The following is a 57671-nucleotide window of genomic DNA, read 5'->3' as shown; positions in this document are numbered from 1 at the left end:
CCTCCGCCACCGCCATTGGCAGCACGCCGGCCAGTGCCAGGCCTGCCAGATAATGCTTGATCATGCGAATCCTCCTTGTGGATATCACAGCGTCTGCGGCTGCTCAGGCGGCATCAGCACCTTGCCCGGCTCGAAGCGCAACGAGGGCATTTGAGTCGCCGTATACAAGGCCACGCCCAACGCCGCAATCAGCACCACGTCGAGCCAGCTCCAGCCCGGCATATCGTCGGCGCTACGCGCCTTCCAGCAATGCCAGGCCTGGCCCAGGCAGAACACCACTATCGCCGCCAGCCACAGGTAGAAGCCAAGACCAAAACCGGTCAGGTCATGGAATTCATAGGTCTGGTTATCCGGCAAACGGGTGATGCCGAAGCTGCTGGCCGCCAGGTACAGCGCTGCCAGCCCGGCCAGCAACGCCAGCCGGCGGAGCCGCCGATGCGCAAGGATGGCGACGGCCAGCAGCGGGTTGGCAAACCACTGGTACAAGCCGAAGGGCATGCCCCATGGCCCGTACAGCAGCATCTGCAGCGCAGGCATGTGGCGCCCGCCGCTCATCAGTGCACCGTCGAAAAACAGGGCGAGCAGGTACAGCAGCAGGCTGATGCTCAGGTAGAAAACGGGCAAGGGACACACCTGGGGAAAACGGGACAGACTGCGACCTTAACCCAGGCCCTGCCCCGCCACCAAACCTTCAGTAACTGCCGCGCAGGGTCACCATGAAATTGCGTGGTTCGCCGTAGTAGTTGCCATAGGTCGAAGTGCCCACGGTCTTGGTGGGTCGGCTACGGGTATGGAGCACGGGCCACAAGTGAGAATTGTGCCCGAACAGTAGTTGCCGCCATGAGACTATGCAACCGGTGGTTCCAGCAATAATCCGTAGATACCCGAGTCGGACAGTTCACCTGCCACGCACCAACGCGCCCGCAGGGTGCCTTCCAGCACGAAGCCCTGCCGTTCGAGGGTACGTGCCGAGCCTTGGTTGCGCGGGTCGATCTCGCCTTCCAGGCGGCGCATGTGCAGGGTATGGGCGAGGTAGTCGATGAAGCAGGTCAGCGCTTCGTCCATGTAGCCCCTGCCCTGCACCGCGCTGGCCAGGCAGTAGCCGATTTCGCCGCGGCGGGAGATGTCGTCGATGTTGAACAGCTGGACCATGCCGATGAGTTCGCCGTTGTCGCGGCGGTACATGCCGAGCTTGAGCTGATCACCGCTGGCATAGGCTTCGCGGTCGGCGGCCAGGGCGCTTTCGGCCTCGGCCAGGTCATGCCAGGGGGCATGGTGCCAATAACGCATGACCTCGGGGTCGGCCATGATCGCCAGCCACTGCGCGGCATCGGCATGGCGCATGGGGCGCAACTGCAGGCGCGGGCTGTCGAGGCAGAGGTCACTGGGGAAACTGCGGGGTGGGGTCACGCCGGATCTCCTGTCCATTGCTGGGGAGATGACAGTTTAACTTCATGTGCAAGGTTCGGGCATCCCGGGGCTGCTTTGCAGCCCATCGCCGGCAAGCCAGCTCCCACAAGGTCTCCACAGGGCCTGAGCCTCGTGCAGTACCTGTGGGAGTTGGCTTGCCGGCGATGGGGCCAGTGCAGGCGAGCAACAATGCCTCAGGCCACCTCAGCCCCATCATCCGGCCAGTGCGGCTCGTTGGCCCCCGGCGGGGTGAGCGGTGGCAGCCCGTACGCCGCCCGCGCATCATCACAGCTGGGGTTATGCACCCCACCCTCCCACGAAGCATCAAACTCGCGGCAAGGGCTGGAGCGATTGGCATAGATGGTACAGGCCACCTCTTTACCAATCTCGCCAGCAAGGCTGACACAGCGGCAAGGCTTGGCATCGGTGCCAATCATGGCAACGCGGGTTGGGTTGATCTGGACCACCAGGTCGTCCGGCACAACGCCCCCGGCAGACTGGCATTCGCCCCAGAAGAAGGACACACGGAAGTACCCGCAGCAGGCGCCGCAGTCAAGGCAAGGGTTATATTCGGACATGGTGCCACGGAGGGAAGGTTGTTGTTATCGGGTCTGGCCCGCGGCGCCATTTTTAATCCAAGCGGGGCCGGCTGGATAGAGGGCAGACGTAAAAAAAGTTGCCGCTGATCCGGCGCACGGGTGCGAGCGGCCAGTGACGTCACCGGCCGCCCGCTGCCGTCAGCTGATAGCCTTGTAGGTGCTGGCATTCCAGCGTTGCAAGGCCAACCCCTCGCGGGGGTGATAGGCGTTGCCCTGCACCTTGCTGAAATGCGTGGGGGCCAGGCCGCAATGCACCAGCCGGTCATGCTTTTCACCTTCGGTAAGCACGGTGTACGACTCGTTTCGCATGTCCTGGTAGCGCCCGTCCGCTGCAGCCATTGCCTTGTGGTATTGCATCAACTGGCTATCGTCGAGATTCAGGCGGTTGGCCAGCTGAACGCCCCAGCGAGTCAGGCATACCTCGGCAAAATGGCGCACGATCAGGCCAGGCTCGGCCAACACCTTGCCAACGCCCGCACCATCGGCCGAGGCGTTGCCCACCAGCGTGGCATGGCGCCCTGGCATCGGGTAGACGCAGATACGCGTGCTGCCGTGGACTGACGGGATGACACAGGCAAACCCTCTGGAGCGCTCATCCCGGGAATAGAAGCCTACGTATTCCCGGACATTGGCAGCCAACGTTACCCGCTCGGACTGCACGTTGCCGACCCCAGGCACTGGATCAATCGCGAATATGTTCACAGGTATCCCCCGCAGTGCAGGGTCGTTCGCCATGGCGTTGGCCAACATGTGGCAGCTGATCCCTCCCCTGCTCCATCCCACCAGGTTGACCTGGGTTGGCAGACGTGGCTCGCGGAACATGCTGATGATGCGCTCCTGCAGCTCCTGCGGGGTCGGCTGACGTACTCCATAGTCGTAAGTGCGCCAGAACCAGGAGGCCGTGGAAGCAGCATCCGGTATCGACACACCGGCGTCTTTCAGCCGTTCATATTCATCTTCGCTCAGTTTGCTGCGCTGCCAGCTGGTTTCACCCTTTATCAGCTGCAGCACATGGTTGACGTTCTCTTCCCAGCCGCGCCCGAACAGCTGGCCGCTCCAGTTGTAGTAACTGCCAGGCTCGACGAACAGGTTGTCATCCTGAAGGTTGCCGCTACCTGGACCGTCCACGGCTATCCAGTGGGCGAACTCGCGGCCCTGATCGTTGCTGGCAAGGGTCGAGACCAGTTCGCCGTTCCAGAAGTTGGGGTTGGCATCGTCGAAGCGGTGCGAGCCGGTGCCGCAGAAATAGGCGGTGAAGACACTCATGGGGGATCTCTTCGCTGAGAAATGAGTGCTGAAGATAGGTAGGCTGAGGCGTGGGATGCAGGCGGAAAGCTCGCCCGGCTGAAGATTCCGGGGCTGCTTTGCAGCCCCGGTTGCTTACTTGCGGCCGAGGCCGTCAGCCCGGAACATCTGACGGATACCGCGAATGGCCTGGCGAATGCGGTCCTGGTTTTCGATCAGGGCAAAGCGCACATGGTCGTCGCCATACTCACCAAAGCCGATACCCGGCGACACGCATACCTTGGCCTCGGCCAGCAGCTTCTTGGCGAACTCCAGCGAGCCGAGGTGCGCGTATTCCGGCGGGATCTTCGCCCACACGTACATCGACGCCTTGGGGTTCTCGACCAACCAGCCCAGTTCGTGCAGGCCCTTCACCAACAGGTTGCGGCGTTGGCGGTACTGCTCGGCAATATCGCGCACGCATTGCTGGTCGCCTTCCAGCGCGGCGATGGCCGCTACCTGCAAGGGGGTGAAGGTGCCGTAGTCGTGGTAGCTCTTGATCCGGGCCAGGGCGCTGACCAGTTCGGGATTGCCGACCATGAAGCCGATTCGCCAGCCAGCCATGTTGTAACTCTTCGACAGGGTGAAGAACTCCACCGCAATGTCTTTGGCGCCTGGCACCTGCATGATCGATGGGGCCTTCCAGCCGTCGTAGACGATGTCGGCATAGGCCAGGTCGTGGACCACCAGCACGTCATACTGCTTGGCCAGGGCCACCACACGCTCGAAGAAGTCCAGCTCCACGCACTGGGCAGTGGGGTTGGACGGAAAGCCGAGGATCATCATCTTCGGCTTGGGGATCGACTCGCGGATGGCCCGCTCAAGCTCGTTGAAGAAGTCCACACCCGGCACCAGCGGCACGGAGCGCACCTGGGCACCGGCAATCACTGCACCGTAGATATGGATCGGGTAGCTGGGGTTGGGCACCAGTACCGTGTCGCCCTGATCAAGGGTGGCCAGCATCAGGTGCGCCAGGCCCTCTTTCGAGCCGATGGTGACGATGGCTTCGCTTTCCGGGTCGATGTCGACCTCGTAGCGTTCCTTGTACCAGTTGGAGATGGCCCGGCGCAGGCGCGGGATACCGCGGGAGGTGGAGTAGCCGTGGGTGTCTTCACGCTGGGCGACCTGCACCAGCTTCTCGACGATGTGCGGCGGGGTGGCGCCATCGGGGTTGCCCATGCTCAGGTCGATGATGTCCTCGCCACGGCGGCGGGCAGCCATCTTGAGCTCGGCAGTGATGTTGAAGACGTAAGGGGGGAGACGATCGATGCGCGCAAAGCGGCGCGGCGAACCTGGGTTGGCCATGGCTTCCTCTGAATACGTAAGCGCCCGGAACCGTCCGAGCGACGTTGGCCGATATGGCGGCCTGGATCAGAAGATAGTGCCGAAACAGGATGCATGTAAAGGACAATTTCCTGTTTTTTAGATTTTTTCAGATCTATTCTTTGAAAATCAGGGATTTATTTCTTCAGGCATGGCCTCTTCGCGGGTGAACCCGCTCCCACAGGGATATCAAAACCCTCAAGCTTGTGGAGATCCTGTGGGAGCGGGTTCACCCGCGAAGAGGCCGGCCCAGGAAAAACCCATAAAAAAACCCCGGCACATGTCCGGGGTTTTCGTGAAACAGGCAGCTATTTCAGCGTGCGTAAGTCATCAGCACGTCCGCAGCCGTTTGGCTATCCACACCCATCATCACGCTCAGGGCAGTGACGGTGAGGATGGAGAAACCGAACACCTTGCGCGCCCACTTGCTATCGTCCTCGGCCTTGTAGCCACCCCATGCCATGTACAGCCAGTACAGGCCCATGGCAGCTGCCACGGCCAGGTAGCCGAGGCCGGCGTAACCGCCGAGGGTAAGCATCAAGGTGGCGAGCACGAACGCCAGCACGTACAGCACGATCTGCTTCTTCGCGGCAAGGATACCGCGTGCCACCGGCAGGACCGGAATATTGGCAGCACTGTAATCCTTGAAGCGGAAGATCGCGATGGCAAAGCTGTGCGGCATCTGCCACAGGCTGAACATCACCAGCAGGGTTACCGCAGCCAGGTCGAAGCTGTTGCTCACGGCGCAGTAGCCGATCACCGGAGGCATGGCACCGGACAGGCTGCCGACCAAGGTGCCGTGCACCGATTTACGCTTCAGCCACAGGCTGTAGAAACCGACGTAGACAACGAAGCCGATCAGCGCACAGAACGCCGCCAGCGGGTTGGCCTGGACATACAGCAGGCTGAAACCCGCCACCCCGAGCAGGGTGGCGTAGATCAGCGCGAGGGGCAGCGACATGCCGCCCTGAACCATGACGCGGTTCTTGGTGCGCTCCATCTTGTGGTCGATGTCACGGTCGATGCAGTTGTTGAACACGCATCCAGACGCCACCACCAGCGAAGTACCGATCACCACCGCCAGGAACAGGGCGAAATCCACATGGCCCTTCGAGGCAAGGAAGAAACCGCCTGCCACGGAAAGCACGTTACCGAAAATGATCCCCGGTTTGGTGATTTGGATAAAGTGCTTAACGGACATGCAGTCTTACCTCACTTGGCCATCATTTCGATGTGGATGTTGAACATGATCCACAGCGACAGGCCGACCAGCAGTGCAATAACCATCACGGTGAACAGGAACGTCGACACGTTGTTGCGTTGCTCTTTCGAGCGGTCCATGTGCAGGAAGTACACCAGGTGTACGACTACCTGGATCACGGCCATGGCAACGATGATCAGAACGGTCAGGTTCTTCGGCAAGCTGGCGGTCATCGCCAGCGCGAACGGGATCGCGGTCAGGATGATCGACAGTACAAAGCCGATCATGTACGACTTGACGCTACCGTGATTACCTTCGTGATGAGTGTCGTGTGCGTTAGCCATTACAGAACCCCCAGCAGGTAAACGACGGTGAATACGCAGATCCAGACCACGTCCAGGAAGTGCCAGAACAGGCTCAGGCAGCTCATGCGGGTCTTGGCGGTCGGCGTGATGCCGTGCTTGCTGATCTGGTACATCATGATTGCCATCCAGATCAGACCAGCAGTCACGTGCAGGCCGTGGGTACCGACCAGCGCGAAGAACGCCGACAGGAAGCCACTGCGCTGCGGGCCGAAGCCTTCGCTGATCAGGTGATGGAATTCATAGATTTCCATCGCGATGAAGCCTGCACCGAACAGGAAGGTCACAGCCAACCAGCCCAGTACGCCTGCTTTCTTGCCATCGAACATCTTCAGCATGGCGAAGCCGAAGGTGATCGAGGACAGCAGCAGGAACAGCGTTTCAACAGCTACGAAATCGAGCTGGAAGATGTCATGACCCGACGGGCCGCCGGCAAAACTGCCGGACAGCACCGCGTAGGTGGCGAAGAGCGACGCAAACAGGATGCAGTCGGTCATCAGGTACAGCCAGAAGCCCAGTACGGTCATCTGGCCCGAGTCGTGGTGGTGGTCGTCATGCCCATGGTCGTGACCATGAGCAGCGCCGCCGTGCATTACTTGACTGGACATTGATTACACCCGCTCAAACGATTCGACACGTGCGCCGGCAGGCAGAGCACCTGCTTTGGCCAGCGCTTTCAGACGCTCGCCTTCGATGCGCGCCACTTCTTCGGCCGGAACCATGTAGCCCTGGTCGTCACGTGCAGCGTGGCGAACGAAGACTGCGATGGTTGCCAACAGGCTCGCGCCCACCAGCCACCAGATGTGCCAGATGAAGGCGAAACCGAACACGGTCAGGAACAGACCCATGAACAGACCGGTGGAGGTGTTGCTCGGCATGTGGATCGCTTCGTACTTGGCCGGAACTTTGTACGCAACACCGGCTTCCTTGGCTTCGTGCCAGGCGTCCAGACCAACTTTCTCAGGCATGTGAGCGAAGTTGTAGAACGGAGGTGGCGACGAAGTGGACCACTCGATGGTACGGCCGCCCCATGGGTCGCCAGTGACGTCCATGTTGTCTTTGCGGTCGCGAACCGACACGTAGATCTGGATCAGCTGGCAAGCGATACCGAACAGGATCAGCACGGCGCCGACAACGGCTACGTACAGGTAGGGTTCCCACAGTGGGTTGTCGGAGTGGTTCAGACGACGGGTCATGCCCATGAAGCCCAGGGCGTACAGCGGCATGAACGCAACGTAGAAGCCCGACAGCCAGAACCAGAAGGCAGCTTTGCCCCACTTCTCGTTCAGGGTGAAGCCGAAGGCTTTCGGGAACCAGAAGGCGAAACCGGCGATGTAGCCGAATACCGCGCCACCGATGATCACGTTGTGGAAGTGCGCAATTACGAACAGGCTGTTGTGCAGGACGAAGTCAGCACCTGGTACGGCCAGCAGTACGCCGGTCATGCCACCGATGGAGAAGGTGACCATGAAGCCCAGGGTCCAGAGCATCGGTGCGGTGAAGCGCACACGGCCCTGATACATGGTGAACAGCCAGTTGAACAGCTTCACACCGGTCGGGATGGAGATCAGCATCGTCGCCAGGCCGAAGAAGGTGTTGACGCTGGCGCCGGCACCCATGGTGAAGAAGTGGTGCAGCCATACCGCAAAGCCGAGGATGGCGATCGCGCCCGATGCGTAGATCATCGAGTGGTGGCCGAACAGGCGTTTGCCAGAGAACGTCGAAGTCACTTCCGAGAACACGCCGAAGGCCGGCAGGATCAGGATGTAGACCTCAGGGTGACCCCACGCCCAGAACAGGTTGACGTACATCATCGGGTTCCCACCAAGCTCGTTGGTGAAAATGTGGAAGTCCAGATAACGGTCAACAGTCAGCAGAGCGAGTGCGGCAGTCAGAATCGGGAACGAAGCAACGATCAGTACGTTGGCCCAGGTGCAGGTCCAGGTGAAGATCGGCATGTCCATCAGCTTCATGCCAGGTGCGCGCATCTTCATCACGGTGACGAGGAAGTTCACACCGGTAAGCGTCGTACCCAGGCCCGATAGCTGTAGCGCCCAGATGTAGTAGTCGACACCTACCCCAGGGCTGTACTGGATGCCTGCGAGCGGCGGATAGGCAACCCAGCCGGTCTTGGCGAATTCACCAACGCCCAGCGAGATGTTGACCAGCAGCACGCCTGCCAGCAGCAGGTAGAAGCTCAGGGAGTTCAGGAACGGGAAGGCAACGTCACGTGCACCGATCTGCAGAGGAACCGCCAGGTTCATCAGGCCGGTGAAGAACGGCATCGCCATGAAGATGATCATGATCACACCGTGAGCGGTGAAGATCTGGTCATAGTGTTCAGGCGGCAGATAGCCTTCGGAGCCACCGGTAGCGGCAGCCAGCTGGGTACGCATCATGATGGCGTCGGCAAAGCCGCGCAGCAGCATGATCATCGCGACGATGATGTACATCACGCCGATCTTTTTGTGGTCGACAGTAGTCAGCCACTCGCTCCACAAGTAGGTCCACTTGCGGAAATAGGTGATAAGACCGACGACAGCGATACCGCCGAGCGCGATCATGGCAAGCGTCACCATGACTATCGGCTCGTGATAGGGTATCGCCTCCAGGCTTAGTTTACCGAACATCTCTTACTCCTCTGCACCGGCAGCTGGTTGCATACTCGTTTCCACACCCTTGGTAGTGGCCAGATCTTTGCTGCCTGCTTCTTCGTGGACCGGCTTGCCGCGGTTCATGCCTTCGTACTTGTCGACGATGGTCTGGAACAGCTCCGCTGGCGCCTCGCTGTACAGCGCGACTGGGACGTATTCGCTAGGCTTGACCAGAGCTTCATACTCGGCCTTGTCCAGCTTCAGTGGCGACTGCTTGACCTCGGCGACCCATGCATCGAAGTCGGCCTGGGAAGTGGCAGTAGCCTTGAATTTCATGCCGGTGAAACCAGCACCGCTGTAGTTGGCGCTGATACCGTCAAACACACCGTTCTCGTTGGCGATCAGGTGCAGTTTGGTGGTCATGCCAGCCATGGCGTAGATCTGGCCACCCAGGCCCGGGATGAAGAACGAGTTCATCACGGCGTCGGAGGTGACGCGGAAGTTGATCGGGGTGTTGGCCGGGAAGTTGATCTTGTTGACCGTAGCGATGCCCTGCTCCGGGTAGATGAACAGCCACTTCCAGTCCAGCGCGACCACGTCGATCTGGATCGGCTTGACGTCCGAATCAAGCGGACGGTAAGGGTCCAGCTTGTGGGTCGACTTGTAGGTGACGTAACCCAGGGCGATGATGATCAGGATCGGGATGATCCACACCGCGGCCTCGATCTTGGTCGAGTGCGACCAGTCGGGGGTGTAGGTGGCTGCCTTGTTGGAAGCACGGTACTTCCAGGCGAACGCCAGGGTCATGATGATGACGGGAATCACCACCAGCAGCATCAGGCCGGTTGCGATCAGGATCAGGTTCTTTTGCTCAATGCCGACCTGGCCCTTCGGGTCGAGCAGGGTCCAGTTGCACCCACTGAGTAAAAGCATGCCTAAAACGGGCAATATGCCAAACAGTCTGGGGTAACGCTTTTTACTCATCTCACGACCTCTAGATCAGCTTGCTTCAATGCAATTTGTGTTTTGGTAGCCAACACTTCGTCCTGCCAAGTGAGGCATTTTTCGCCCGTACTCGCTCCTGCCTGGGGTCCGACTGCAGGACCTTGGCTTCAAACGTGTTGGCGGTGCTTATGGTTTCGTAGGCAACAGGCCTGTACTTCAGACCAAGTCCATTTGGTGCGGGAAACGCGGAGGGGTGTCCGCCCGGTATCGCCGTTGGGCGAAACTTGACGAAGTCAGCAAAAAGGAGCGCTGGGGCTTCCTTCAATCCTGCGACTCGCAAGCAGTGCCGAACGGAAATTGGGGGCGATTGTAGTTAGGTCGCCAACCCTTGACTATGACTTATTGAGCAACAGTCTTTTACAGAATGCGTAACAATGATGCTCAATTATTCAACTTCGCGACAGTTTGTCGCACCCCGCCTGATAGGCTCCAAAGCCGCATTCTGCAAGGCCTCGGGGTTGATCTGGATCAAGCGGTGTGGACATTTTCCCTGTTCTCGTGCGGCGTAAAAGACCACACGCAAATCGGGACTTATGTCTAAGCCTGGCGTCGGTTGCGCAAGATCCCGAGCGGAACCAGGATGGCGGTCAGTACAAAGGCCACAAGCGCCCATTGCGCCAGTGACAGACCGAGAATCGGCGGGTACGGCGTGCTGCAGAAGCCGTCGACCTGGAACGCCAGCGGCCAGACTTTGGCCAGCGGCAGGTCATCCACGATCGGCTGCAGGGTGTCGATGCCGCAACTGACCATGGGGTTGGCGAGTATATACACATGGTTGCCGGCCGCAACGATTCCGCCAATTGCACTGACCACCACCAGCGCCTCGAACAAGGTCAGGCTGCGCCGCCCCGGCATCGCGGCAGCAAGGAAGGCGAATATGGCAATGAACAGCAGCGCGTAGCGCTGCAGGATGCACAACGGGCAAGGTGCCTCACCCAACACCACTTGCATGTAGAGGGCGCCGCCAATCAGCGAAATGCAGATCAGGCCCAACAGCACCAGAAAGCGCCGTTCCCGATTGAGGCGCGAGGTTTGTTCGTTCATTGCCGGTTCCTTCGATGGATAGTGGCAGCGTGGTCCGCCTGCCTTGCGCAAGTCTACACGCTGGGGCAGGGCCTTGGAGCGTGCCGAGGAAGCGGCGTGATAGCACTGCGCAGGGCTATCCGGTGTGGCTGAGACCGGCCGCAACGAGGTCGGTTCAACGTCGGGCGGCAAAAAAAAGCTGCCCGGATGCCGCGCAAGGGCGAGCCCCTCGACACCCGGAAGTGAAGGATACCGTGATTAAAGCAGGATTAAAGGTGAAAGCTGGGTGGGCGGTTTCATCTCTCTTTATATATAGGCAGGAAGGAGAGGTGCGGCCCAGCCACTGAGAATGCATAAGCCTGCACCGGCCCTATCGCCGGCAAGCCAGCTCCCACAGGGAACGCACAGGTCCTGGGGCCTGTGGTGTGCCTGTGGGAGCTGGCTTGCCGGCGATAGGGCCAGTACAGGCACTACATCACTCCAAGGCAGCCGCCGGCCCGAAGAACTCGTAGCGGCTCTGCTGCTCGGGCACACCCAGGCCCCTCAGCTGGCGCTTGACCGCCGCCATGAAGGCCTTGGGCCCAAGGAAGTAGGCATCCACGTCACGCTCTAGCGGCAGCCACTCGGCCAGCAGGTCTTCACTCAGCAGGCCCACGGCATCAGCCTGATCAGCACTGTCCTGCTCGGCATAGCAGTAGAAGCGCTTGAGCTGCGGGTGACGTGCGGCCAGCCCGTCGACCCAGTCACGGAAGGCATGCACGGCGCCATTACGCGCACAGTGGATGAAATGCACCTCACGCTGGGTTTGCAGTGCGGCTTGCAGCATCGCCAGGGTCGGGGTAATGCCCACACCACCGCTGATCAGCACCAGCGGCTTGTCGCTGGCAGCCAGGGTGAAGTCACCCGCCGGCGGGAACAACAGCACCGTCTCGCCCACCACACATTCATCGTGCAGGTAGCTGGAGACCTTGCCGCCCGCTTCGCGTTTGACGCTGATGCGGTATTCCTTGCCATCGCACAGCGCCGACAGGGAATAGTTACGACGCTGCTCGGCACCGTCTATGTCCAGCTTCAGGCCAATGTACTGGCCAGGCTCGGCCTTGAGCACCGGTTTGCCATCCACCGGGGCGAAATGGAACGAGACGATTTCGCTGCTTTCCTGCTCACGGCGCACCAGGCGGAATTCGCGAGTACCGCGCCAGCCGCCGGCGGCTTCTTCCTTCTGTTTATAGAGGTTTTCTTCGGCCCCAATCAGGATATCGGCCAACTGACCATAGGCCGCGCCCCAGGCTTCGATGACTTCGGGGGTGGCGATTTCCTTGCCCAGCACTTCCTCGATGGCACGCAGCAGGCAGCTGCCGACGATCGGGTAGTGCTCCGGCAGGATCTGCAGGGCAACATGCTTGTTGATGATCTGCCCCACCAGGCCGCCCAACTGCTCCAGCTGGTCGATATGCCGGGCGTACATCAGCACGCCATTGGCCAAGGCCCGCGGCTGGTCACCACTGGCCTGGTGCGCCTGGTTGAACAGCGGGCGTACCTGCGGGTACTCGCTGAGCATCATCTTGTAGAAGTGGGTGGTCAGCGCTTCGCCGCCGGTTTCCAGCAGGGGGACAGTGGCCTTGATGATTGCACGTTGTTCGGCATTGAGCATTGCAGCAACTCCTGAGCCTGAGGCTTCAAATGACTGCCTGTGCTATTACAGCAATCGTGCCAACTTTTATCCCCAGCAAAATCAGGGGTGTCATGGGCGCCGTGTCAAAACGACCCGCTCGAGCGTATAGTCATATCGACCAATAGGAGTCCATATGACTACAAAGCCACTGCTTACCGCCCTGCTGCCGCTGGTCAGCGATCTGTCGCGCGACTTGCCCGACCAGGAGCGCTACCGCCGCCTGTTGCAGGCCATGCGTTCGCTGTTGCCATGCGACGCCGCCGCGCTGCTGCGCCTGGACGGTGAGTGGCTGGTGCCACTGGCGGTGGACGGCCTTAGCCCCGACACCCTGGGTCGGCGCTTCCGGGTCAGCGAGCACCCGCGCTTCCAGATTTTGCTCAGCCGCCCGGAGCCTACCCGTTTCGCCAGCGACTCGGACCTGCCAGACCCCTACGATGGCCTGGTCAACGCAGCCGATGCCCACCTTGAAGTGCATGACTGCATGGGCTGCCCTTTGATGGTCGATGAGCGCCCCTGGGGCCTGGTCACCCTCGATGCCCTCACCCCCGGGCAGTTCCAGAGCCTGGAGCTGGAATCCCTGCAGGCCTTCGCCAGCCTGGCCGCCGCCACCGTTACCGTGGCCGAGCGCATCGAGCACCTGGCGCTACGCGCCGAAGACGAACACCACCGCGCCGAAATCTACCGCCAGGCCAGCGGCCAGGATAAAGAGCTGATCGGCCAGAGCCCTGCCCACAAGCGCCTGGTGGAGGAAATCCGCCTGGTCGGCGGCAGCGACCTGACCGTACTGATTACCGGTGAAACCGGCGTCGGCAAGGAACTGGTGGCCCAGGCCCTGCATCAGGCCAGCACCCGCGCTGACAAGCCGCTGGTCAGCCTCAACTGCGCCGCCTTGCCGGACACCCTGGTGGAAAGCGAGCTGTTCGGCCATGTGCGCGGTGCATTCACCGGCGCGCACGGTGAGCGCCGCGGCAAGTTCGAACTGGCCAACGGCGGCACGCTGTTCCTCGACGAAGTGGGCGAGTTGCCGCTGACGGTGCAGGCCAAGCTGTTGCGCGTGCTGCAAAGCGGCCAGCTGCAGCGCCTGGGTTCGGACCGCGAGCACCGCGTGGACGTGCGCCTGATTGCCGCCACCAACCGTGACCTGGCAGCGGAAGTGCGCAATGGCAACTTCCGCGCCGACTTCTATCACCGGCTCAGTGTGTATCCGCTGCACGTACCGCCATTGCGCGAACGTGGCCGCGATGTGCTGCTATTGGCGGGGTACTTCCTTGAACAGAACCGTTCGCGCCTGGGCCTGAACAGCCTGCGCCTGAGCAGCGAAGCCCAGGCCGCGCTGCTGGCCTACGACTGGCCAGGCAATGTGCGGGAACTGGAACACCTGATCGGCCGCTCGGCGCTAAAAGCCATGGGCCAGCACCCGGAGCGGCCGCGTATCCTGACGCTTGAAGCCACCGACCTGGACCTGCGCGTGGCGACGACCACGGGCGCCCTGCCCTCCCCCGCAGCCCCGCCTGCAGTGCTATCCCTGCCCGAAGGCGGGCTGCGCGAAGCGCTCGATCTCTACCAGCGTCAGGTGATCGAGGCCTGCCTGCAACGGCACCAGGACAACTGGGCAGCGGCTGCGCGAGAACTGGGCCTGGACCGCGCAAATCTGAGCCGCCTGGCCCGCAGGCTGGCGCTTCGCTGAGGCCTCTCTACCAAAGGATTAACCCAGAAAGCCATCTGGTTGCTTCCCGCCTGGCTGCTATATCTCCCTAACCACCCGAATCTCGACTAGCCGGTCGAGGCTGTGCTCAACGCCCGGTAAAGGGCTCTGTTGCGCCGGTTGTGGCCCGAATAGTTCGGGCCGGGGGATCCGCATACCAGCAGGGAGCATCCATGGACAACATCGTCGTCGCCGATAAGCAATCCGCAGTCGCCACCCAGAACGCCTTTGGCAACATCACGCTTAACGGACCGGGCGTCGTACAGATGCCTGTGGCCCCTGACCAGGTAGCCACCGTCACCCAGCGCGGGCAAGACCTGATCGTCACGCTGAAGTCGGGTGAAAAAGTGACTATCGGCAACTTCTTCGCAGTGGACCAGGCCGGGGTTGGCAGCGATATTGTCTTTGTCGGCGAAGACGGCACCCTGTGGCATGCCCAGTACGATGCGGCGGCGTTTACCGGTTTCACCTTCGAAGACGTGGCCTCGCTGGACGAGCTGGTGGCGGGTATCGGCAGTGCCGGGAGCGCCATGCCCACCTGGGCGATTGCCGGGCTCAGCCTGCTCGGTGTCGGCGGTGCGGCAGCGGCGGCCGATCACAGCGGTGGCGGCAGCAGTAGCGGATCAGAGCCGGGCGACACCACGCCACCGGCCACACCGATCGACCTGCTGGTATCCCCAAATGGCCTGCGCCTGACCGGGCGCGGCGAAGCCGGCAGCACCGTGAACATCCGTGATGCAGCCGGCAACCTGATCGGCAGCGGCACAGTGGCTGCCGATGGCAGTTTCGATGTTGCGCTCAACCCGCCGCAGATCAACAGCGAGAACCTTGACGTCACCCTGACCGATGGCGCCGGCAATGTCTCGGCGCCCGGCACCGTCACGGCCCCGGACGCCACGGCACCACTGGCCCCGACCGAGCTGGCCATCGATGGGCAGGGCAGCACCCTTACCGGGCGCGCCGAGCCCGGCTCGACAGTTTCCGTGCGTGGCGCCGGCGGTGTGCTGCTGGGCACGGCGGTCGCGGGTGCAGATGGCCAGTTCAGCATCGCCCTGCAACCACCGCAAACCGATGGCCAGGCCCTGGAAGTGAGCGCCGCCGACGCAGCCGGCAATACTTCACCGGCCGCCGGCATCACTGCCCCGGACGTCGACACCCCTGATACCACCGCCCCAGACCAGCCCACCGACCTGGCCCTGGCCAGCGGCGTCACCCTCACCGGCCGTGGGGAGCGCGGCGCCACCGTGCAGGTTCGCGATGCGGCCGGCAATATCATTGGCACTGGCCTGGTCAACGCCGACGGCACCTTCAGCCTGACCCTGGCGCCTGCCCAGGCCAACGGCGAAGCCCTGGATATCCGCCAGGTGGATGCCGCCGGCAACAGCTCGATTCCTCTGGAATTCACCGCGCCCGACATCACCCCGCCCGAAGCCGTCACCGACATTCTGGTCGGCGCCGGGGGAACGGCCCTGAGCGGCCGCGGTGAACCCGGTGCCACCGTCGAAGTGCGCGATGCCGATGGCAACCTGCTGGGCCGTGGAGTGGTCTCCGCCAACGGCACGTTCCTGCTCGAACTCGACGTGCAGGCCGGCGAACACCTGAGCCTCGTGCAGACCGACCCAAGCGGTAACGCATCGGTCGCCGTCGAGTACGATGTGCCGCTGACCTCTGCTCCGGACAGCCCGAGCAACCTGGCCATTGATGCCGACGGCACCACCCTGACCGGTACTGCCCCGGCTGGCAGCCGCGTCGAAGTGCATGATGCCAACGGCACCCTGATCGGCAGCGCCGTCGCCAACGCCGATGGCAGCTTCACCATCGAGCTCAACCCCGCCCAGGCCAATGGCGAACTGCTGGATGTGGTCGCGATCGATGACAGCGGTCTTTCCTCGCTGCCGGCCCAGGTCACCGCTCCGGACATCACTGCCCCTGCTGCACCAACCGAACTGGCCGTCAGCGCTGACGGTACCGTCCTGACAGGTCGCGCCGAACCCGGCAGCACCGTACGCATCGTAGCGGCCGATGGCACCGAGATCGGCACTGCCGTCGTGGGTGCAACGGGTGTGTTCAGCATTACCCTCAACCCGCCGCAGGTAGACGGCGAAGTACTGCAAGCTACCGCCTCCGACGCCGCAGGCAACACTTCAGAAGCCAGTTCGGTCACTGCACCGGACATTGACGGCGGCGATACCACGCCACCTGAGGCGCCTGTCGATCTGGTGATCGGCCTGGCCGGCAGCCAGCTCAGCGGTCGCGGCGAAGCCGGCAGCACCGTGCAAGTGCATGACGCCGAGGGCAATATCATCGCCACCGGCACTGTCGGCGCCGACGGCACGTTCATCATCGCATTGGCGCCTGCCGTAATTGACGGCAGCGCCTTGCAAGTCACCCTGACCGATGCTGCTGGCAACGTGTCGCAGCCGGGCTCGGTAACCTCGGCGGACTTGTTGCCGCCAGCTCAACCAACCGAACTGGCCCTGGCCGATGGCGTGACCTTCACCGGTCGCGGCGAGCCGGGCGCTACCGTGCAGGTGCGCGATGCTGCCGGCACCCTCATCGGCACTGGTGTAGTGGGTGCGGACGGGCTGTTCAGCCTGACCCTCTCCCCTGCCCAGGCCAACGGCGAAGCCCTGGACGTACGTCTGGTGGATGCCGCCGGAAACACCTCGGCGCCGCTGCAATTCGATGCACCGGACATCACCCCGCCCGAGGCGGTGAGCAACATCGTGGTCGGCGCCGGAGGCCTGGCCCTGAGCGGCCGCGGTGAACCAGGTGCCACCGTCGAAGTACGCGATGCCAGCGGCAGCGTGATCGGCACCGGCGTGGTCGGTGCCAATGGCACCTTCCTGATCGACCTCGAGCCGGCCGCCCAACCCGGCGACCAGCTGAGCCTGGTACAGACCGACCCAAGCGGTAACGCCTCGGTCGCCGTCGAGTACGATGTACCGCTGACCACTGCACCAGACAGCCCAAGCAACCTGGCCATTGATGCCGACGGCACCACCCTCACCGGTAGCGCACCCGCCGGCACCCGCGTGGAAGTCCACGATGCCAACGGCACCCTGATCGGCAGTGCCATCGCCAACGCCGATGGCAGCTTCAGCATCGAGCTCAACCCCGCCCAGGCCAATGGCGAACTGCTGGATGTGGTCGCGATCGATGACAGCGGTCTTTCCTCGCTGCCGGCCCAGGTCACCGCTCCGGACATCACTGCCCCTGCTGCACCAACCGAACTGGCCGTCAGCGCTGACGGTACCGTCCTGACAGGTCGCGCCGAACCCGGCAGCACCGTACGGATCGTGGCCGCCGATGGCACCGAGATCGGCACTGCCGTCGTGGGTGCAACGGGTGTATTCAGCATCACCCTTGACTCACCACGGGTAGACGGCGAAGTGCTGCAAGCTACCGCCTCCGATGCCGCAGGCAACACTTCAGAAGCCAGTTCGGTCACTGCACCGGACATTGACGGCGGCGATACCACGCCACCTGAGGCGCCTGTCGATCTGGTGATCGGCCTGGCCGGCAGCCAGCTCAGCGGTCGCGGCGAAGCCGGCAGCACCGTGCAAGTGCATGACGCCGAGGGCAATACCATCGCCACCGGCACTGTCGGCGCCGACGGCACCTTTATCATCGCATTGGCGCCTGCCGTAATTGACGGCAGCGCCTTGCAAGTCACCCTGACCGATGCTGCTGGCAACGTGTCGCAGCCGGGCTCGGTAACCTCGGCGGACTTGTTGCCGCCAGCTCAACCAACCGAACTGGCCCTGGCCGATGGCGTGACCTTCACCGGTCGCGGCGAGCCGGGCGCTACCGTGCAGGTGCGCGATGCTGCCGGCACCCTCATCGGCACTGGTGGAGTGGGTGCGGACGGGCTGTTCAGCCTGACCCTCTCCCCTGCCCAGGCCAACGGCGAAGCCGTGGATGTACGCCTGGTGGATGCCGCCGGCAATACCTCGGCGCCGCTGCAATTCGAGGCACCGGACATCACCCCACCCGAGGCGGTGAGCAATATTGTCGTCGGTGCCGCTGGCCTCGCCCTGAGCGGGCGCGGTGAACCAGGTGCCACCGTCGAAGTACGCGATGCCAGCGGCAGCGTGATCGGCACCGGCGTGGTCGGTGCCAACGGCACCTTCCTGATCGACCTGGATCCGGCCGCCCAACCCGGCGACCAACTGAGCCTGGTGCAGACCGACCCAAGCGGTAACGCCTCGGTCGCCGTCGAGTACGATGTACCGCTGACCACTGCACCAGACAGCCCAAGCAACCTGGCCATTGATGCCGACGGCACCACCCTCACCGGTAGCGCACCCGCCGGCACCCGCGTGGAAGTCCACGATGCCAACGGCACCCTGATCGGCAGTGCCATCGCCAACGCCGATGGCAGCTTCACCATCGAACTCAACCCCGCCCAGGCCAATGGCGAACTGCTGGATGTGGTCGCGATCGATGACAGCGGTCTTTCCTCGCTTCCGGCCCAGGTCACCGCTCCGGACATCACTGCCCCTGCTGCACCGACCGAACTCGCTGTGAGCGCTGACGGTACCGTACTGACAGGTCGCGCCGAACCCGGCAGCACCGTGCGGATCGTGGCCGCCGATGGCACCGAGCTCGGCACTGCCGTCGTGGGTGCAACGGGTGTGTTCAGCATCACCCTTGACCCGCCGCAAGTGGACGGCGAAGTGCTGCAAGCGACCGCCTCCGATGCCGCAGGCAACACTTCAGAAGCCAGTTCGGTCACTGCACCGGACATCGACGGCGGCGACACCACGCCACCTGAGGCGCCTGTCGATCTGGTGATCGGTTTGGCCGGCAGCCAGCTCAGTGGTCGCGGTGAAGTCGGCAGCACCGTGCAGGTCCGTGATGCGGAAGGCAATGTCCTGGCCACTGGCACGGTAGGTGCGGATGGGACCTTTGTGCTGACCCTGGACCCTGCCGTCGTGGACGGCAGCACCCTGCAAGTTACCCTGACCGATGCGGCGGGCAATGTTTCTCAACCGGGCTCCGTGACCTCGGCCGACCTGCTGCCGCCCGCTCAACCCACCGAACTGGCCCTGGCCGACGGCGTGACCTTCACCGGTCGCGGCGAGCCAGGCGCTACCGTGCAGGTGCGCGATGCTGCCGGCACCCTCATCGGCACCGGTGTAGTGGGTGCGGATGGCCTGTTCAATGTCACATTGGCGCCCGTCCAAGCCAACGGCGAAGCCCTGGACGTACGCCTGGTGGATGCCGCCGGAAACACCTCGGCGCCGCTGCAATTCGATGCACCGGACATTACTCCGCCCGAGGCGGTGAGCAACATCGTGGTCGGTGCCGGAGGCCTGGCCCTGAGCGGCCGCGGTGAACCAGGTGCCACCGTCGAAGTACGCGATGCCAGCGGCACGGTGATCGGCACCGGCGTGGTCGGTGCCAACGGCACCTTCCTGATCGACCTCGAGCCGGCCGCCCAACCCGGCGACCAACTGAGCCTGGTACAGACCGACCCAAGCGGCAATGCGTCTGTGGCCGTCGAATACGATGTGCCTTTAACCACTGCACCAGACAGCCCAAGCAACCTGGCCATTGATGCCGACGGCACCACCCTGACCGGTACTGCCCCGGCTGGCAGCCGCGTCGAAGTGCATGATGCCAACGGCACCCTGATCGGCAGCGCCGTCGCCAACGCCGATGGCAGCTTCACCATCGAGCTCAACCCCGCCCAGGCCAATGGCGAACTGCTGGATGTGGTCGCGATCGATGACAGCGGTCTTTCCTCGCTGCCGGCCCAGGTCACCGCTCCGGACATCACTGCCCCTGCTGCACCAACCGAACTGGCCGTCAGCGCTGACGGTACCGTCCTGACAGGTCGCGCCGAACCCGGCAGCACCGTACGGATCGTGGCCGCCGATGGCACCGAGATCGGCACTGCCGTCGTGGGTGCAACGGGTGTGTTCAGCATTACCCTCAACCCGCCGCAGGTAGACGGCGAAGTACTGCAAGCTACCGCCTCCGACGCCGCAGGCAACACTTCAGAAGCCAGTTCGGTCACTGCACCGGACATCGACGGCGGCGACACCACGCCACCTGAGGCGCCTGTCGATCTGGTGATCGGTTTGGCCGGCAGCCAGCTCAGTGGTCGCGGTGAAGTCGGCACCACCGTGCAGGTCCGTGATGCGGAAGGCAATGTCCTGGCCACCGGTACTGTCGGCGCCGACGGCACCTTCATCATCGCCCTGGCCCCTGCCGTAATTGACGGCAGCACCCTGCAAGTTACCCTGACCGATGCTGCTGGCAATATTTCGCAGCCGGGCTCGGTAACCTCGGCTGACTTGTTGCCCCCTGCCCAACCAACCGAACTGGCCCTGGCCGACGGCGTGACCTTCACCGGTAGCGGCGAGCCGGGCGCTACCGTGCAAGTGCGTGATGCAGCCGGCACTATCATCGGCAGTGGCGTGGTCAACGAAGACGGCACATTCAGCCTGAATCTGTCCCCTGCCCAGGCCAACGGCGAAGCTTTGGACGTACGCCTGGTGGATGCCGCCGGCAACACCTCGGCACCGCTGCAATACAACGCCCCGGATATCACCCCACCGAATGCCGTCAGCGATATCCTGGTAGGCCAGGGCGGCACGGCCCTGAGTGGCCGCGGCGAAGCCGGCGCCACCGTGGAAGTGCGTGATACCGATGGCAACCTGCTGGGCCGTGGCGTGGTCACCGCCAATGGCACTTTCCTGATCAGCCTGGACCCGGTCGCACAACCTGGCGAGCAGCTGAGCCTGGTTCAGGTCGACCCAAGCGGTAACGCTTCGCTCGCCTTCGAATACGAAGTGCCGCTCACTACCGCCCCGGTCAGCCCGAGCGGTCTGGTCATTGATGCCGATGGCACCACCCTCAACGGGACTGCCCCTGCCGGCAGCCGCGTCGAGGTGCACGATGCCGGCGGTGCACTGATCGGCACCGCCACGGCCAATGCCGATGGCAGCTTCAGCATCGAGCTCAACCCTGCTCAAGCCAACGGCGAACTGCTGAATGTGGTGGCGATCGATGTCGACGACGTGTCTTCGTTGCCGACGCAGATCAACGCTCCCGATATCACCGCACCGGCCGCCCCAAGCGATCTGGCCGTCAGCGCTGATGGCAGCGTCATCACCGGCCGCGCCGAACCGGGCAGCACCCTACGTGTTGTGGCCGCTGATGGCACCGAGCTGGGCACGGTGGTGGTCGGCCCTACCGGAGTATTCAGCATTGCCCTGGAACCCGCCCAGGTCGACGGCGAGGTGCTGCAAGCGACCGCAACCGATGCCGCCGGCAACACCTCGGCGACCAGCGCAGTCACTGCGCCGGATATCGATGGGGTCGATATCACGCCACCGGCAGCGCCGACTGACCTGGTAGTCGGCCTGGCCGGCAGCCAGCTGGCCGGTCGCGGCGAGCCCGGTGCCACCGTGCAGGTTGTGGATGCCGCAGGCAATGTACTGGCCACCGGCACCGTTGCGGCGGACGGCAGCTTCACCATCACCCTGGACCCTGCCGTGAATGACGGCAGCGCGTTGCAAGTGACCCTGGCCGATGCCGCCGGCAACGTGTCGCCACCCGCTTCGGTCAATTCCCCGGACCTGCAGGCCCCTGCGCAGCCCATCGAGCTGGCCCTGATCAACGGCGTCACCTTCACCGGGCGCGGTGAACCAGGCGCTACCGTGCAGGTGCGCGATGCCGCCGGCACCGTGATCGGTACCGGCCTGGTCGGCGCCGACGGCCTGTTCAGCCTTTCCCTGTCGCCGGCCCAGGCCAACGGTGAAGCACTGGACGTGCGCCTGGTGGATGCCGCCGGCAACACCTCGGCGCCGTTGCAATTCGATGCACCGGACATCACACCGCCCGAGGCGGTAAGCGACATCATCGTAGGCGCCGGTGGCCTCGCCCTGAGCGGCCGTGGCGAACCAGGTGCGACCGTCGAAGTGCGCGATGCCAGTGGCAGCGTGATCGGCACCGGTGTGGTGGCGGCCAACGGCACCTTCCTCGTCGACCTCGATCCGGCAGTCCAGCCGGGTGAGCAACTGAGCCTGGTGCAGAGCGACCCAAGCGGTAACGCCTCGCAGGCACTGCAGTTCGAAGTGCCGGCCACTACCGCCCCAGCCAGCCCAAGCGATCTGGTCTTCGCCGAAGATGGCAGCAGCATCAGCGGTACTGCACCTGCCGGCACCCGCGTGGAAGTACATGATGCCAATGGCACACTGCTCGGCAGCGTGGTCGCAGGTGCCGATGGCAGCTTCACCGTGGCACTTGACCCGATTCAGGCCAATGGTGAACTGCTGGACGTGGTGGCCATCGATGATGCGGGAGTTTCGTCCCTGCCAACATCGATCAGCGCACCGGACATCACCGCACCCGTCGCCCCGAGCGAACTGCTGATCAATGGCGACGGTACCGTCGTCACCGGCCGTGCCGAAGCTGGCAGCACCGTGCGTGTGCTGGCAGCCGACGGCACCACCGTACTGGGCACCGTAGTAGTCGGCGCCACCGGCAGCTTCAGCATCACCCTCGACCCGCCACGAGTGAACGGCGAGCAGCTGCAAGTCACTGCCACCGACGTTGCCGGCAATGCCTCCACCGCTGGCAATGTCACCGCACCGGACATCGACGGCGGCGACACCACGCCGCCAGAGGCCCCGACCAATTTGGTCATCGGCCTGGCCGGTGGCCAGCTGAACGGCCGTGGCGAGGCCGGTGCCAGCGTCGAAGTACGTGATGCCCAAGGCAACGTGCTGGCCAACGGCACGGTCACCCCCGATGGCACCTTCCAGCTCACCCTGGACCCGCCGGTAAACGACGGCAGCAGCCTGCAAGTGGTGCTGACCGACGCCGCCGGCAACGAATCCGAACCGGGCACAGTGAATACCCCGGACCTGCAAGCCCCTGCGCAACCCACGGAGCTGGCCCTGGTTGATGGTGTCACCTTCAGCGGGCGCGGCGAGCCTGGCGCCACCGTGCAGGTGCGCGACGCTGCCGGTACTGTGATCGGCACCGGCCTGGTCAACGAGGACGGCACCTTCAGCCTCACGCTGTTCCCGGCCCAGGCCAATGGCGAGGCGCTGGAAGTGCGGCTGTCGGATGCAGCCGGCAACAACTCCGAACCGCTGCAGTTCGACGCCCCGGACATCACACCGCCAGCCGCCGTCAGCAACATCGTGGTCGGCGCCGATGGCCTGGTGCTCAGTGGCCGTGGCGAGGCCGGTGCTACCGTGGAGGTGCGCGATGCCGACGGCACCGTCATCGGCACTGCTACTGTCGGCGAAAACGGCACCTTCATCGCCGACCTCGACCCCGCCGCCCAGCCAGGCGCGCAACTGAGCCTGGTGCAAACCGACGCCGCCGGTAACGCCTCCGAAGCGCTTGCGTTCGAAGTACCGCTGACCACTGCCCCGACCAGCCCGAGCGAACTGGTGGTGGCCGAAGACGGTACCAGCATCAGCGGCAGCGCCCCGGTCGGCAGCCGCGTCGAGGTGCATGACGCTGACGGCACCTTGGTCGGCAGTATCGTGGTAGGTGCCGAAGGTACCTTCACCGTCATCCTCAACCCGGCCCAGGCCAACGGCGAACTGCTGGATGTGGTGGCCATCGACGCTAGCGGCGCCTCGTCCCTGCCGGTACAGGTAAGCGCACCGGACATCACCGCACCGGTCGCCCCGAGCGAACTGCTGATCAATGGCGACGGTACCGTCGTCACCGGCCGCGCCGAAGCCGGCAGCACCGTGCGTGTGCTGGCAGCCGACGGCACCACCGTGCTGGGCACCGTGGTAGTCGGCGACACCGGCAGCTTCAGCATCACCCTCGACCCGCCACAAGTGAACGGCGAGCAGCTGCAAGTCACCTCCACCGACGTTGCCGGCAATGCCTCCACCGCTGGCAATGTCACCGCACCGGACATCGACGGCGGCGACACCACGCCGCCAGAGGCCCCGACCAATTTGGTCATCGGCCTGGCCGGTGGCCAGCTGAACGGCCGTGGCGAGGCCGGTGCCAGCGTCGAAGTACGTGATGCCCAAGGCAACGTGCTGGCCAACGGCACGGTCAACCCGGATGGCACCTTCCAGCTCACCCTGGACCCGCCGGTTAACGATGGCAGCAGCCTGCAAGTGGTGCTGACCGACGCCGCCGGCAACGAATCCGAACCGGGTACAGTCAACACCCCGGACCTGCAAGCCCCTGCTCAACCCACGGAGCTGGCCCTGGTTGAGGGTGTCACCTTCAGCGGGCGCGGCGAGCCTGGCGCCACCGTACAAGTGCGCGACGCTGCCGGTACTGTGATCGGCACCGGCCTGGTCAACGAGGACGGCACCTTCAGCCTCACGCTGTTCCCGGCCCAGGCCAATGGCGAGGCGCTGGAAGTGCGGCTGTCGGATGCAGCCGGAAACAACTCCGAACCGCTGCAGTTCGATGCCCCGGACATCACACCGCCAGCCGCCGTCAGCAACATCGTGGTCGGCGCCGATGGCCTGGTGCTCAGTGGCCGTGGCGAGGCCGGTGCTACCGTGGAGGTGCGCGATGCCGACGGCACCGTCATCGGCACTGCTACTGTCGGCGAAAACGGCACCTTCATCGCCGACCTCGACCCCGCCGCCCAGCCAGGCGCGCAACTGAGCCTGGTGCAAACCGACGCCGCCGGCAACGCCTCCGAAGCGCTGGCGTTCGAAGTACCGCTGACCACTGCCCCGACCAGCCCGAGCGAACTGGTGGTGGCCGAGGACGGCACCAGCATCAGCGGCTCGGCCCCGGTGGGCAGCCGCGTCGAGGTGCATGACGCTGACGGCACCTTGGTGGGCAGTATCGTGGTAGGTGCCGAAGGTACCTTCACCGTCATCCTCAACCCGGCCCAGGCCAACGGCGAACTGCTGGATGTGGTGGCCATCGACGCTAGCGGCGCCTCGTCCCTGCCGGTACAGGTAAGCGCACCGGACATCACCGCACCGGTCGCCCCGAGCGAACTGCTGATCAATGGCGACGGTACCGTCGTCACCGGCCGCGCCGAAGCCGGCAGCACCGTGCGTGTGCTGGCAGCCGACGGCACCACCGTACTGGGCACCGTAGTAGTCGGCGCCACCGGCAGCTTCAGCATCACCCTCGACCCGCCACAAGTGAACGGCGAGCAGCTGCAAGTCACTGCCACCGACGTTGTCGGCAATGCCTCCACCGCTGGCAATGTCACCGCACCGGACATCGACGGCGGCGACACCACGCCGCCAGAGGCCCCGACCAATTTGGTCATCGGCCTGGCCGGTGGCCAGCTGAACGGCCGTGGCGAGGCCGGTGCCAGCGTCGAAGTACGTGATGCCCAAGGCAACGTGCTGGCCAACGGCACGGTCAACCCGGATGGCACCTTCCAGCTCACCCTGGACCCGCCGGTTAACGATGGCAGCAGCCTGCAAGTGGTGCTGACCGACGCCGCCGGCAACGAATCCGAACCGGGCACAGTGAATACCCCGGACCTGCAAGCCCCTGCGCAACCGTCGGGCCTGGAGCTGGTCGACGGCGTTACCCTGACTGGTAGCGGCGAGCCAGGCGCCACGGTGCAGGTGCGCGACGCCACTGGCGACGTGATCGGCACCGGCCTGGTCAACGAGGACGGCAGTTTCAGCGTCACCTTGTCGCCTGCCCAGGCCAATGGCGAAGTGCTCGACATCCGCCTGGTGGATGCTGCCGGCAATACCTCCACCCCATTGCAGTTCGATGCACCGGACATCACACCACCTGCGGTGGTCAGCAACATCGTGGTCGGCGCCGACGGCCTGACCCTGAGCGGCCGCGGTGAATCCGGGGCCACCGTCGAGGTGCGCGACGCCAACGGCGCGCTGATCGGCACCGGCACGGTGACCGCCAACGGCACCTTCCTGCTCGACCTCGACCCTGCCGCGCTGCCGGGCGAGCGCCTGAGCCTGGTGCAGACCGACGCGAGCGGCAATGCATCGACAGCGCTGGACTACGATGTACCGCTGGTGACCACACCTGCCAGCCCAAGCGAGCTGGTGGTGGCCGAGGACGGCACCAGCATCAGCGGCTCGGCCCCGGTGGGCAGCCGCGTCGAGGTGCATGACGCTGACGGCACCCTGGTGGGCAGCATCGTTGTAGGTGCCGAGGGTACCTTCACCGTCGTGCTCGACCCGGCCCAGGCCAATGGCGAACTGCTGGACGTGGTGGCCATCGACAATAACGGTACTTCGTCGCTACCGGTACAAGTCTCCGCGCCGGACATCACCGCGCCGCTGGAGCCAAGCGACCTGGTGGTCAACCCGACCGGCACCGTCGTCACCGGCCGCGCCGAAGTGGGCAGCACCGTGCGTGTACTGGCCGCCGACGGTACTACCGAGCTGGGCAGTGTCGTGGTGGGTGCCACCGGTGCCTTCGAAATCACCCTCAGCCCAGCGCAAGTGGCTGGGGAACAACTGCAGGTCACCGCTACCGATGCTGCCGGCAATGCTTCCCTGGCCGGCACGGTTACCGCGCCGATCGTCGATAATGGCGGCGATATCACACCGCCGGAACCGGCCAGCAACCTGGCCATCAGCGACGACGGCCTTACCGTGTCGGGCCGCGGCGAAGTGGGCGCGACCGTAGAAGTGCGCAACGACCAGGGCGAGCTGCTGATCAGCGGTACCGTGCAGCCGGACGGCAGCTTCACCGTACAACTGCCGGACCCGGTGGTGGACGGTTCGTCCCTGCAGGTGACCCTGACCGATGGCGCCGGCAACGTGTCCACGCCAGCCCCACTGCTTACCCCGGACAACGTGGCCCCACTGCAACCGGCAGGGCTGGTGCTGACCGAGGGTGAAACCCTGGTGGGCAGCGCCGAACCTGGCGCGCGGGTGGAAGTGCATGATGCTGACGGCAACCTGATCGGCAACACCATCGCCGAGCTCGATGGCAGCTTCACCCTCACCCTCGACCCACCTCAGGCCAACGGCGAGACCGTCACCGTCACGGTCATCGATGCGGCTGGCAATACCTCCGTGCCACTCAGTTATGTGACGCCGGACATTACCCCGCCGGACATCATCACCAACGTGGCAGCCGGTGCGGGCGGGCTGGCCGTATCGGGTCGCGGCGAAGCCGGGGCCAGCGTCGAAGTGCGTGATGCCGATGGCAACCTGATCGGCACCGGCACCGTCGCCGCCAATGGCACCTTCGTGGTCGATCTCGACACCCCGCTGGCGGCTGGCGAAACCATCGTGCTGGTGCAGATCGATGCCGCTGGCAACCCTTCGGTTGGCCTGGGCGTGATCGTGGCGGATGCACCCGTGCCAGAAAGCCCCAGCGACGTGGTAGTGGCAGGCGATGGCAGTGCAGTCAGCGGCACCGCCCCGGCAGGCTCGCTGGTGGAGGTTCGGGACGCCCAGGGCAACGTGGTCGGCAGCGTACAAGTCGGCCAGGACGGCAGCTTCACCATTGACCTCACGCCGGTTCAGGCAAACGGCGAAGCACTCGACGTGGTGGCCATCGATGCCGATGGCAACAGCTCGCTGCCGACCCAGGTCAGCGCACCGGACATCACCCCGCCCAACGAAGCGACCGAGCTGCAGCTGAGCAACGATGGCAGCACCCTCACCGGGCGCGGCGAGCCAGGTACCACGGTGCAGGTCATCGACGCCCAGGGCAATGTGCTGGGTAATGCCCAGGTGGGCGCCGACGGTGTCATCAGCGTGCAGCTGGCACCAGCGCAAACCGACGGCCAGGAACTGGACGTGGTGCTGCGCGACAACGCCGGCAACACCTCGACCGCCACCATCAATGCCCCTGACCTGGACGGGCCGCTGCAACCCTCGGGCCTGGCCATCGATACCGCCGGTATCCACCTGACCGGCGAGGGCCAGAGCGGCTCGACCATCACCGTGCGCGATGCCGACGGCAATGTACTGGGTACCGCCACGGTGGGCGCGGACGGTCGCTTCGACGTCACCCTGAATACCGCCCAACGCAACGGCGAAAGCCTGACCGTGGACGCCACCGACAACCTCGGCAACAGCGCAGGCCCGGTAGACTTCACCGCGCCAGATACCACGCCACCGCAAGTGGTCACTACACCGGCCATCGACGACACCGGCACCACGGTGACCGGCAACGGCGAGCCGGGCGCCACCGTCACCGTGCGCGGCCCGGATGGCAGTGCGCTCGGCAGCGTTGTGATTGACGCAGACGGCGCCTTCGAAATCACCCTTGACCCGCCACAGACCAACGGCCAGGCGCTGACCGTGGAGCAGCGCGACCCGACCGGCAACCTGTCGGCGGCCGTAGATCTGGCGGCACCCGACAGCGAGGCTCCGGCGATTCCCGGCGCCCTCAGCCTGTCGAGCGACGGCACTACCCTCACAGGTACCGGTGAACCCGGGGCGCAAGTCACCGTCACCGGCACCGGCGGCGCGGTAGTGGGCACCGCCACCGTGCAGGCAGATGGCAGCTTCAGCGTGGCCATCAACCCTGCGCAGGTGAATGGCCAGACGCTGACCGTCACCCAGGCGGACAGCGCCGGCAACCCTTCCCCTGCCGACACCGTGACCGCTCCGGACCTCGAGGCACCGCTGCCGGCCCAGGGCCTTGGCCTGAACGAAGAAGGTACGCTGCTCAGCGGCCAGGGCGAAGCAGGCAGCACCGTGGAAGTACGCAACAGTGCCGGGGATTTGCTGGGCACCGTGGTGGTGGACGGCGACGGCACCTTCCAGGTACCGATAGCCCCACCGCAAACCAACGGCGAAACAGTCTCGGTGGTGCTGATCGATGAAGGCGGCAACGCCTCGCCTTCGACCAGCTTCACGGCCGACGACAATACTGCGCCAACCGCACCGGCAGGCCTCACCATCACCGCGGGTGGCAACGCCATCCAGGGCACTGGTGAAGCAGGCAGCACCGTCGAAGTACGCAACGTCGCCGGCGACCTGCTCGGCAGCGTGGTGGTACCGGCGGGTGGCAACTTCACCGTACCGCTGGCGCCTGCACAGCTTGATGGGCAGGTGCTCGAGGTGACCCTGACCGATGCTGCCGGCAACGTCTCCGACAGCACCCCAGTCACCGCACCAGACATCACCCCGCCGGCCCTGCCTACCGAGGTGGCAGTCAGCGATGACGGCACCACCGTCACCGGCAGTGCACCGGGCGCCAGCACTGTCACTGTGACCGACAGCGCGGGCAACGTGGTCACCGTACCGGTCGACCCGGACGGCAGCTTCAGCGTGCCACTGACCGACCCGCTGACCAACGGCGAGACACTGACCGTGGTCGTGACCGACGCTGCCGGTAACGATTCGGCGCCAATCACCACCACTGCGCCAGACACCACCGACCCACTGCCAGCCACCGGGATTATCGTCAGCCCGGACGGCACCACCGTGGGCGGCAGCGCCGAGCCAGGCAGTACCGTGGAAGTGCGTGACGCCGACGGCAATCCTGTCGGCAGCGGCACCGCAGGCCCGGACGGCACCTTCGTGGTGCCGGTAGACCCGCCCTTGGCCGCTGGCGACAACGGCACCGTGGTGGTCATCGACCGGGCGGGCAATATTTCCACTGAAGTGCCAGTGGCCGGGCCTACCGGCACCGAAGCCGCAACGCCTACCGGCCTGAGCATCAGCGCCGACGGCTTCCTGCTCACCGGCCAGGGCACCGTCGGCTCGCTGATCACCGTGACTTCCGGGGGCACCACCCTGGGCACCGCCACCGTCGGCAGCGACGGCACCTTCCGCGTGTTCTTCCAGAACGCCCAGCTCAATGCCCAGACCCTGCAAGTCAGCGCCCGCACCACGGTCGACGGCGAGCCTTCGGTGCCAGCCACCCTGGTGGCCAACGACACCACGGCGCCGAATGCACCGACCGCAGCCATCGACCGGACCGGCAGTACGCTGACCGGCCAGGGCGAAGTCGGCGCTACCGTACGCGTGACCGATACCCAGGGCACTGTGCTCGGTACCGCCACCGTGGGCAGCAACGGCTTGTACACCGTCACCCTCACGCCAGCGGTCGCCAACGGCCAGAACCTGATCGTCACCCAGGCCGACGCCGCAGGTAACGTATCGCTCGCCGCCAGCCTGCAGGCACCCGACCTGCAGGCACCGCTGGCCGCCAGCAATCTCAGCCTCAACGGCGCAGCTACCGTGCTCAGCGGCCAGGGCGAAGCGGGCGCCAGCGTCACGGTGCGCGATGCCAGTGGTGCCATCCTGGCCACCGGCACCGTCAACCAGAGCGGCCAGTTCCAGGTCACCCTGCCTAGCGCACAAACCACCGGCAGCCCACTGCAGGTCACCCTCAGTGATGCCGCCGGCAACGTATCCGGTCCGGCCAGCCTGGCCACGCCAGACCGCACGCCGCCTGCAGCCATCGGCAACCCGGCGCTGAGCCAGGACGGCCGGCAGTTGTCCGGCAGCGGTGAAGTGGGTGCTACGGTACAGGTACGCAATGCCGCCGGTACTGTGCTCGGCACGGCCACGGTAGGCGCCGACGGGCGCTTCACGGTGACCTTCGACACCCCGCAAACCAACGGCCAGGCCATCGGCGTCACGCAAGTGGATGCCGCCGGCAATACCTCGCCAGCGGTCAACGTGGCGACCCCGGACCTGACCCCGCCAGCAGCGCTGACCAATGTGGCGCTGAACAATAACGGACTGACCCTGACCGGCCTGGGCGAAGCTGGCGCCACGGTGAGCGTGCGCGGCCCGGATGGCACCATAATCGGCACCGGCCTGGTCGCTGCCAACGGCAGCTTCACCCTGACCCTCACCAGCGCCCAGCTCAATGCCCAGCAGCTGAGCGTGACCCAGACCGACGCAGGCAACAACACTTCCAGCGCCGTGGCGGTCACCGCGCCTGACTTCACACCACCGGCCACACCGACTGCACTGGCCCTGGCGGCCACCGGCCTGCAACTGACCGGTAACGCCGAAGCCGGCAGCACCGTGACTGTTCGCGATGCCAGCGGCAACGTTCTGGGCACGGCAGTTGCCGGCAGCAACGGCACCTTCCAGGTCACCCTGAACAGCGCCCAGACCAATGGCCAGGCCTTGCAGGTCACGGCAACCGATGCTGCCGGCAATGTATCGCCGGCAGCCCCCTACGCCGCAGCCGACACCACGCCACCCGCCGCCGTGAGCAACCTTGCGGTATCTGCTGACGGCGCTACCCTGGCTGGCAACGGCGAGGCAGGCGCCACTGTCACCGTGCGGGCAGCGGACGGGACTGCGCTGGGCACTGCCACGGTGGCTACCGACGGGCACTTCAGCGTCAGCCTGTCGCCGGCCGCGATTACCGGCGAAAGCCTGAGCGTGGTGCAAGCGGACGCTGCGCAGAACGTATCGCCTGAGCAAAACGTCACGGCACCGGGCGTGCTCGTGCCTGATACGCCGGACAACCTGGTACTGGCGGCCGACGGCCTGTCGGTGACAGGTACCGCACCAGCTGGCACCACAGTCAACGTGTACGGCCCGAACGGCGTATTGCTGGGCACCAGCCCGGTCGCCAACGACGGTACCTTCACCGTCAATCTGGGCAGTGCGCAGGCCAACGGCGAGCTGCTGCAAGTCAGTGCCACGGGCACCGATGGGGCGGTATCGCTGCCGGCCAGCCTGCAGGCACCGGATACCACCGCGCCGCAACCACTGACCAACCTGGTGCTGTCCAACGATGGCCTGGTGCTCAGTGGCCGCGGCGAGCCTGGGGCTACCGTTACCGTCACGGGTGAAGGCGGTGTCGACCTGGGCACTGCACTGGTCGATGCCAACGGCAACTTCAGCGCCGACTTGAGCGGCGCGCAAATCAACGGCGAGCAGATCAGCGCCGTGCAATGGGACGCTGCCGGCAACGAGTCCAACAGCGTCAGCCTGATCGCACCCGATCGGGTGGCCCCGGATGCCGCCGAGAACCTGGCCTTTGCCGGGGGCGGCAGCCTGCTCAACGGTACCGGCGAGGCGGGGGCGGCAGTCAAGGTCCTGGCCAGCGACGGCAGCGTGCTGGGAACCGCGACAGTGCGCGCTGATGGCAGCTTCCAGGTCAATCTCGATTCGCCGCAAGCCAACGGCCAGCAGGTGAATGTGGTACTGACCGACGCGGCTGGGAACCAGTCGGATTCCAGCGCCGTCACTGCGCCGGATACCACGCCACCCGCCGCACCAGGCGAACTGGCCATTTCCGGTGATGGCGTCACCCTCACCGGCCGTGGCGAAGCTGGCGCGCTGGTGACTGTGACCAACCCGGCCGGCGACGAAATCGGCAGCGCCGTGGTCGATGCCAGTGGCTACTTCACCATCACCCTGAACCCGGCACTGGGCAACGCCGAACTGCTCAGCTTCACCCAGGCCGACGGCGCCGGCAACGTGTCGGCGGTGGCAACCCTGCTGACGCCGGACTTTACCCCGCCGGCAGCGCTCACCCAGGTGGGCGTCAACACCGACGGCAGCGTGGTCACCGGCCTGGGCGAGCCCGGGGCGACGGTTACCGTGAACAATGCCGCCGGTGCCCTGCTGGGCACGGGTACGGTGCTTGCCGACGGTAGCTTCCGCGTCGAACTGTCACCCCCGCAGATCAACGATGAAGTGCTGTCGGTACAGCAGGCCGATCCACCCGGCAACGTCAGCGAGCCGGTCGAAGTGCGGGCGCCAGACCTCACGCCGCCTGTGCCAGCCACCGAGCTGCAGCTGAACGCAGCGGGCGATGTGCTTACCGGCGTCGGTGAAGCGGGCGCCACCGTGCAGGTGTTCGTCGGCACGGCTCAGATTGGCACCACCACGGTCGCCGCCAACGGCACCTTTACGGTCAACCTGGACGACGCGCAGCTCAATGGCCAGGTGCTGCAGGTAACCCTGACCGATGGCACGGGCAACATCTCGCCGATCAGCACTGTGTCGGCAGCAGATATCACGCCACCGGACACCGTCGTTGCAGTCATCAACAACAGCGGCACACAGCTGGTCGGTACCGCCGAGGCCGGCACACGGGTCACCGTGATCAACAACAATGGCGACCTGCTGGGCCAGGTGACAGTCGACCCGGACGGCACCTTCGTCATCGACCTGACTACGGCGCAAATCAATGGCCAGCAGCTCACCCTGATTGCCCAGGACGCGACCGGCAACCCGTCCGCGCCACTGGTGGTGACTGCACCAGACCTGACGCCACCTGTGCAGCCGAGCGACCTGTTGCTCAACCCGGCCGGTACCTCGATGACCGGTACTGCCGAGGCAGGCAGCACCATCACCGTGCGCGGGCCGAACAACAACGTGGTCGGCGAGGTGGTGGTCGGTGATAACGGCCAGTTCACCGTGCCGATCAGCCCGGCGCAAAACAATGGCCAGCTGCTGAGCGTGGTGTCCACGGACGCAGCAGGCAACGCATCGCTGCCAGCGGCTTACCAGACCAACGACACCTCGCCACCGGCACTGGTTACCGACCTGGGCATCAACAACACCTTCAACATACTGACCGGTAAAGGTGAGGCAGGCGCAACAGTCACCGTGAGCCGCGGCGGGGCGGTGCTGGGTACGGGTGAGGTGGATGCCGCCGGCAACTTCCAGATCACCCTGGTGCCGGCGGCCGGTTCACTGGCCACGCTGGCGGTGACCCAATCCGACGGTTTCAACACCTCGGCGGTGGCCACTTACGTGACCCCGTTGATCGCCCCACCCGTGCCACCGAGCAACGTAACGCTGGGCAGCGACGGCTTGACGCTCTCGGGCAGTGCGCCCAGTGGCACCGGCATTCGCGTCTACGATGCCGGGGGTAACCTGATCGGCACCGGGGGTGCCACACTCAACGGCACCTTTGAGCTCCAGCTGAGCGCGCCTCTGCTCAATGGCCAGCACATCAGTGTTACTGCGGTGGCACTGGTAGGCGGCGAGTCGCAGCCTACCTTCGTGCAGGCCACCGACGTTACGCCGCCAGCCAACCCGGTGGTGACGGCCCTGTCCAGCAACGGCCTGGTGCTGACCGGTAGCGGCGAAGCCGGTGCCACGGTGACCGTGCGCGACGCTACCGGCAACGTGATCGGCAGTGGTGTGGTGAATGCCGGTGGTGCGTTCAGCATCACCCTGGACAGCGCGCAGCTCAACGGCCAGGAACTGGGCGTAAGCCAAGCCGATGTGGCGGGCAACAACTCGGGCAGCACCCGCTTCACCGCCATCGATGTGCAGCCGCCGGCCGCGCCGACCAATGTGCAAATCAACGGCACCGGCACGGTGCTGACAGGCCGTGGCGAGGCAGGTGCGACGGTTACCGTTCAAGGCCCGAACGGCCAGGTTGGCACCGGTGTGGTGCAAGCAGACGGCAGCTTCACCATCACCCTGACCACCGCACAGAACGACGGGCAGCTGCTGGTGGTGCGGCAGGCCGATGCCGCTGGCAACTTGTCCGGCAGCGTCAACCTGCCTGCCCCGGACACTACCCCGCCAGCTGCACCGGTTGCCGCCATCAACAACAACGGCACCTCGGTCACAGGTACTGGCCAGGTCGGCAGCACGGTCACCGTGCGCAACAGCGCCGGCACCGTGCTGGGCACGGCGACGGTGGCCAGCAATGGCACATTCGTGGTCAGCCTGACTGCAGCCCAGATCGACAACCAGGCGCTCAGCGTCACCCTCACCGACAGCGCCGGCAACGTGTCCACCGGCACCGCGCTTACCGCACCGGACCTGACCCCGCCAGCCGCTGCCGGTAACCTGCTGATCAGCGCCGACGGCGCGACCCTCACCGGTACCGGCGAGGTGGGTGCCACGGTTACCGTGCGCAGCGCCAACGGCACCGTGCTGCAGACCGCAACCGTACGCCCGGACGGCGGCTTCACCGTGACCCTGGCCCCGCCGCAGGACAACGGCCAGATCCTCTCGGTGACGGTCAGCGACCCCCGCGGCAACGTGTCGGGCAACGTCAACATCACCGCGCCGGATGTGGATGCGAACGCGCCGGTCATCGCCAGCGACAACCTGGCCACGGCCACGGTCGACCTGGTACCGGTCAGCGCCACCAAGACCTACACAGACAGCTTCCTGACTGTACTGTCGGGCTTCACCAAGACCTTCACCTGGACCGTGGAGCCAGGCACCACGGTCGACCCGATCCTGACCCTGACCACCAACAGCGTGCTGGCGCTACTCAACAACGCTTCGTTCACCCTGCAGGTGAAAGACGCCAGCGGCGCCTGGGTGACCCTCGCCACCGGCAACACCCAGGGGCTGCTCGACCTGATCGTGCTGCCCATCGGGCTGCAGGTCGACATCGGCAAACTGCAGGCAGGCGACTACCGCCTGACCGTGGGTAGCGGCGGCATTGGCGTCGCCACCCAGGTCACAACCACGCTGGACATCACGGCCACCAGCCTGACCCAGTTCACCGGCACCGGCACTGCCACCACCGGCAACGTCATCACCGACGTGGGTACCGACGGCAGCGTCGATGCCCGTGGCCCGGACAGCGCCGCCGTGCTGCAAGTGCTGAAGGACGGCAGCTATGTCACGGCGGATACCGCCACCACGGTCCAGGGCCTGTACGGCACCCTGGTGATCCGCGCCGACGGTAGCTACACCTACACCCCTAACGGCAGCCCGGCCAGCGTCGGCAAGGTCGATGTGTTCAGCTATCAGCTGGCGCACCCGAACGGTGTGACCGATGCCGCCAACCTGTACGTGCGCATCGACAGCCCGCAGGCCACGGAGATCTGGAGCGACACCAACTACGCTGCGCCAGCCACGGTAGTCGATGCCGTCAACGATGTCGGCTTCAGCGACCTGACGCTGGCCAACCGGGTAGACACCAGCAGCGCCACGCTCGGCGTGCTGAACCTGCCTGTAATTGGTTCGCGGCAGGCCACCTACACCGCCACGGTTGCCGCCGATACCACGGCCAACCTGCAAGTGGTGGTCAACTCCAGCAACCTGCTGAGCCTGCTCAACGGCACCACCATCGAGCTGCTCAAGCTCAACCCGGCTACCGGCCAGTACGTGCTGGTGCAGACGGTCAACGGTGGCTCGCTGATCAGCCTGCTGGGTGGCGGTGCGGGGTATACCTTCCAGAACCAGGGGGCTGGCACTTACCACGTACGTGTCACGGCGGGCGGCATCGGCTTGCTCAGTTCAATCACCACCAGCCTCAACGCCACCACCACGCACCTGACCGAGTTCGTGGTCAGCGGCGCGACGGCGGCCACCGGCAACCTGCTGACGGATGACAACGTCGGCTCCGCCTTGACCGTGCTGAGCGTGCTGACGGCGGCCAACACCTACACCATCCCGGGCTACAACGGGGTGAGCGTTGCCGGCACCTACGGCACGTTGCTGGTGCACGCCGACGGCAGCTACACCTATACCCTCAATTCGGGGCTGACCTCGGCGGCGGTCGGCCAGCACGACACCTTCACCTACGAGCTCACCCACCCCAACGGCAGCACCGACACGGCAACGCTCACCGTCAACCTGGACAACGCCGCCGGCCTCGTCACCACCACTTCGCTGCTGTCTGAAAGCGGTGACGAAACGGTTGCGCTGGCCAGCCTGGCAGCCACCACCGATGTGATCGCCGGCACCGACGGCAACGACCACCTCGATGGCAGCCAGGGCGGGCATATCACCCTGCAGGGTGGTGCCGGCAATGACACCCTGGTGGTAGTCGACCAGAACTTCGCCAGCGTCGAAGGTGGCAGCGGTACCGACACCCTGCTGTGGGGCGGCGGCGATGCCAGCATCGACCTGGGTAACGTGGCCGGGCGGGTGCATGACATTGAAATCATCGACCTCAACGACACAAGTTCCGTGGCGCTGACCCTCAACCTGGCGGACGTGGTGGCAATCACCGAAACCGGCACCGACACACTGATCATCAAGGGGGACGACAAAGACTCGGTTCACATGACGGACAACTGGACCCTGGTCGGGTACCAAACCGCCGACGGGGTCGACTATAACCAATACACGGCCCAGGAGGATCCAAGCCACCACCTGTGGGTGCAGAACGGAATCCACGTTGTCTGAGGCCGCCGCAATCCCGCCGGGCACATGCCCGGCGGCATGGACGACCAGCAGTAAGGGAACTATGTGAAGCGAAGCAGTCCGCTGTCACCGCTGTTGCTGGGAGCCTGCGGGCTCCTGGCCCTCAATTTCCACACGGTTGCCCAGGCAGCCGATGACATCGACCCACAACTGCGCCAGATCGGGCCATCGCTGCTACGCGATGCGCCCGAAGCTGTGCCCGCACGCCCCGCTACCGGGATGGCTCCGGTCGCCGGTGGCGACCGCCTGGGGCTGAGCGAAGCCGTGCTGCAGGCAGCGCAATGGCACCCTAGCATCGCCGAAGCGATCGGTAACCTGTACAAGCAGGGCGAAGGTATCAACGTTGCCCGCGCGGGTTACTACCCGCAAATTTCCGGCGGTATCCGCACCGGTTACGACACCGGCTACGGCGGCGACCGCAACAGCCAGGCGCTGAACCTGTCGCTGAAACAGATGCTGTACGATTTTGGCAAGGTCGACAGTGCCGTCAGCGCTGCCCAGGCCGCCGCCGCCCGCGCCCAGGCCAACATTCTGCTGGTGGTGGATGACCTGGCCCGCGACACCGCCTATGCCTGGATCGAAACCCGTCGCTACGAACAACTGATGCTGATCGCCCGCGATCAGATCCGCGGCGTTGGCGACATCGCCGGCATGGCCCGCCAGCGCAGCGACATGGGCGCCAGCACCCGCTCCGATGTGGTGCAGGCCGAGTCCCGCGTGGAAAGCGCCCGCGCCACGCTGGAGGAATACCAGGCGCAGTACGAACGCTGGCGCTCGACCCTGGCCGCCCTGATGGGGCGGGTAACCCCACCGGTGCTGGCCGAAGAATCGCCCCCCGCACTGAACCAGGCCTGCAAGCGGCCGGCGCAGGGCGATGACCGCCTGCCCGCAGTGCTGATGGCCCTGGCCCAGCGCGCCCAGGGCCAGGCCGAACTGGCCCAGGCCAAGGCCGAGGCCTACCCGACCGTGTCGTTGCAACCACAGGTCAACCATTACCTGGACGACGACTACAACCGCGACAACTCGCGCATGGACCGCACCCAGGCGGGTATCTACCTGAACGTCGAGGTGCCCATCTACCAGGGCGGCGCCATCAGCGCCCGCAGCCGCGCCGCCGGCCATGCGCTGACCGCCGCCGACTCCGCCGAAGACGCGGCACGCCTGCAAGCCCGTCGTGGCCTGGCCGAGGCCATGGCGCAAACCTCCGGGCTGGGCCGCCGCCTGACCTCACTGGAAGCGCGCCAGGTCAGCATTCAGGAAGCCCGCATGCTCTACGGCCGCCAGTACCTGGACCTGGGCACCCGGCCGCTGCTCGACCTGCTCAACGCCGAGGGCGAGATCTACCAGTCACGCTTCGAACTTGCCGGCACCCGCTCCGACCTGCTGCGCCTGGATGTCGACTGCCTGTACAACACCGGCGCCCTGCGCACGGCCTTTGGCCTTGAAGGGCGCAACCTGCAAGGTGTGGAGATCCAGCCATGAGTGATCCGATCAATGTGACCCTGCCCGACCAGGCCAAGGCGCCAGACCAGGCCGCCGTGCACCGGCCAGACCTGGGCCCCTGGCTTGAGGTGATGCTGCAGGTGGCGCACCACTACCGCCTCGACGTCTCGCCGCAGCGTATCCGCCTCGCCGCCATCGAAGATGCCCGCCCGCTGGACGAAATCCTTCGCCACATGGCCCGCCAGGCCGGCCTGGCGCTACGCTTTGTACGCTTCGATGCCAAGGGCCTGCGCCAATGGCGCACGCCGCTGGTGCTGGAGCTGGACGATGGCCAGCTGGCGGTGGTCGAGTCGGTGACCGAGGAGGACGACCTGGCGGTCGTCTTCGCCGGTGACCAGGGCCTGACCTCACGCCTGCCCCGCGACAGCCTGAAGGGCCGTATCAACCGCGTCGCCCTGCTGCGCCCGGCACGGCCGCTGCGTGACGTGCGCACCGATGACTACACCGCGCCGTACGACCGCCACTGGTTCGCCCGCATCGTGCTGCGCGACCTGCGCCCCTATGGCCAGGTGATGGTCGCCTCGCTGGTGGCCAACGTGCTGGCGCTGGCCGGCGTGCTGTTTTCCATGCAGGTGTACGACCGGGTGATCCCGGCCGAATCGCTGCCAACCCTGTACGTGCTGTTTGGCGGTGTAGTGCTGGCGCTGGTGTTCGACTTCAGCATGCGCCTGCTGCGCCTGAAGGTGACCGACCTGCTCGGCAAGCGCGCCGACCTGCGGGTAAGCGACCTGGTCTACGGCCATGCCCTGCGCCTGCGCAACTCGGTGCGGCCGAAATCCACCGGCTCGTTCATTTCGCAGCTGCGCGAGCTGGAATCGATCCGCGACCTGATCACCTCCAGTACCGCCACGGCACTGGCCGATCTGCCGTTCTTCCTGCTGTTCCTGTTCGTGTTCTGGCTAATCGGTGGTGTGCTGGTATTCATCCCGCTAGTGGCGCTGCTGGCCATGGTGCTGCCTGGGCTGCTGGCGCAACGGCGCCTGGCGCGGCTGGCGAATGCCTCGATGCGCGAATCGGCGCTGCGCAACGCCATGCTGGTAGAAAGCATTCAAGGCCTGGACGAAATCAAGGCACTGCAGGCCGAAGCGCGTTTCGAGCGGCAGTGGAACCAGTACAACGCCGCCTGCGCCCATACCAACCTGCGCCTGCGCACCCTCACCAATGGTCTGGTGACCTGGACGCAGAACGTGCAAGGCGCGGTGTTTGCCGTGGTCATCGTGGTCGGCGCGCCCATGGTCATCGCCGGCGACCTCACCACCGGTAGCCTGGTAGCGGCGTCGATGCTGTCGTCGCGGATGATGGCGCCGCTGGCTCAGCTGACCCACGTGCTGACCCGCTGGCAACAGGCCAAGGTAGCCCTGCAAGGCCTGGACAAACTGATGCAGTCGGCAGTGGACCACCCGGAAGGCGAAGCCCGCGTGCACGTGCCGGCGCTTCGCGGCGAGTACCGCCTGCGCCAGGCCAACTTCCGCTATAGCGAAGAATCACCACCGGTGCTGAATATCGGCCAGCTGGACATCCAGCCCGGCGAGCGCATCGCCGTGCTGGGGCGCAACGGCGCGGGCAAATCGACCCTGCTGCAGGCATTGGGCGGGGCCATGGACCTGGTGCAAGGCGAGGTCAGCCTGGACGGCATCGCCATGGCCCACCTCGACCCGGCCGACCTGCGCCGTGACGTCGGCTTGCTGGCACAGTACTCGCGGTTGTTCCACGGCACCCTGCGGGAAAACCTCACCCTCGGCGCCGGCCAGGCCAGCGACCAGGAACTGGTGGCCGCACTGGCCGCCACTGGCGCTCTGGACTTCGTCCGCCGCCTGCCCAAGGGCATGGACCACCTGATCCTCGAAGGTGGCCTGGGCTTGTCTGGCGGCCAACGCCAGGCCCTGGTGCTGTCACGCCTGCTGGTACGCCAGCCGCAAGTGCTGCTGCTGGACGAGCCGACTGCGTCGCTGGACGACATGACCGAGCGCAAGCTGCTGGATAACCTGGAGCGCTTCTGCCAGGGCCGCACCCTGGTGATCGCCACCCACCGCCTGAGCGTGCTGCAGCGGGTAGACCGCATCATCGTGCTCGACGGCGGGCGCATCGTCATCGACGACAGCCGCGATGCGGCGCTGGCCAAACTGCAAGGAGCGCAGGCATGAGCAACCATGAACTCCCGGCCTCCTACCTGGACGGCCAGGACGACCAGGCGGTCTTCCGCGCCGGACGCATCATCACCATTTGCGCGCTGATGCTGGCGGCGTTCCTGGGCTGGGCGGCCTGGTTCGAGGTGACCGAGGTGTCCACCGGCACCGGCAAGGTGATCCCCAGTTCGCGGGAGCAGGTGATCCAGTCGTTTGAAGGCGGTATCGTCGCGCAGATGAGCGTGGCCGAGGGCGACCTGGTCGAGCGCGGGCAAATACTGGCCCAGCTCGACCCTACCAAGACCGCCTCCAGTGTGGGCGAAAGCGAAGCCAAGTACCGCGCCGCCAAGGCCAGCCAGGCCCGCCTGCAGGCCGAGGTGACGGGCAAGCCGCTGCGCTTCCCCGAAAGCCTGCGCGACTCGCCAGACCTGATCGAGGCCGAAACGGCGTTGTACCAGACCCGCCGGCACGGGCTGGAACAGACCCTGGCAGGCATTGAAGACTCGCTGCAACTGGTACGCAGCGAGCTGAAGATCACCGAGAACCTGGCGAAAATGGGCGCCTCCAGCCGGGTCGAGGTGATCCGCCTGAACCGCCAGCGTTCAGAGCTGGAGCTCAAGGCCAACGAAGCACGCTCGGATTACCTGGTGCGTGCCCGGGAAGAGCTGGCGAAAGCTAGCGCCGAGGCCGACAGCCTGTCCGAAGTGGTTCGGGGGCGCAGCGACTCGCTCACCCGCCTGACCTTGCGCTCGCCAGTGCGTGGCATCGTCAAGGACATCGAGGTCAATACCCTGGGCGGGGTGGTACAGCCCGGTGGCCAGGTGATGAAGATTGTGCCGATGGACGAGCGCCTGCTGATCGAAACCCGCATCGCCCCGCGTGACATCGCCTTCATCCACCCGGACCAGGCGGCCAAGGTCAAGATCAGTGCCTATGACTACTCGGTGTATGGCGGGCTGGACGGCAAGGTGGTGGGAATTTCGCCGGATACCCTGCAGGATGAGGTGAAGCCGGAAATCTATTACTACCGGGTGTTCATCCGCACCGAGCAGGACAGCTTGCAGAACAAGGCCGGCAAGCATTTTGCGATCGTGCCAGGGATGATCGCCACGGTAGATATCCGGACCGGTGAGAAGACCATTCTCGACTACCTGATCAAACCGTTGAACCGCGCCAAGGAGGCCCTGCGCGAGCGGTAACTGGCCGGGGCCGCTTTGCGGCCCAATCGCCGGCAAGCCAGCTCCCACAGGTACAGCATCACCTCGAAGCCAGCACACTACCTGTGGGAGCTGGCTTGCCGGCGATTAGGCCAGAACAGGCAATACACACCTAAAGCCAGGCCCGACCAGGCCGATAACCGGTTATCCCCTGTTTCCCACCGAAGGTCACCATGGCCACCCAAAATGCCCGCGCGGACTCGCTGTCCCTGCTGCTGTTCACCCTGCGCAGCGGCAAGCTGATGGCAATCAACCTGCTCAAGGTCAGCGAGATCATCCCCTGCCCGCCGCTGACCAAGCTGCCCGAATCGCACCCCAACGTGAAAGGCGTGGCGACCTTGCGCGGCCATTCGCTGTCGGTCATCGACCTGTCCCGCGCGATCGGCGAGCAACCGTTGGCCGACCCGGCTGGCGGCTGCCTGATCGTCACCGAGATCAGCCGCTCGCGCCAGGGCCTGCATGTGCAGGCGGTCAGCCGCATCGTGCATTGCCTGAGTACCGACATCAAACCGCCGCCCTTTGCCTCGGGCAACCGCTCCTTCATCACCGGGGTTACCCGGGTCGACAATGCCCTGGTGCAGGTGCTGGACATCGAAAAAGTCATCCACTCCATCGCCCCACCCGTGGCCGAACCGGCTCACGGCGCCTTGAACGAAGAAGACGCCAGCCTGCTCGCCGCCGCCAACATCCTGGTGGTGGACGACAGCCAGGTGGCGCTGCAGCAGTCGCTGCACACCCTGCGCAACCTCGGCATCGAATGCCACACCGCGCGCAGTGCCAAGGACGCCATCAACGTGTTGCTGGAACTGCAAGGCACCGCGCAGGAGATCAACATCATTGTCTCCGACATCGAGATGAGCGAAATGGACGGCTACGCGTTCACCCGCACCCTGCGCGAAACGCCTGACTTCCAGCACCTGTACGTGCTGCTGCACACCTCGCTGGACAGCGCCATGAGCAGCGAGAAAGCGACCCAGGCCGGGGCCAATGCCATCCTCACCAAGTTCTCCTCGCCAGAACTGACCGACTGTCTGGTGGAGGCGGCGCGAACCGTTGTGTTCGCCGAGCGCTGATATATTCAGAGACAAAACCCCCAGCTTGCCCCCAAGGGTGAGTCGGGCATAATTCGCGTCCCTCCGAAGAAAACTGCCGGAACCGCGTATGAAGTTTTTCAGCTCCATCCTGATTGGCTGCGCCCTGTTCAGCGGTGTCGCTCATGCCTCCAGCAGCCAGGCGTGGAACGAGCAGCGCCAGCAGATGCTCAAGGCCTGCCTGGCCGCCAGCCAGTTCAAGGACGCCCATGCCCGTGGCAAGCCCGCCGAGTTCGATGACCAGGTGGGCATGAGCGCCCTGCTGGTCGAAGGCGTCTACCCACAAAAACACATGCAGCAGCGCAGCGGCACCGAGCTGTGCCTGTACGACCGCCAGCACCAGCGGGCGTTTGTCAGTGAATGGAACCCGGAAGCCAAGTGACCGACAGCGTGCGTTTTGCCTGTACCGGCTGCGGCAAATGCTGCACCGGCCACCATGTACCGCTCACCCTCGATGAAGCGCGCCGCTGGGCCGATGCTGCGGGCCAGGTAGTGGTGCTGATCGAGGCTTTCGTGGTCGATGGCCCTGGCATGCCGCCCGAACAGCGCGAGCATGTGCTGCGCCGCTCGCACGCGGTGCCCTGCGGCACTGGCGATGCGCGGGTTTCGGTAACGTTCGCGGCCTTCAACCCGGGCCGCTGCCATAACCTCGATGACAACGACCTGTGCACGATCTACGAACAGCGCCCGCTGGTGTGCCGGATCTATCCGGTGGAAATCAACCCGCATATTCCGCTACGGCCCGATAGCAAGGATTGCCCGCCTGAAGCCTGGCAGCAGGGGCCTGAGCTGATCCATGGCACGCAACTGGTGGATGCCGGGCTGCAGGCGCTGGTGCAGGCGTCGCGGCAAGCCGACCGCGACGACATTGCCGCCAAGGTGGCGGTGTGCCAGGCACTGGGCATGACCACCAGCGCGCTGAAGGGCAACGGGTTTACGGCTTACCTGCCGGATATGGGTGCGTTTGCTAACGCGCTGGCGCAGATTCCGGTAGATGACGGGGCGCAGTGGACCTTGCATGTGGAAGACGAAGCGCTGGTGGCGAGCTTGCGGGAGCAGGGTTTGCACACTACCAACGAGCCCCCGGTGTATTACGCCTTCATCGGTTTTTAGATAAACAGGCCCGGCCCTGTCGCCGGCAAGCCTGCTTCCACAGGTCCTGCACATGTCTTGAAGGTTGTGCAGAATCTGTGGGAGCTGGCTTGCCGGCGATGAGGCCCGCGAAACTGACACGGCTGTCAGCCAGCGGTCACGCTGCCGACCGGGTTCGGGGGCTATAAGATGAAGTACAGACAACCGTCCCTCTTCCCCTCTGGCCAAGGTCCCCGCACCGATGCGACGTTCGTCCCGCTCTGCTTTCCTGGCCGCCCTGGCGCTGCTCGTCCTGGTGCTAGCAGGCATCTGGTTCAGCCAGCGCCAACCGGCATCCACTGCCCGGGCGCCGACGGCCATCCCCGTGCGCGTGGTCAGTGTCGTCCAGCAGGACGTGCCGCGCTACGCCAGCGCGATCGGCTCGGTGCTGTCGCTGCACAGCGTCGAGGTGCGCCCGCAGGTTGAAGGGATATTGACCCAGGTACTGGTCAAGGAAGGCCAATGGGTAAAGGAAGGCGACCTGCTGGCCACCCTCGACGACCGCTCCATCCGCGCCAGCCTCGACCAGGCGCGTGCGCAGCTGGGCCAGAGCCAGGCACAGATCCAGGTGGCCGGGGTGGACCTCAAGCGCTACCGCCTGCTCAGCAGCGACGATGGCGTGTCGAAACAGACACTCGATCAGCAACAGGCGCTGGTCAACCAGTTGCAGGCCACGGTCAAGGGCAACCAGGCCGCCATCGCCAATGCCGAGGTGCAGTTGTCGTACACGCAAATACGTTCTCCGGTCACTGGCCGGGTAGGTATTCGCAACGTCGACCCGGGCAACCTGGTGCGTACCAGCGACACCCAGGGCCTGTTCAGCGTCACCCAGATCGACCCGATCGCCGTCGAGTTCGCCCTGCCGCAGCAGATGCTGCCGACCCTGCAGGGCCTGCTGAAGGCGCCCACCCCGGCGCTGGTGCAAGCCTATATGGACGCCGATGGTGAACGCAGCTTGCTGGGCGAGGGCCATCTGGCGCTGATCGATAACCAGATTTCCGCCAACACAGGCACCGTGCGGGTCAAGGCCGAGTTCGACAACAAGGACGGCCGCCTGTGGCCGGGCCAGCTGGTCACCATTCGCCTGCGCACAGCCGTGGAAGAAAACGCCCTGGTGGTACCACCACCGGTGGTGCAACGCGGCGTCGACGGGCACTTTGTCTACCGCCTGGACGGCGACAAGGTCACCAGCGTGCCGGTCAAGGTGCTGTACCAGGACAGCGGGCTGAACATCATCGCCGGGGTCAAGGCGGGCGAGCGCCTGGTGCTCGATGGGCAGTCGCGGCTCAAGCCTGGCTCTCATGTCGAGGTGGCCCCCGATGCCCCTGTACCGTCGGAAATGGCCGACCGCCGGAGCCAGCCATGAACACGCGCAACGGTGTCTCGGCCTGGTGCATCGACCACCCCATTGCCACCCTGCTGCTGACCTTCGCCCTGGTACTGCTGGGCGCCATCGCCTTCCCGCGGCTGCCGGTGGCACCGCTGCCCGAAGCGGACTTCCCGACCATCCAGGTAACCGCCCAGTTGCCTGGGGCCAGCCCGGAAACCATGGCCTCCTCAGTGGCCACCCCGCTGGAAGTGCAGTTCAGTGCCATCCCCGGCATGACCCAGATGACCAGCAGCAGCGCGCTGGGCTCGACCACCCTGATCCTGCAGTTCACCCTGGACAAGAACATCGACACCGCCGCCCAGGAAGTGCAGGCGGCGATCAACACAGCCACCGCACGCCTGCCGCAAGACCTGCCCAACCCGCCGACCTGGCGCAAGGTCAACCCGGCCGACAGCCCGGTGCTGGTAATGACCGTCAGCTCCAACCAGATGCCCGGCAACGACCTCAGCGACTATGCCGAAACCCTGCTGGCCCGCCAGCTGAGCCAGATCGAAGGGGTTGGCCTGATCAACATCACCGGGCAACTGCGCCCGGCGATCCGGGTACAGGCCCAGCCGGAAAAACTCGCCGCCATCGGCCTGACCCTGGCCGACCTGCGCCAGGCCATCCAGCAGACCAGCCTGAATCTGGCCAAGGGCGCACTGTACGGCGAGCACAGCGTGTCGACCATCGCCGCCAACGACCAGCTGTTTCACCCCGAGGACTACGCGCAGCTGATCGTTTCCTACCGCGACGGCGCCCCGGTGCACCTCAAGGACGTGGCCAAGGTCATCAACGGCGCCGAAAACGCCTACGTCAAGGCCTGGTCCGGCGACCAGCCCGGGCTCAACCTGGTGATCTTCCGCCAGCCCGGCGCCAATATCGTCGATACCGTGGACCGGGTGCTGGCCGCCCTGCCCAAGCTGCAGGAGATGCTGCCGGCCTCGGTCGAGGTGTCGGTGCTGCAGGACCGCACGCAAACCATCCGCGCCTCGCTGCATGAAGTGGAACTGACCCTGATGATCGCCGTGGCCCTGGTGATCGGCGTGATGGCGCTGTTCCTGCGCCAGTGGTCGGCGACCATGGTCGTGTCCAGCGTGCTTGGTGTGTCGCTGATCGCCAGCTGCGCGCTGATGTACATCCTCGGTTTCAGCCTGAACAACCTGACCCTGGTGGCCATCGTCATTTCAGTGGGCTTCGTGGTCGACGATGCCATCGTGGTGGTGGAAAACATCCACCGCCACCTGGAGGCCGGTGAAGACAGCCGCACGGCGGCGCTCAAGGGCGCGGGCGAAATCGGTTTTACCGTGGTGTCGATCAGTTTCTCGCTGATTGCGGCGTTCATTCCGTTGCTGTTCATGGGCGGCGTGGTCGGCCGTCTGTTCAAGGAATTCGCCCTCACCGCCACCGCCACCATCCTGATTTCGGTAGTGGTCTCGCTGACCCTGGCGCCGACCCTGTGCGCGCTGTTCATGCGCCGCCCGCCCGGCGGGCACCAGGGTGGTTTTGGCGAACGCCTGGTGCGGTGGTACGAAAAGGGCCTGGACCGCGCCCTCGCCCACCAGCGCCTGACCCTGGGCGTGTTCGGCGTGACCCTGGCCCTGGCGGTGGCCGGTTACGTGGCCATCCCCAAAGGCTTCTTCCCGCTGCAGGACACCGGCTTCATCCTCGGCACCAGCGAAGCGGCGGCGGACGTGTCGTACCCGGCGATGATCGAGAAGCACCAGGCGCTGGCCAAAATCATCGAGGCCGACCCGGCCGTGCGCGCGTTTTCCCACTCGGTAGGCGTCACCGGCAGCAACCAGACCATCGCCAACGGCCGCTTCTGGATCGCCCTGAAGCCGCGCGGCGAGCGCGATGTGTCCGCCAGCGAGCTGATCGACCGGCTGCGCCCCAAGCTGGCCCAGGTGCCGGGTATCGTCCTGTACATGCGGGCTGGCCAGGACATCAACCTCAGCTCTGGCCCGTCCCGCACCCAGTACCAGTACGTGCTCAAGAGCAACGACGGCGTAGCGTTGAACCTGTGGACCCAGCGCCTGACCGAACGCCTGCGGGAAAACCCGGCATTGCGTGACCTGTCCAACGACCTGCAACTGGGCGCCAGCGTCACCCGCATCGACATCGACCGCCAGGCTGCCGCACGCTTCGGCCTGACCACCACCGACGTCGACCAGGCACTGTACGACGCCTTCGGCCAACGGCAGATCAGCGAATTCCAGACCGAGACCAACCAGTACAAGGTGATCCTCGAACTGGATGCGCGCCAGCGCGGCAAGGCCGAGAGCCTCAACTTCTTCTACCTGCGCTCGCCGCTGACCAACGAAATGGTGCCGCTTTCAGCCGTGGCGCATGTGGCGCCGCCCACTACCGGGCCACTGTCGATCAGCCACGACGGCCTGTTCCCGGCCGCCAACCTGTCGTTCAACCTGGCCCCCGGCGTGGCCCTGGGCGATGCGGTGAGCATCCTCGAACGCACCCAGCGCGAGCTGGGCATGCCCGACTCCATCAGCGGTAATTTCCAGGGCGCGGCCCAGGCCTTCCAGAGCTCGCTGTCGAGCCAGCCATGGCTGATCCTGGCAGCGCTGGTGGCGGTGTACATCATTCTCGGCGTGCTGTACGAAAGCTTCGTTCACCCGCTGACGATCATCTCCACCCTGCCCTCGGCGGGCCTCGGGGCGCTGATACTGCTGTGGGCGATGGGCCAGGACTTCAGCATCATGGGGCTGATCGGCGTGGTGCTGCTGATCGGTATCGTCAAGAAAAACGGCATCCTGCTGATCGACTTTGCCCTCGAAGCCCAGCGCCATCGCGGCCTGACACCCGAGCAGGCAATCCACCAGGCCTGCCTCACGCGCTTCCGGCCGATCATCATGACCACCCTGGCCGCCTTGCTTGGCGCAGTCCCGCTGATGTTCGGCTTTGGCACCGGGGCCGAGCTGCGCCAGCCGCTGGGTATCGCGGTGGTCGGCGGCCTGCTGGTGAGCCAGGCGCTGACGCTGTTCACCACCCCGGTCATATACTTGACCCTCGAGCGCCTGTTCCACCGCCGCCAGGCTGCCCGGGCGGCAGCGCCAAGTGCCAGTTAGGACAAGACCATGCGTGTGCTGATCATCGAAGACGAAGAAAAAACCGCCGACTACCTGCATCGCGGCCTGAGCGAACAGGGTTTTACCGTCGACCTGGCCCGCGACGGCATCGATGGCCTGCACCTGGCCCTGGAACGCGATTACGCGGTGATCGTGCTGGACGTGATGCTGCCCGGCCTGGACGGCTATGGGGTGCTGCGCGCGTTGCGTGCGCGCAAGCAGACACCGGTGATCATGCTGACCGCCCGCGAACGGGTCGAAGACCGCATCCACGGCCTGCGCGAAGGCGCTGACGACTACCTGGGCAAGCCTTTCTCGTTCCTCGAACTGGTTGCCCGCCTGCAGGCCCTGACCCGGCGCAGCAGCAGCCACGAGCCGCTGCAGGTGCAAGTGGCCGACCTGTGGATCGACCTGATGGCGCGCAAGGCAACACGTGCCGGCCAGCGCCTGGAGCTGACCGCCAAGGAGTTTTCGCTGCTCAGCGTGCTGGCCCGCAGGCAAGGCGAGATCCTGTCGAAGACGGCGATTGCCGAGCTGGTCTGGGACATCAACTTCGACAGTGATGCCAACGTCGTCGAGGTGGCGATCAAGCGCCTGCGCGCCAAGCTCGACGGCCCCTTCGACAACAAGCTGCTGCACACCATCCGAGGCATGGGCTATGTCCTGGAAAACCGTGCCGGGTAACTCCATCGCGCTGCGCCTGTCGGCGTTGTTCATTCTGGTGGCGCTGAGCGTGTTCCTGCTGATCGGCTCGGCGCTGTATCGCCAGGTCGACCGCAGCCTCGACCTGCTGCCGCAGGCCGAACTGGATGCGCGCTTCAGCGTGCTCGAATCCACCCTCAACCGCTTCGGCACGCCCGAGCACTGGGCCAAGATCAACAACAAGCTCAACCTGCTCAGCGAAGAGGACAAGCGCATTCGCTTCTGGGTGGTCAGCAGCAACCCGGCCTACGAGTACGGTCAGCCCAGCGAGCTGATACGCGCTTTTGCCGAAGGTGCACAAGGCATGCGCGACCTGCGCCTGCCTGACCGCCCCTACCCTTACAAGGTGCTGGTCAGCGAACTGCCGGCGCTGGACCAGCGCCCGCCACTGCGCTTTCTGATCGGCATCGACACCGAAACTTTCTGGCAGGCCCAGCACAGCCTGCTGGTGGCGATTGTAGGGCTGGCGGTGCTCGGCGTGTTGCTGGCTTCGCTGCTGGGCTACTGGGTAGCGCGGATCGGCCTGCGCCCGCTGCTGGCGTTGTCCAACGAGGCCCAGGCCCTGGCCCCGCCGCGCCTGGACGGGCGCCTGCAGACCCAGGCCCTGGCCCCGGAACTGGCGCAGTTCGCCGGCGCTTTCAATGCGGCGCTCGACCGGGTCAGCCAGGCCTATTCACGGCTGGAGGCGTTCAACGCCGACGTCGCCCATGAACTGCGCTCGCCGCTGACCAACCTGATCGGCCAGACCCAGGTGGCGCTGACCCGCGGGCGCAGCGCCGAGCACTACTTCGAGGTGCTGCAATCGAACCTTGAGGAGCTGGAGCGCCTGCGCAGCATCATCAACGATATGTTGTTCCTGGCCAGCGCCGACCAGGGCAGCAAGGCCACTGCCCTGACCCAGGCTTCACTGGCCGAGGAAGTGGCCACCACCCTCGACTACCTGGACTACATCCTCGAAGACGCACAGGTCAGCGTGAGCGTGACCGGCGACGCACAGGTGCCCATCGAGAAAGCCCAGTTGCGCCGGGCGTTGATCAACCTGCTGAACAACGCCGTGCAGCACACGGCGCCGCACCAGCAGATCCAGGTGCGGATTGACGCCGAGCCCGGGCAGGTCAGCATTGCCGTGAGCAACCCCGGGCCGGCGATCGACGATGCGCACCTGCCGTTGCTGTTTGAACGCTTCTACCGCGTGGATGCGGCGCGCAGCAACAGTGGCGGGGGCAACCATGGGTTGGGGTTGGCGATCGTCAAGGCGATTGCCTTGATGCATGGCGGGGAGGTGTTTGTGCGCAGTGGGGCCGGGTTCAATACCTTCGGCATCCAACTGCCAGTCTGACGCGGTCCCTGTAGGACCGTGTCTAGCGCAGTGGTTTGCGGCGAAAGTGCTATTGCTTTTTGAGGGATCGTTACCTTTTGCGCAACAGTGCTTATCGCACTTCGCTCTGTTTCAAGTGCACTGAAAGGACTAACTTTACCCCTGTCCTCATTAGCACTTGCCCCGCAAGAAGGTAGTTTCAAATGTCCAACAGTATGGGTATTGCCAGCGTCTTCGTCCTGTCTTCCCTGTTGTTGTCGCCCTTGGCCATGGCCGAAGAATCCCCCGCTTTCGTCAACCGTAATGCAGAGCTCGCCGCCGTCCATCAAGAGGCCCGCGACGCTGTAGCCGCACAACAGGCTGACGCCGTGAAAGACGCAAACCAGACAGCCTCCAAAGTTTCTGTCGATGCCAACAGCGACAGCTGATCAAGCGCTGTTATTGCTCCCGTTTTCCCTTGGCTACGCCATGGGCACCACCGGTGCCGATATGTTAGCCTTTTAAAGCCGCTGCCAATCAGCGGCTTTTTTTATGTGCTTAAACTCTCAGCCCCGCTGTAACGTCCTTCTATAAAAAGACGCACATTCAAAAATAAAAACTGCCCCACCGTCAGACCAAAGGAGCTAGTACCGGTGTCTTCCGCGTTTCGCTTTACCCCGCTTTTCATTGCGTTGACTGCAACGATCCCCTTCGCCGCCCAGGCAGATGAAGACAAGGCTGATGGCTTCATCGAAGGTTCGTCCTTCAACCTGCATTTCCGTAACGCCTACTTCAACCGCGACAACCACAATGCCGGCGTGCGCGACACCCGCGAGTGGGGCCAGGGCGCCGTTGCACGCTTCGAGTCGGGCTACACCCCGGGTGTGATCGGCTTTGGCCTGGACGCCCATGCCATGCTGGGCCTGAAACTGGACGGCGGTGGCGGCCATGCCGGCACCAGCATCCTGCCCCAGCACATCAAGGACGACGGCGAGCTGGGTGCTGCCCCGCACTCGTTCTCCACCGCCGGTGCCGCGATCAAGCTGAAGGCCTTTGACACCGAGCTCAAAGCCGGTGACCTGTTCCTTACCAACCCGGTGATCGCCGGCGGCGAAACCCGCATGCTGCCGCAGACCTTCCGCGGTGTGAGCCTGACCAACACCAGCGTTGACGGCCTGCTGCTCGAAGGCGGCCAGGTCAGCTTCACTCACCCGTACAACCAAAGCGGTCACCGCCGTATCGATACCTACTACGGGTCGCTGGACGAGCACGACAAGAGCAAGCACCTGAACTGGGCCGGCGCGTCGTGGAGCGGTACCCCGAACATCACCGCCAACCTGTACGCGGCCGAGCTGAAGGACATCTGGAACCAGTACTACGCGGACTTCGACTACACCTACGTGGTCAACGACCTGGTCAGCCTGAACCCGGGCGTGCACTTCTACCACACCCAGGACACCGGCCAAGCCCTGCTGGGCAAGATCGACAACAACACCTACAGCCTGCACTTCACCGTCAATGCCGGGTACCACAGCGTCACCGCCGCCTACCAGCGGGTCAACGGCAACACGCCGTTCGACTACATCAACCTGGGCGACAGCGTGTACCTGGACAACTCGCGCATGTATTCGGACTTCAACGCCCCGAACGAGCGTTCGTGGAAGCTGCAGTACGGTTATGACTTCGCCGGCGCAGGCATCCCGGGCCTGAGCACCACGCTGTCGTACTCGCGCGGCGAGGCGGACCTGAGCAAAGCCACCCAGGACACCAGCCACTACGACTACTACCGTGCCGACGGCAAGAATGCCACGCACTGGGAGCGCGACCTGGATGTGAAATACGTGTTCCAGGAGGGGGACCTCAAAGACCTGGCGGTGCAGGTGCGCTACGCCACCCACCGTGGCAGCCAGGGCTATGCGTCGATCGACAGCAACAGCGACAACGACGAACTGCGGGTGATCGTCGACTATCCGCTGAACGTGTTCTGATCTCACCCTGCAAGCTTCACCTGTAACCCTGTGGGAGCGGCGGTGCGGCGATCCGATTCACCCGCGAAGAAGGCTCCGCGGTGCCGGGCACCGGCTTCGCCGGTGTTCGCGGGTTAACCCGCTCCCACAGGGGCACTGAAATGAATCGAACTTGCAGCACAGCGTGATTCCGTCGGACAAATCTTGTCCAACAATCCCCGCTTCCCTAGAATGTCGCCGCCGCGAATGGCCCTGCCCACGCAGTAGCGAGCATGCCCACCCAACCCCCGCGTTTTGCAGTCTACAGGTCGCACCCCGCGCTGATCCTAAACCTGGGCAGTTGCCTTGCCGTGCTCGCAATCGTGGCCATCGTCAGCTACCTGCTGGCGCGCGAACGTGACAGTGTCGAACTGTCTGCCCTGCGTTCGTCCAACAACATCGTCCAGCTGATCGAAAGCGACATCCTGCGCAACGTCGAACTTTACGACCAGTCCCTGCAAGGCCTGATCTGGGCGGTCGGGCGAAAGGAACTGGCGCAGGTACCCGGCCCGCTGCGGCAGCGCCTGCTGTTCAACGAGGCGTTCGTCGACCGCAAGCGCGGTGACGTGCTGTGGCTGGACAAGCAAGGCAATGTGGTGGGCGATTCCACCAGCAGCGTGCCGCGCCAGGCCAACTTCGGCGATACCGGGGTGTTTCTGGCGCACCAGCGCAATGCCAACCTCGGCCTGCTGGTAGGCCCACCATTCAAGGCCAGGCTTGGCGACCTGGACTGGTGCATCAGCTTCAGCCGGCGTATTTCCGGGCCGCATGGCGAATTCGCCGGTCTGGCTGCAGGTGCCCTGCGCCTGTCGTATTTCAGTGAGCTGTTCCAGCGCCTGGACATCGGTGATGACAGCAGCATCAACCTGATCAACACCGACGGGCAACTGCTCGCCCGCCAGCCCAGCCGCGCGCGGGACCCGCTGATCGGCAGCAACTATGCCGGGCGACCAAACTTCAAGCGCATACTGAGTGAACAGCGCGGCAGCTTCACTGCGCGCTCCGGCAGTGACCACCGCCTGCGCATGTACACCTTCGCCCGGGTCCCACAATTACCGCTGATCGTGCTGGTGGTGCATTCGGCCGACGAGGTGTTCCAGTCGTGGCGCCGCACAGCGATTCTGGTCAGCGTTGCCACTGGTGTGCTGTGCGTGGGTATTCTCTGGCTGACACTGCTGCTGGGTCGCGAGCTGAGCCGTCGCCACGAGGCCGAGCAAGGGTTGGCGACCTTGGCGGCCACCGACAGCCTGACCGGCCTGGCCAACCGCCGGCGCCTGGACCAGGTGCTGAGACAGGAGTGGGCACGCGCCCAGCGCAACCGCAAACCACTGGCGGTGCTGATGGTGGATGTGGATCACTTCAAGGCATTCAACCAGCGTCACGGCCACGCTGGGGGCGACCATGCCCTGCGCGAAGTGGCCAAGGCCATCGAGGCGTGCATTCGTCGCCCCGCTGACTTGGCAGCGCGTTATGGTGGGGAGGAATTTCAGGTCGTGCTGCCGGAAACGGAGTTGGCCGGCGCACTGCTGCTGGCAGAACGGATACGGGCCAGCGTCGAAGCGCTCGCACCCTTTGCCGAAGATACCGACGCGATAACAGTAAGCATCGGCATCGGCTTGTCCGGCACCCGGCACGACCTGACGAGTGTGCTGGGTGCTGCGGACGAAGCCCTCTACCGGGCCAAGGCCAAAGGCCGCAACCGGGTAGAGGGGCCTGCCGTTTAGGAACGGGCGCGGGCAGCGTTACGCAGCGCCTTGACCTGGTCATGGTTGCGCTGCACGCCCTGCAGCTGGTTTTCCACCAGCATGTAGGACTGGTCGCTGGCGGTGCGGCCCAGCTTCACCAGCTTCTCGCGGGCTTCCTTGTAGGCCTTGAGGGCATGGTCCTCGCCGCGTTCAACCTCGTTCAGCACCGCTTCTTCATCTTTGCCGGTGAGCATCGATTTAAGGTTGACCCAACCACGGTGCATGTCGCCGCTGATGCTGGTGGAGGTTTCAGGGTCGCCACCCAGGCGGCGCACCTCGCTTTGCAGTTCGCCGGCAGCGTTGGCGCACTCGCCGGCACGCTGGACGAAGAACGCTTTCAGTTCCGGGTTCTTCACATCATCGGCCGAGGCTTTGAAACCCTTTTCGCCGTCCTTGCTGTACTCGATCAGGTCGTTGAGTACGTCGATTACGTCTTTGTTGGGGTTGCTCATGGTGAAACTCCTTGGCAGGTGATAGTCATCTGTAAGGGAGCAGTGTTCGTGCCAAGCTTTTGAATTTATAAATATCCTTTAGAATCAGATAGTTAAGAACAGGAAGAAGATGCCGTCGGATGGCGTTCTGCATGATTGCCGCTTGGGACCTCGTGCAGATTGCAGTATGGTCGGCGCTTTTCCCCAGCCAGGTGCGCCGATGAAACCGGAAATGCTCGAACTGCTTGTGACCCGGACCATGCCCTTCGGCAAGTACCAGGGGCGCATCATTGCCGACCTGCCGGGGGATTATCTGGCGTGGTTCGCGCGCAGGGGCTTCCCGGCGGGGGAACTGGGGGGGTTGCTGGCGTTGATGCATGAGGTGGATCACAACGGGCTGGGGGATCTGCTGGGGCCGTTGCGGCAGAAGCATCGGCGCGCTTAGGGATCGCATCAGGGCTTGCAGGTGCTGGCCGCAAGATTTGCAGCGCCTGTCAGCCTTGATGCCGGCGATAGGCCCAACCAGCCCCTACCCCTTGACCGGCGCCACAGCCAGTTCCACCTGCTCGCTCTTCTTGATCAGCGCATACACCACCGCCGTCAGCAAGCTGCCCGCCACGATCGCCAGCAGGTACAGCAATGCATGGTTGATCGCATTCGGAATCAGCAGCACAAACAGGCCACCATGCGGCGCCATCAGCTTGCAACCGAAGTACATCGACAACGCCCCGGTCAACGCCCCACCGGCAACACTGGCCGGGATTACCCGCAACGGGTCCTTGGCGGCGAACGGAATTGCGCCTTCGGAGATGAAGCACAGCCCCAGCGCCAACGCCGCCTTGCCCGCCTCGCGCTCGCTCTGGGCGAACTTGCGCCGGGCCAGGAAGGTGGCGATGCCCAGGCCGATCGGGGGCACCATGCCGGCAGCCATGGTGGCTGCCATCGGTGCGTAGCTAGACGATGCCAGCAAGCCTACCGAGAAGGCATACGCTGCCTTGTTGATCGGCCCGCCCAGGTCGACGCACATCATGCCGCCCAGCAACAGACCCAGCAAAATGGCATTGGTGGTGCCCATGCTGTCGAGGAAAAGCGTGAGCCCTGCGAGCATGGCCGCCACCGGCTGGCCGACCACGTAGATCATCACCAGGCCGGTGAACAAGCTGGCCAGCAGGGGAATGATCAGGATCGGCTTGAGTGCCTCCAGGCTGCTGGGCAGGCGCGCCCAGCGGGCGATGGCCTTGGCACTGTAACCGGCAAGAAAGCCGGCCACGATGCCGCCGATGAAACCCGCGCCCAAGGTGCTTGCCAGTAGCCCGCCAATCATGCCGGGGGCCAGCCCCGGGCGGTCGGCGATGGACCAGGCGATGTACCCCGCCAGCAGCGGCACCATCAGCTTGAATGCAGCCTCGCCACCGATTTGCATCAGCGCGGCCGGCAAGGTGCCGGGCTCTTTGTAGGCCTCGATGCCGAACACGAAGGACAGGGCAATCAGCAAGCCACCGGCCACTACCATCGGCAGCATGAACGACACGCCGGTGAGCAGGTGCTTGTACACACCGGTTTTCTCACCTTTCGCTGCCGGGCTGGCCGCTGCAGCGTCAGCGCTGCTTTCCACCTTGGCCTCGGCCAGCGCCTTGTCCAGCGTGGCACGGGCCTGCTTGAGGGCGATGCCGGTGCCACAGCGGTAGATGCGCTTGCCGGCAAAACGCGCGGCAGGGACTTCGATATCGGCGGCCAGCAGCACCACATCCGCCTCGGCGATCGCGTCGGCAGACAAGGGGTTACGCGCACCGACCGAGCCCTGGGTCTCGACAGTCAGCTGATAGCCCAGTTGTTGTGCAGCTTGCTCCAAGGCCTCTGCGGCCATGAAGGTGTGTGCAACACCGGTCGGGCAAGCGGTGACCGCGACAATGCGCGCGCCAGCGCCGGCAACTTCGGCCTGGCGTGCCTCTGCGGCCAGCAGTTGAGCGTTGGCTGCCGCTTCATCCAGGAAACCTTCGCGGTCAGCCAGCGCCCGCGAGGGCGTGCTCTGGTACACGCGTTTGCCGACGAAACGGCCCAGGTCCACCGGGCCGGTGCTGACCACTAGCACCCAGTCGGCCTCGGCGATCTGCGCCGCGCTCAGCTGCCGCTCCGGGTGGCCGGCGTCCTGCACTTCGACGCTGGTGCTCCAGCCACGCCGCTGGGCGGCAGCGGCCAGCAAACGAGCGCTCAGCACACTCGACACCTGGCCGTTGGGGCAGGCGGTGACAATGGCAATGTTCATCGGCAACCCTCTTGTTGTTCTGTCAGTTGCACGCCAGCTTCAAGCCGCGCCAGTTGCTCGCGGTCACGGATGCCGAAGCCGACCTGGGTAACGGCCTGGGCGGCGATCGCGGTGGCGCGGGTCAAGGTCTGCGCCGGCGCTTCACCCAGCAGCAGGCCATGGACCATGCCGGCCACCAGCGAATCCCCTGCGCCGACCGTGCTGGCGACACGTACCTTGGGTGGTTTGGCATGCAGGGCAAGGTCGCGGGCGAACCAGCTGACGCCCTGCTCGCCGGCAGACACCACCACATGTTCAACGCCGCTGGCCAACAGGCGCAGCGCCGCGGCACGCTGCTGTGCAGGGTTATCCACAGCCAGGCCAAGCACCTCGCCCAGCTCCTCGGTATTGGGCTTGACCAGCCAGGGCGCGCCTTGCAGTCCGGCACGCAGGGCTTCGCCGCTACTGTCCAGGGCCACCTTCAGGCCTTGGGCCTGCAACTGGTCGAGCAACTGGCGGAACCAGTCGGCACCCACTCCACGCGGCAGGCTGCCTGCGACAA

At 64.9% G+C, this 57671-nt stretch carries 32 protein-coding genes (2 of these 32 only partly in view); 16 read left to right on the top strand and 16 right to left on the bottom strand.

Features of this window, described 5'->3' with window-relative positions; genetic code table 11:
* The 13 genes from AC5O5I_RS03995 to hmpA form a co-directional block, all read right to left on the bottom strand.
* Positions 1-64, bottom strand: the 5' end (the start) of a protein-coding gene (locus AC5O5I_RS03995) for a lysozyme inhibitor LprI family protein (RefSeq protein ID WP_494512106.1). 323 nt of this gene lie to the left of the window's left edge; only the first 64 of its 387 coding nucleotides appear in the window; its start codon is at positions 62-64; its stop codon lies off the left edge, out of view.
* A 20-nt stretch (positions 65-84) separates the two neighbouring features.
* Positions 85-624: a hypothetical protein gene (locus AC5O5I_RS03990; protein WP_172286911.1), complete on the bottom strand. Its 540-nt coding sequence runs from the start codon at positions 622-624 to the stop codon at positions 85-87.
* A 222-nt stretch (positions 625-846) separates the two neighbouring features.
* Positions 847-1410 (bottom strand): GNAT family N-acetyltransferase, encoded by a 564-nt coding sequence (locus tag AC5O5I_RS03985; protein ID WP_172221160.1) that lies wholly within the window; start codon positions 1408-1410, stop codon positions 847-849.
* A 194-nt stretch (positions 1411-1604) separates the two neighbouring features.
* Positions 1605-1988 (bottom strand): YkgJ family cysteine cluster protein, encoded by a 384-nt coding sequence (locus tag AC5O5I_RS03980; protein ID WP_172221163.1) that lies wholly within the window; start codon positions 1986-1988, stop codon positions 1605-1607.
* Between the two features lie 159 nt (positions 1989-2147).
* The gene (locus AC5O5I_RS03975) at positions 2148-3275 is read right to left on the bottom strand and encodes a hypothetical protein (RefSeq protein ID WP_494512105.1); all 1128 of its coding nucleotides are present in this window, start codon (positions 3273-3275) and stop codon (positions 2148-2150) included.
* Positions 3276-3389: 114 nt separating this feature from the next.
* Positions 3390-4598, bottom strand: coding sequence for an alanine transaminase (alaC, locus tag AC5O5I_RS03970; RefSeq protein ID WP_494512104.1), 1209 nt, complete (start codon positions 4596-4598; stop codon positions 3390-3392).
* A 331-nt stretch (positions 4599-4929) separates the two neighbouring features.
* The gene (cyoE, locus tag AC5O5I_RS03965; protein ID WP_172221172.1) at positions 4930-5817 is read right to left on the bottom strand and encodes a heme o synthase; all 888 of its coding nucleotides are present in this window, start codon (positions 5815-5817) and stop codon (positions 4930-4932) included.
* 11 nt (positions 5818-5828) lie between these two features.
* A complete protein-coding gene (gene cyoD, locus AC5O5I_RS03960) occupies positions 5829-6161 on the bottom strand; it encodes a cytochrome o ubiquinol oxidase subunit IV (protein WP_172221175.1) in 333 nt (110 codons plus the stop codon).
* Positions 6161-6787: a cytochrome o ubiquinol oxidase subunit III gene (gene cyoC / locus AC5O5I_RS03955; RefSeq protein WP_172221178.1), complete on the bottom strand. Its 627-nt coding sequence runs from the start codon at positions 6785-6787 to the stop codon at positions 6161-6163. The genes cyoD and cyoC overlap by 1 nt, the downstream gene beginning before the upstream one ends.
* A 3-nt stretch (positions 6788-6790) precedes the next feature.
* Entirely contained in the window at positions 6791-8809 is a 2019-nt protein-coding gene (gene cyoB / locus AC5O5I_RS03950; RefSeq protein WP_172221181.1) for a cytochrome o ubiquinol oxidase subunit I, read from the bottom strand.
* 3 nt (positions 8810-8812) lie between these two features.
* Positions 8813-9757 (bottom strand): ubiquinol oxidase subunit II, encoded by a 945-nt coding sequence (gene cyoA / locus AC5O5I_RS03945; protein WP_172221184.1) that lies wholly within the window; start codon positions 9755-9757, stop codon positions 8813-8815.
* A gap of 558 nt (positions 9758-10315) precedes the next feature.
* Positions 10316-10822 (bottom strand): disulfide bond formation protein B, encoded by a 507-nt coding sequence (locus AC5O5I_RS03940; protein WP_172221187.1) that lies wholly within the window; start codon positions 10820-10822, stop codon positions 10316-10318.
* Positions 10823-11276: 454 nt separating this feature from the next.
* Positions 11277-12455, bottom strand: a complete 1179-nt coding sequence (gene hmpA, locus AC5O5I_RS03935; protein ID WP_494512103.1) for an NO-inducible flavohemoprotein — start codon at positions 12453-12455, stop codon at positions 11277-11279.
* Positions 12456-12609: 154 nt separating this feature from the next.
* On the opposite strand from hmpA, the gene norR reads away from it, so the two are divergent.
* From norR to AC5O5I_RS03860, 15 genes are all read left to right on the top strand, one after another.
* Positions 12610-14163, top strand: a complete 1554-nt coding sequence (gene norR, locus AC5O5I_RS03930; RefSeq protein ID WP_172221193.1) for a nitric oxide reductase transcriptional regulator NorR — start codon at positions 12610-12612, stop codon at positions 14161-14163.
* A gap of 191 nt (positions 14164-14354) precedes the next feature.
* On the top strand, positions 14355-37142 hold the full coding sequence (locus AC5O5I_RS03925; protein WP_494512102.1) for a BapA/Bap/LapF family large adhesin: 22788 nt from the start codon (positions 14355-14357) through the stop codon (positions 37140-37142).
* Positions 37143-37205: 63 nt separating this feature from the next.
* Entirely contained in the window at positions 37206-38642 is a 1437-nt protein-coding gene (locus AC5O5I_RS03920) for a TolC family outer membrane protein (RefSeq protein WP_172285776.1), read from the top strand.
* On the top strand, positions 38639-40807 hold the full coding sequence (locus AC5O5I_RS03915; RefSeq protein ID WP_172285775.1) for a type I secretion system permease/ATPase: 2169 nt from the start codon (positions 38639-38641) through the stop codon (positions 40805-40807). Before AC5O5I_RS03920 ends, AC5O5I_RS03915 begins: the two co-directional genes overlap by 4 nt.
* Complete coding sequence (locus AC5O5I_RS03910) at positions 40804-41988, top strand: HlyD family type I secretion periplasmic adaptor subunit (protein WP_494512101.1); 1185 nt, start codon at positions 40804-40806, stop codon at positions 41986-41988. The genes AC5O5I_RS03915 and AC5O5I_RS03910 overlap by 4 nt, the downstream gene beginning before the upstream one ends.
* Positions 41989-42179: 191 nt before the next feature.
* Entirely contained in the window at positions 42180-43079 is a 900-nt protein-coding gene (locus tag AC5O5I_RS03905) for a chemotaxis protein (RefSeq protein ID WP_494512100.1), read from the top strand.
* A gap of 88 nt (positions 43080-43167) precedes the next feature.
* Positions 43168-43479, top strand: a complete 312-nt coding sequence (locus tag AC5O5I_RS03900; protein WP_172225962.1) for a hypothetical protein — start codon at positions 43168-43170, stop codon at positions 43477-43479.
* Positions 43476-44210 carry a YkgJ family cysteine cluster protein gene (locus AC5O5I_RS03895; RefSeq protein WP_172285773.1) on the top strand — a complete coding sequence of 245 codons (735 nt, stop codon included), beginning with the start codon at positions 43476-43478 and terminating at the stop codon, positions 44208-44210. The genes AC5O5I_RS03900 and AC5O5I_RS03895 overlap by 4 nt, the downstream gene beginning before the upstream one ends.
* Positions 44211-44430: 220 nt before the next feature.
* On the top strand, positions 44431-45594 hold the full coding sequence (locus tag AC5O5I_RS03890; protein WP_172225968.1) for an efflux RND transporter periplasmic adaptor subunit: 1164 nt from the start codon (positions 44431-44433) through the stop codon (positions 45592-45594).
* Positions 45591-48683 carry a multidrug efflux RND transporter permease subunit gene (locus AC5O5I_RS03885; RefSeq protein ID WP_494512099.1) on the top strand — a complete coding sequence of 1031 codons (3093 nt, stop codon included), beginning with the start codon at positions 45591-45593 and terminating at the stop codon, positions 48681-48683. Before AC5O5I_RS03890 ends, AC5O5I_RS03885 begins: the two co-directional genes overlap by 4 nt.
* A gap of 9 nt (positions 48684-48692) precedes the next feature.
* Complete coding sequence (locus tag AC5O5I_RS03880; RefSeq protein ID WP_172226362.1) at positions 48693-49367, top strand: heavy metal response regulator transcription factor; 675 nt, start codon at positions 48693-48695, stop codon at positions 49365-49367.
* Positions 49342-50724, top strand: a complete 1383-nt coding sequence (locus tag AC5O5I_RS03875) for a heavy metal sensor histidine kinase (RefSeq protein ID WP_172226365.1) — start codon at positions 49342-49344, stop codon at positions 50722-50724. The genes AC5O5I_RS03880 and AC5O5I_RS03875 overlap by 26 nt, the downstream gene beginning before the upstream one ends.
* A 182-nt stretch (positions 50725-50906) precedes the next feature.
* Positions 50907-51131, top strand: coding sequence for a hypothetical protein (locus AC5O5I_RS03870; RefSeq protein WP_172226368.1), 225 nt, complete (start codon positions 50907-50909; stop codon positions 51129-51131).
* Positions 51132-51335: 204 nt separating this feature from the next.
* Positions 51336-52670, top strand: coding sequence for an OprD family porin (locus AC5O5I_RS03865; RefSeq protein WP_172288332.1), 1335 nt, complete (start codon positions 51336-51338; stop codon positions 52668-52670).
* A gap of 251 nt (positions 52671-52921) precedes the next feature.
* Positions 52922-54412, top strand: coding sequence for a sensor domain-containing diguanylate cyclase (locus AC5O5I_RS03860; protein ID WP_172226374.1), 1491 nt, complete (start codon positions 52922-52924; stop codon positions 54410-54412).
* Here the strand turns inward: AC5O5I_RS03860 and AC5O5I_RS03855 are convergent.
* Positions 54409-54885, bottom strand: a complete 477-nt coding sequence (locus AC5O5I_RS03855; protein ID WP_172226377.1) for a ferritin-like domain-containing protein — start codon at positions 54883-54885, stop codon at positions 54409-54411. The genes AC5O5I_RS03860 and AC5O5I_RS03855 overlap by 4 nt on opposite strands.
* Before the next feature lie 199 nt (positions 54886-55084).
* Between AC5O5I_RS03855 and AC5O5I_RS03850 the strand changes: the two genes are divergently transcribed.
* Positions 55085-55309: a DUF3820 family protein gene (locus AC5O5I_RS03850; protein WP_172226380.1), complete on the top strand. Its 225-nt coding sequence runs from the start codon at positions 55085-55087 to the stop codon at positions 55307-55309.
* Positions 55310-55393: 84 nt separating this feature from the next.
* Here AC5O5I_RS03850 and AC5O5I_RS03845 read toward each other — a convergent pair whose 3' ends face one another.
* Entirely contained in the window at positions 55394-57130 is a 1737-nt protein-coding gene (locus AC5O5I_RS03845) for a PTS fructose-like transporter subunit IIB (protein ID WP_494512098.1), read from the bottom strand.
* On the bottom strand, positions 57127-57671 hold the 3' portion of the coding sequence (gene pfkB, locus AC5O5I_RS03840) for a 1-phosphofructokinase (protein ID WP_494512097.1). The gene runs 403 nt beyond the window's last position; 545 of the gene's 948 nt are visible here — the last part of the coding sequence; the start codon falls outside the window, past its right edge — the gene reads right to left on this strand; its stop codon occupies positions 57127-57129. Before pfkB ends, AC5O5I_RS03845 begins: the two co-directional genes overlap by 4 nt.

This window comes from Pseudomonas sp. 9_2_1, from assembly GCF_059295275.1.
Note: the sequence above shows the minus strand (reverse complement) of the source record. Positions and strands in the feature narration are given on the sequence as shown.

What these genes read in the sequence shown, in the direction of transcription:
- AC5O5I_RS03980 (WP_172221163.1), bottom strand. Translation starts at nt 1,988, where the DNA reads ATGTCCGAATATAACCCTTGCCTTGACTGCGGCGCCTGCTGCGGGTAC.
- AC5O5I_RS03975 (WP_494512105.1), bottom strand. Translation starts at nt 3,275, where the DNA reads ATGAGTGTCTTCACCGCCTATTTCTGCGGCACCGGCTCGCACCGCTTC.
- alaC (WP_494512104.1), bottom strand. Translation starts at nt 4,598, where the DNA reads ATGGCCAACCCAGGTTCGCCGCGCCGCTTTGCGCGCATCGATCGTCTC.
- cyoE (WP_172221172.1), bottom strand. Translation starts at nt 5,817, where the DNA reads ATGTCCGTTAAGCACTTTATCCAAATCACCAAACCGGGGATCATTTTC.
- cyoD (WP_172221175.1), bottom strand. Translation starts at nt 6,161, where the DNA reads ATGGCTAACGCACACGACACTCATCACGAAGGTAATCACGGTAGCGTC.
- cyoC (WP_172221178.1), bottom strand. Translation starts at nt 6,787, where the DNA reads ATGTCCAGTCAAGTAATGCACGGCGGCGCTGCTCATGGTCACGACCAT.
- cyoB (WP_172221181.1), bottom strand. Translation starts at nt 8,809, where the DNA reads ATGTTCGGTAAACTAAGCCTGGAGGCGATACCCTATCACGAGCCGATA.
- cyoA (WP_172221184.1), bottom strand. Translation starts at nt 9,757, where the DNA reads ATGAGTAAAAAGCGTTACCCCAGACTGTTTGGCATATTGCCCGTTTTA.
- AC5O5I_RS03940 (WP_172221187.1), bottom strand. Translation starts at nt 10,822, where the DNA reads ATGAACGAACAAACCTCGCGCCTCAATCGGGAACGGCGCTTTCTGGTG.
- hmpA (WP_494512103.1), bottom strand. Translation starts at nt 12,455, where the DNA reads ATGCTCAATGCCGAACAACGTGCAATCATCAAGGCCACTGTCCCCCTG.
- norR (WP_172221193.1), top strand. Translation starts at nt 12,610, where the DNA reads ATGACTACAAAGCCACTGCTTACCGCCCTGCTGCCGCTGGTCAGCGAT.
- AC5O5I_RS03925 (WP_494512102.1), top strand. Translation starts at nt 14,355, where the DNA reads ATGGACAACATCGTCGTCGCCGATAAGCAATCCGCAGTCGCCACCCAG.
- AC5O5I_RS03915 (WP_172285775.1), top strand. Translation starts at nt 38,639, where the DNA reads ATGAGTGATCCGATCAATGTGACCCTGCCCGACCAGGCCAAGGCGCCA.
- AC5O5I_RS03910 (WP_494512101.1), top strand. Translation starts at nt 40,804, where the DNA reads ATGAGCAACCATGAACTCCCGGCCTCCTACCTGGACGGCCAGGACGAC.
- AC5O5I_RS03905 (WP_494512100.1), top strand. Translation starts at nt 42,180, where the DNA reads ATGGCCACCCAAAATGCCCGCGCGGACTCGCTGTCCCTGCTGCTGTTC.
- AC5O5I_RS03900 (WP_172225962.1), top strand. Translation starts at nt 43,168, where the DNA reads ATGAAGTTTTTCAGCTCCATCCTGATTGGCTGCGCCCTGTTCAGCGGT.
- AC5O5I_RS03890 (WP_172225968.1), top strand. Translation starts at nt 44,431, where the DNA reads ATGCGACGTTCGTCCCGCTCTGCTTTCCTGGCCGCCCTGGCGCTGCTC.
- AC5O5I_RS03885 (WP_494512099.1), top strand. Translation starts at nt 45,591, where the DNA reads ATGAACACGCGCAACGGTGTCTCGGCCTGGTGCATCGACCACCCCATT.
- AC5O5I_RS03880 (WP_172226362.1), top strand. Translation starts at nt 48,693, where the DNA reads ATGCGTGTGCTGATCATCGAAGACGAAGAAAAAACCGCCGACTACCTG.
- AC5O5I_RS03875 (WP_172226365.1), top strand. Translation starts at nt 49,342, where the DNA reads ATGTCCTGGAAAACCGTGCCGGGTAACTCCATCGCGCTGCGCCTGTCG.
- AC5O5I_RS03870 (WP_172226368.1), top strand. Translation starts at nt 50,907, where the DNA reads ATGTCCAACAGTATGGGTATTGCCAGCGTCTTCGTCCTGTCTTCCCTG.
- AC5O5I_RS03860 (WP_172226374.1), top strand. Translation starts at nt 52,922, where the DNA reads ATGCCCACCCAACCCCCGCGTTTTGCAGTCTACAGGTCGCACCCCGCG.
- AC5O5I_RS03855 (WP_172226377.1), bottom strand. Translation starts at nt 54,885, where the DNA reads ATGAGCAACCCCAACAAAGACGTAATCGACGTACTCAACGACCTGATC.
- AC5O5I_RS03850 (WP_172226380.1), top strand. Translation starts at nt 55,085, where the DNA reads ATGAAACCGGAAATGCTCGAACTGCTTGTGACCCGGACCATGCCCTTC.
- AC5O5I_RS03845 (WP_494512098.1), bottom strand. Translation starts at nt 57,130, where the DNA reads ATGAACATTGCCATTGTCACCGCCTGCCCCAACGGCCAGGTGTCGAGT.